A 56,531-nucleotide genomic window follows, 5' to 3' on the forward strand; every position below is an offset into this window, starting at 1 on the left:
GTGGAGATCTACCAGAACTGCAACATCTTCAACGACGGCGCCTTCGACGCCCTCAAGGACCGCCGGCAGGCCCAGGACGCGGTGATCCGCCTCGAACACGGACAGCCCGTCCGCTTCGGCGCCGACCACACCAAGGGCGTCGTCCGCGACCGGGCCACCGGCGACCTGAAGACCGTCACCGTCACCCCGGACAACGAGGCCGACCTCCTCGTCCACGACGCCCACGCCGCCTCCCCCACCACCGCCTTCGCCCTCTCCCGCCTCGCCGACCCCGACACCCTGCACCACACCCCCATCGGCGTGCTGCGCTGCGTCGACCGGCCGGTCTACGACACCCTCATGGCCGACCAGCTCGACACCGCCGTCGAACAGAACGGCAAGGGCGACCTCGCCGCCCTGCTCGCCGGCGGCGACACCTGGACCGTCGCCGGCTGACGGGAGGGACCGACCCGGTCGCACGGACCCCACGCCGGATCGCCGGCGCCCTTCGCGGCGCCGGCGATCCGGCGTGCCCCCGGCCGCGCCGGCCGGTCAACGGGCGTCGTTTCCCCGCCACTTGGTGTGACCAACCGGCTGATTGCCGTCTTGTCATGGCCTGTTACCGGCGCTTACTTTTGCCCCTCCTGACGCAATGTCGAGGGGGATTCCCATGGCCGTACGCGGCCGGCACCGCCGGTACCAGCCGAACAGGATCAACCGGGCCTCACTGACCGTCACCGCGGGCGGCGCGGGCATCGCGCTCCCGCTCATCGGCACCGGCGCGGCGCACGCGGCCGACATGGACACCTGGGACAAGGTCGCCGCCTGCGAGTCCAGCGGCGACTGGGGCATCAACACCGGCAACGGCTTCTACGGCGGGCTGCAGTTCACCCAGTCCACGTGGGAGGCCTTCGGCGGCACCGCCCACGCCGCGCGCGCGGATCTGGCCACCAGGGACCAGCAGATCGCCGTCGCCGAGAAGGTGCTCGACGGACAGGGGCCCGGCGCCTGGCCGGTGTGCTCGGAGCGCGCCGGTCTCAGCCGTGGCGGCGACGGCCCCGGCGTCCGCCCCGCCGCGGGAGCGGCCACCGGGAAGAGCGCGGAGAAGACCACCGGGAAGGCCGCGGCAGCCGCCGGGAAGGCATCCCCGGAGGCAGCCGGGGCCGCGGACGTGCGGCCCCAGACGACGCCCCAGTCCCGGGCCGGCACCGCCCGGATGTACACGGTGGTCACCGGCGACACGCTGTCCGGCATCGCCGACAGCCAGCAGGTGCGGGGCGGCTGGCGCGGGCTGTACGAGTCCAACCGGGCCGCGATCGGAGCGGACCCCGACCTGATCGTGCCCGGCCAGCGGCTGGCGCTGCGCGGCGAGGGCACCGCCACGGCGCCCCGCGCCGAGGACGGGACGTCCCGGTCGGCCAAGCCGAAGCAGCCGAAGCAGTCCGGGAAACAGGCCAAGCCGAAGCAGCCCAGGAAGACGGCCTCGGACACCGCCGAGGGCAAGGCCGCGACCGGTCACGCCCTCGTGGCCCCCGTCGACGCCTCCACCGGCACGCCGTACCACCAGGCGGGCTCGTCCTGGTCGAAGGGCTACCACACCGGCGTCGACTTCCCCGTCCCCACCGGCACGACCGTCAAGTCGGTCGCCGCGGGCCGGGTCGTCAGCGCGGGGTGGGGCGGTTCCTACGGGTACCAGGTCGTGGTCCGGCACGCCGACGGCCGCTACTCCCAGTACGCGCACCTGTCGGCGATCTCCGTGAAGGACGGCCAGTCCGTGGGTGCCGGCCAGCGCATCGGGCGGTCGGGCTCCACCGGGAACGTCACGGGCCCGCATCTGCACTTCGAGGTGCGGACGGGGCCCGGTTTCGGTTCGGACGTCGACCCGCTGGCGTACCTGCGGGCCGGCGGCGTCAGGATCTGATCCGCACCCGGCGCCGGTCGAGGACGGGCAGCGGGACGTACGGGCCGCCGTAGAAGGGCCCGTAGGAGATGAGCCGGTCCTCGGCCGCGGGCTCCGCCGGTTCCAGGGCCGCGCACGTCTCCGCGGCGGGCGCGGTGACCGGGACCGGCGACGGTACCGGGGCCGGGGCGGGGAGGAGCACCGTGGCGGGCCGCGCGGCGGGCGGCTGCCCGCCCCCGCCGGCCGGCGGGCCTCCGACAGGGACCGCGACCGCGTCGATCGCGCCGGCCGCCGGCCGTGCCGCGGACGGGGCGGAGACCAGCGGCTCGCCGAAGCCTCCCCGCGCCCCAGCAAGCCCGTCACTCCCGGGGACCGCCTCGGCCCCGCCCCCGGGCACCGCCCCGTCCGCCGCGCCCTCCGCCGCCTCCCGCGAGAGCCGCTCCGTCGTCAGCAGGATCAGTCCGCCCGCGGCCACCACACCGCAGCCCAGGGCGAGCACGGTGCCGGTCGTGCCGTGGCGGAAGGTCTCGCCGAACATCGTGATGCCGACCACGGCCGCCACCACCGGGTTCGCGACCGTCAGCACGGCCAGCGGGGCCGCGAGGCCGGCGCCCCGGTAGGAGGCCTGCGACAGCAGCATGCCCGCCGTGGCGAGTACGCCGATCACGGCCAGGGACGGCAGGTCGGCGGCGGACACACCGCCGGTCCAGTCGACAGCCACCGTCTTGGTGAACACCGAGGACATGCCGAACGCGATGCCGGACGCGGTCGCCAGCAGCACGCTGCGCACCACGGGGTGCCGGTGCGCGGCCCGGCCGGCGATCATCAGCGCCACGATCGCACCGGCGGTCACCACGGCCACCGCCACGCGCTGCGCCGTGTCCAGCGACTGGGCACCGGACGCGCCGACCAGGGACAGCAGGCCGGCCAGGCCGACCGTCGCCATGATCGCGCCGCGCCATGCCGCCGCACCGGCCCGGCGGCCCACGAACAGCGCCGCCATGGGCAGCGCGAACACGATGGTGAGTGCCCCCAGCGGCTGCACCAGGCTCAGCGGACCGAGGGCGAGTGCCACGACGTGCAGCAGTGCGCCGAGGCCGTTGAGGCCGACCGCCGCCCACCAGCAGGGCCGGCGCAGCGGGGCGTACCGGACGTCGGTGGAGGACGCCGCGACCCGCTCCTGCACGATCGCTCCGCCCGCGTACGCCACGGCGGAGACGAGCGACAGCAGCACGGACAACGCGAGGGCGCTCATCGGCTGCTCCTCTGCGGGAGGCGGGGGCTCTCGGCCCGGCGCGGCGAACGGTCGTCTTCCATGGACAACACGATGCCGTCCCAGGGCCTTCCCGTCGTCGTCCCTGAGCACCCATTGGGTCCTACTGCCGATGGAGTATCAGGACGGCGCCGTCCTCCCCAGGGTGGGCGACCTTCGTCGAGGCCCCCCGGCCGCGCCCCGTGGGGGCCCTGATACTACTGCTCCGCGTGGACCTCGACCCCGGGCTCGCCGCCCTCCGCCCGCTCGGCGGCTTCTTCGTGCTGCGCGTCTTCGGACCGCCCCCGCGCCGGCCGCTCCCCACCCTCGCGCACGCCTGCCGGGAGAACACCGGGGACGGTCCCGCGGACGGCCTTTCGCGCGACCCCCTCGCCTTCCGCGTCCGGAAGACCGCCGCCGCCCTCGGCGCCCCCGAGACCCGGGTCGCCGCGTCCGTGGTGCACCAGGGGCTCGCCGCCCGCCTGTGGTCGGTGACGCTCGGCTGCGCCGCCCTGTACGGCCGGGTCCCCGGCCTGGACCCGGACCTGCTGCACTGGGACCCCGACGCCTCCGCCCCCGACGACCTGTGGCTCGCCGGGGTGCGTCCGCGGCCGGCGGACGCCGCCACCCTCGCGGAGCTCGTGCTCGACACGCACCTGGAACCGCTGACGGCGGCCCTGCGCGCCCGGTACCGCCTCGCGCCCGGGCTGCTGTGGGGCAACGCCGCCTCCGCCCTGGCCGCCTCCGCGCGCGAGCTGGACCGCTGGGCCCGCCGCCACGGCCGTACCGACGCCGCCGCCCGCGCCCGCTCGCTCACCACCGGCCTGCTCGCGCACCCCCTCCTCGCCGGGACCGGCGCCCTGACCGGCACCGCCTTCCGGCGACGCAGCTGCTGCCTGTACTACCGCGTGCCCGGCGGGGGCGTCTGCGGCGACTGCTGCTTCTCCCGGCCCCCGCGCTCCCCACGGCCGCCCCGGCCCTCACCGCCCCCGCGATCTTCGAGGCCCACGCGCTCTTCCCCGGACGCCCCGCCTGGGTGACCATGAGGGGACCAGCCGCCGAGCACGGGAGGTTCCGGGTGCGTGTGGGACTGCTGACCCGGGAGTATCCGCCCGACGTGTACGGCGGCGCGGGCGTCCACGTCGAGTTCCTCGCCCGGGAACTCGCCCGCCTCGTCGACCTGGACGTGCACTGCTGGGGCGAGGGCCGTACCGACGGCGTCCTGCGCCACCGCCCCTGGTCCGCGCTCGACGGCGCCAACGACGCGCTGCGCACCTTCTCCGTGGACCTCGCCATGGCCGCCGCCCTGGAGGGCCGCGAGCTGGTCCACTCCCACACCTGGTACGCGAACCTCGGCGGCCGGCTCGCCCAGCAGCTGTATGGCATCCCGCACGTCGTGACCGCGCACTCCCTGGAGCCGCTGCGCCCCTGGAAGGCCGAGCAGCTCGGCGGGGGCTACGCCCTGTCCGGCTGGGCCGAGCGCGACGCCGTCGAGTCCGCCGACGCCGTCGTCGCGGTCTCCGGCGCCATGCGCGAGGACATCCTCGCCTGCTACCCGGCGCTGGACGCCTCCCGGGTCCACGTCGTCCACAACGGCATCGACACCACCCTGTACCGGCCCGATCCGGGCACCGACGCCCTGGACCGGATCGGCCTGGACCGCTCCCGGCCGTACGTCCTGTTCGTCGGCCGCATCACGCGCCAGAAGGGCGTGCCCCACCTGCTGCGGGCGGTGCGGGGCATCGACCCGGCCGCGCAGGTCGTGCTGTGCGCGGGCGCCCCGGACACCCCGGAGATCGACCAGGAGTTCCGCGACCTCTTCGCCGGGCTGAGCCGGGCCCGCGAGGGCGTGCACTGGATCCCGCGGATGCTGCCGCGTCCGGAGGTGATCCAGTTGCTGACCCACGCCGCCGTCTTCGTCTGCCCCTCGGTGTACGAGCCCCTCGGCATCGTCAACCTGGAGGCGATGGCCTGCGGCACGCCGGTCGTGGCCACCCGCGTCGGCGGTATCCCGGAGGTCGTGGCGGACGGCGAAACGGGGGTACTCGTGTCCCGGGGCGACAGCGGGAGCGACCACGGGGACGACGACTTCGAGGCGGGCCTCGCCCGGGCCCTGGACTCCGTCCTCGGTGATCCGCAGGCCGCCCGGCGCATGGGAGAGGCGGGACGCAAGCGCGCGGTGGACGAGTTCGGCTGGGACGCGGTCGCCCGCCGCACGGTCCGTCTCTACGAGGAGACGCTCGAACAGGCATAGGCGGCCCCGCCCACGGGCAGGCATGGGCCACCAACGAGGGTGAGGGGAGCGGCCATGCGTCGTGGTGGTCCTTCGGTGCTCGGGATCGTGCTGGCGGGCGGGGAGGGCAAACGCCTGATGCCCCTGACCGCGGACCGCGCCAAACCCGCGGTCACCTTCGGCGGCACGTACCGCCTGGTCGACTTCGTGCTGTCCAACCTGGTCAACAGCGACATCCTGCGGATCTGCGTCCTGACGCAGTACAAGTCGCACTCGCTGGACCGGCACATCACCACCACCTGGCGGATGTCGAGCCTGCTCGGCAACTACGTCACCCCGGTCCCCGCCCAGCAGCGACTCGGCCCGCGCTGGTACCTGGGCAGCGCCGACGCGATCCTGCAGTCGCTGAACCTGGTCTACGACGAGCAGCCCGAGTACGTCGCGGTGTTCGGCGCCGACCACGTGTACCGGATGAACCCGCGCCAGATGCTCACCCAGCACATCGAGTCCGGCGCGGGCGTGACCGTGGCCGGCATCCGGGTGCCGCGCACCGAGTCGTCGTCCTTCGGGGTGATCACCCCGGGCTCCGACGGCCGGACCGTCACCGGGTTCCTGGAGAAGCCCGCCGACCCGCCGGGGCTCGCCGACGACCCGGAGCGCGTCTTCGCCTCGATGGGCAACTACATCTTCACCACCAAGGCCCTCGTCGAGGCCCTGCAGCGGGACGCCGAGGACCCGCGCTCCGTGCACGACATGGGCGGCTCGATCCTGCCCCAGCTCACCGACCGGGGCGAGGCCGCGCTCTACGACTTCAGCGCCAACCACGTGCCGGGGGAGACCTCCCGCGACCAGGGCTACTGGCGGGACGTGGGCACCCTCGACGCGTACTACGACGCCCACATGGACCTGATCGCCGAGCGCCCCGCGTTCAACCTCTACAACCGCGACTGGCCGATCTACACCCACTCCAACCAGCTCTCCCCGGCCCGTTTCAACGCCGGCGGCATGGCCGGCGAGTCGATCATCAGCGCGGGCTGCCTGATCCGCGGCCAGGTCACCCGGTCCGTGCTGTCCCCCGGCGTGGTGGTCGACCCCGGGGCGGTCGTGCAGGGCTCGGTGCTGCACGACAACGTGCACATCGGCCGGGGCGCGGTGGTGCGCGGAGCGGTGCTGGACAAGAACGTCGAGGTGCCGCCGGGTGCGACGATCGGCGTCAACCCGGAACGGGACGCCGAGCTGTACACCGTGTCCAAGGGCGGCGTGATCGCGCTGGGCAAGGGGCAGCGGGTGCCGTGACGGCAGGGCCGTCCGCGGCTCCGGGGGCTCGGGCGGCCCCCGGCATCGTTGTCATGTACTGGACTCCAAGGGGGATCCGTGCTGTCATGCCACTGCCGTGACATCGCTGTCCGACATCGATGTCACGGGCCATCGGCCACCACCCCTTCCCGAGGAGAGGGTCAGTGCGCACCAAACGACTCAGAGACAGACTGGCGTCACTGCTCGCCGCCGCCCTGGGCGTCGCGGGACTCGCCGCCGTACCGGACGCGAGCGCGGCCGGCGCCGCAGCCGAGATCCACGGCCTGAAGGGCGAGTACTACACCCAGTCCGCCCCCGGCGCCTTCGACTTCCACGAGCTCAAGGCCACCGGCTTCGACCCGCAGCTCGACTTCGGCACCCTGGAACCGCGTCTGGCCTTCGCCACCGGGCGGTCCGACGACGTCAGCGTCCGCTGGACCGGCAAGCTGGTGCCGGAGAAGACCGGGGCCCACACCTTCTCGATCACCGGTGACAACGGCTTCCGCCTCTGGATCGGCGGCAGGCTCGCCATCGACCACTGGGTCGACGACTGGGACCGCGAACAGACCGCCGAGCCCATCGAGCTCACGGCCGGACGGTCCTACGACCTGAAGCTGGAGTACTTCGAGCACTACGGCGGCTCCAACCTGCACCTGCGCTGGACCGAGCCCGGCGGCGCCAAGGAACCGGTGCCGCAGTCGGCGTTCCGCCTGCCGGACGGCTTCGACTACGACGGCGCGACGGCGACCACCGTGCTCGCCACCGGCCGCACCCTCAAGCTGGACTTCGCCCAGCCCCTCGCCGCGGCCCCGGCCGGCCTCACCGACCACCTCGAAGCGGTGATCGGCGGTGCCGAGTGGCCCCTGGGCGGGGCCGAGGTCGACCCGGCCGACCCGACCGCGCTCCTCGTCGCCCTCGACGAGCCCGTCGTCGGCGACAAGGCCGGCACCGCCCCCGGCACCGCCGACGTCCGCTACGACGGCGAAGGCGGCCTCACCGGCGCCGACGGCAACGTTGTCAAGGCATTCTGGAGCAGCGGTGCGAACCACTCCACGTACGAGCTGCGCACCGAGTGGGCCGACGACGTGGACCCGGACCACGCCCTCCCGGAGTACCCGCGCCCGCAGCTGGCACGGGACGCCTGGCGCAGCCTCAACGGCCGCTGGCAGTTCGCCGCGGCCGAGGCCGGCGAGCAGCCGCCGGTGGGCAGGAACCTGAAGGAGCGGATCGTCGTCCCCTACCCGGTGGAGTCGCAGCTCTCCGGCGTCCAGCGGCACGAGGACCGCATGTGGTACCGCCGCACCTTCACCGTCCCGGCCGACTGGCACATCGGTTCCCGAAAGCGCCTGAAGCTCAACTTCGGCGCCGTCGACTGGCGGTCCGAGGTGTACGTCAACGGCACGAAGGTCGCCGAGCACGAGGGCGGCTACGACAAGTTCGGCGCCGACGTCACCGACGCGCTGAAGCCCGGCCGCGCCCAGGAGCTGATCGTCGGCGTGTACGACCCGACCGACGCGGCGAACGGCGAGAACCCGCCGCTCGGCAAGCAGCGCCTGGATCCGAGCGGCATCTGGTACACGCCCAGCTCCGGCATCTGGCAGACGGTCTGGATGGAGCCGGTCGCCCGGGACCACGTCGACTCCCTGAAGCTCACCCCGCACGTCGACGGGGCCGCGAGCACGCTCACGGTCGAGCCCCGGGGCGTGCGCGACGGCGTGCGGATCAGCGCGACGGCGTACGCCGGGAAGCGCAGGGTCGCCACGGTGAGCGGACGTACCGGCGAGCCGCTGACGCTGAGGATCCGCGACCCGCGTCTGTGGTCGCCCGACGACCCGTTCCTGTACGACCTGAGGGTCACCGTCGGCACCGACCGCGTGCGGAGCTACTTCGGGATGCGCTCCGTCGCCGTCGAGAAGGTGGACGGCGTGCCCCGCACCGTCCTCAACGGCGAGCCCGTCTTCATGATGGCCACCCTCGACCAGGGCTTCTGGCCCGACGGCCTGCACACCGCGCCCACCGACGAGGCCCTCGCCCACGACCTGAGGCTGCACAAGGAGCTCGGCTTCAACGCGGTGCGCAAGCACATCAAGGTCGAGCCCGACCGCTGGTTCTACTGGGCCGACCGGCTGGGCCTCATGGTGTGGCAGGACATGCCCGCGATGACCGCCGGGGTGAACCCGTCCGCCGCCGCCCGCGCCGCGTACGAGCGGGAGATGAAGGAGATGATCGACGAGCACGTCAGCAGCCCGTCGGTCGTCATGTGGGTCACCTTCAACGAGGGCTGGGGCCAGTACGACATCGGCCGCGTCGCGGCCCAGGCCAAGTCCTGGGACCCGACCCGGCTCGTCAACAACCAGTCGGGCCTGAACCTGGGGGCCGACGGGGGCGCCGGCGACATCATGGACGAGCACGGCTACCCGAGTCCCGCCCTGCCGCCCCGCCCGGACGGCGAGCGCGCCCTGGTCAGCGGCGAGTACGGCGGCCTCGGCCTCGCGGTGCCCGGACACGCCTGGTCGGTGCAGCAGTCGTACGTCGACGTGGACCCGGCGACGTACACCGACGACTACCTGGCCGAGCTCGGCAAGGTCCGGGCCCTGGTGTGCAAGGGGAGCAACGGCGCCGTCTACACCCAGATCACGGACGTCGAGGGAGAGCTGAACGGACTGACGACCTACGACCGCAAGGTCCTCAAGCCGGACGCCGAGCGGATGAGGGCCGCCCACGAGGCCCTGATCCGCGACGCGTCCCGGCCCGTCCCCGCGGGGTGCCCGGCCGCCTGAGCCTCCCGCGCGTCCCCGGTCGGCCCGCAGCCGTCCGGGTGGGGAAGCGCGGCGGGGACGGCGCCGCCGGTGCCGCCCCGACCGCAAGCGCCCCATGAGCCACAGGAGTCCCGGCCCCTTCCCGAGGGGCCGGACTTTAATCTGCTGTTAACTGTGAGTAGCGTGATCGTACTTGACCGTAATCGGCGGAGGGGGATTGACTGCTTGTCCACCCGTCGTCATTGCGAGGCAAGCCCTTGACTTCCGATCTGCTCGCCCCTCTCGACCTGGCGTTCTGGAACATCGAGTCCGCCGAGCACCCCATGCACCTCGCGGCGCTCGGCGTCTTCCCGGCTCACTCGCCCACCGCGGGCGCCCACGCGGCGGACCTGCTCGCGGCCCGCGCGCCGGGGGTCCCCGGGCTGCGGATGCGGATCCGGGACACGTGGCAGTCACCGCTCGCCCTGCGCCGCCCCCTCTCCTTCGGCGGTGCCGTCCGCGAGCCCGACCCGGGCTTCGACCCGCTCGACCACGTCCGGCTGCACGCCCCGACGACGGACTTCCACGCCCGGGCGGGCCGCCTGATGGAAAGCCCGCTGGAGCGCGGCCGGCCGCCCTGGGAGGCCCATGTGCTGCCGGGCGCGGACGGCGAGTCCTTCGCGGTGCTGTTCAAGTTCCACCACGCCCTGGCCGACGGACTGCGGGCCCTGGCCCTCGCGGCGGGCGTCCTCGACCCGATGGACATGCCCCCGCCCCGCCCGAGGCCCGAGCCGCCCCGGCGCGGTCTGCTGCCGGACGTGCGCACCCTGCCGGGCCTGGTGCGCGACGCCCTGTCCGACGCGGGGCGCGCCCTGGACATCGGCGCCTCGGCGGCCCTGTCCACCCTCGACGTGCGCTCCTCGCCCGCCCTCGCCGCCGAGCCCTCCGGCACCCGCCGCATCGCGGGAGCGGTCGTCGACCTCGACGACGTCCACATCGTCCGCAAAACCGTCGGCGGCACCGTCAACGACGTCCTGATCGCGGTCGTCGCCGGCGCCCTGCGCCGCTGGCTGGACGAGCGCGGCGACGGCAGCGAGGGCGTCGCCCCGCGCGCCCTCATCCCCGTCTCCCAGCGCCGCCCGCGCACCGCTCACCCACAGGGCAACCGGCTCTCCGGCTACCTGGCACGGCTCCCCGTCGGCGACCCCGACCCACTGTCCCGCCTCGCCGCGGTGCGCACCGCCATGGACCGCAACAAGGACGCCGGGCCGGGCCGGGGCGCCGGCGCGGTCGCCCTGCTCGCCGACCACATCCCGGCGCTGGGCCACCGGCTCGGCGGCCCCCTGGTCGGCCAGGCCGCCCGGCTCTGGTTCGACATCCTGGTCACCAGCGTCCCCCTGCCCAGCCTCGGCCTGCGGCTCGGCGGCCACCCGCTCACCGAGGTCTACCCCCTGCCCCCCCTGGCCCGCGGCCACTCCCTGGCGGTCGCCGTATCGACCTACCGGGGACGGGTCCACTACGGGCTGGTCGCCGACGCGAAGGCCGTGCCGGACCTCGACCGGCTCGCCCTGGCCGTGTCCGAGGAGGTGGAGACGCTCATCACCGCCTGCGGTCCCTGACCCGCCGGGTTTGGTCCCCGGCCCGGCGCTCCGTAAAATTCCCCGTTCGAAAGCGGGCGCGACCGGAGCGCCGCGACGGTGACCAGGAACGGCAGCGGCGATGACGGTGACACAGGACGGCTCGGCGACCACGGACGAGGTGGTGTACGGGTCCGGTGACGAGGCGCAGTACGGCCCTGGCATCGACCCGGAGCGGCTCGCCGTCTGCCTCGGTGTGCTCGAGGAACTCGACAGGCTCGACGTCGACCACCCCGACGCGATCGCGGTCCGCCGGGCCACCTCGCACATCTACCGCATGGTCAAGCAGCGCCGCCGCCAGGAGCGCCGGGCCGCCAAGACCGCCCACGACAAGGCGGTCACCGAGGCCACCGCGACCGGGTCCGCCGAGCGCATCGACGACGAGACCGAGGGGCTCCTGCCCTCCTCCCGCACCGAGGAGGGCACGATCGCGGGGATACTCCAGCGCCCGCGCTCCTGCTACATCTGCAAGCAGCGCTACGTCGAGGTCGACTACTTCTACCACCAGCTCTGCCAGACCTGCGCCGCCGAGAACCGCGCCCGGCGCGACGCCCGCGCCGACCTCACGGGCAAGCGCGCCCTGCTCACCGGCGGCCGGGCCAAGATCGGCATGTACATCGCGCTCAGGCTGCTGCGCGACGGCGCGCACACCACGATCACGACCCGCTTCCCCAAGGACGCCATCCGCCGCTTCAAGGCCATGGACGACTCCGCCGACTGGATCCACCGCCTGGAGGTCGTCGGCATCGACCTGCGCGACCCGGCCCAGTCCGTGGCCCTGGCCGAGCAGGTCGCCGGGCAGGGCCCGCTCGACATCCTCATCAACAACGCCACCCAGACCGTGCGCCGCCTGCCCTCCGCCTACGCCGCGCTGGTCGAGGGCGAGAGCGCCCCGCTGCCGGCCGGCGAGCTGCCCGCCCACCACGTCATCGGCGCCTTCGGCTCCGGCGCGGTGGACGGGCTGGCCGCACTGCCCGTCGGCGTCTCCGGGCTCGACGCGCAGAAGGTGGCCGACCTCGCGCTGGTCGCCGGCAACGCCAGCGTGGTCCGGCACCGCGAGGGCACCGCCATCGACGCCGGCGGTCTGCTCCCCGACGTCGTCGACACCAACACCTGGGTCCAGACCATCGAGCAGATCTCCCCGGTGGAGCTGCTCGAGACCCAGCTGTGCAACTACACGTCGCCGTTCATCCTCATCAGCAAGCTGCGGCCGGCGATGGCCGAGGCCGCGCGCAGGGCGTCCTCCGGACGCGCCTACGTCGTCAACGTCTCGGCGATGGAGGGCGTGTTCGCCCGCGGCTACAAGGGCGCGGGCCACCCGAACACCAACGCGGCCAAGGCCGCCATGAACATGGTGACGCGAACCAGCGCCCAGGAGATGTTCGACACCGACCGCATCCTGATGACCTCGGTCGACACCGGCTGGATCACCGACGAACGCCCCCACTACGACAAGCTGCGCCTGGCCGAGGCCGGCTTCCACGCCCCGCTCGACCTGGTCGACGGCGCCGCCCGCGTCTACGACCCGGTCGTGCGCGGCGAGGCGGGCGAGGACCTGTACGGCGTCTTCCTCAAGGACTACGCGCCCGGCAAGTGGTGACGGCGGCACCGGATCAACGGCCTTAAGCCGCAGGCCCGTTCGCCGGGCGCCGCCCCGCCGTGGGACGTGCGCCGGCGCGCCCGGTGCGCCGGCCGCGCGTACCTCGCGGTCCGGCCCCGCGCAGGCCCGCCCGTGGGTCTGCGCGGGGCCGGGGAGCGCCGTGCGGTCGCCCTGGTCCCGGCACGCATGGCGCCCCCGCGGCGGATCCGGTCAGTCGACCGCTCCCAGCCGCGAGTTGCGCGCCGCCAGCAGTTCCAGCACCGTGCGCCAGTCCTCCAGGACCCCGGCGTCGAAGGCGGCGGTACGGGCCTCCTCGTCGGCCTGGCGCAGGCCCAGCAGGTCGTCGTCGTGGGGCCGGGCGTCCGGGAGGGCGTGCCCGTGCAGCAGGCGGGCGACGCGGGGGCCGAGCAGGGGCCGTACCGCCTCGGCCGTGCGGCCGGCCGGACCGCCGGGCCACAGCAGCCTCCCCGCCACGGACACCAGGCCGGCCACCTGGAGTTCCTTGTCCGCCGGGCGTCGCCGGCGCAGCAGCGCGGCGGTCCGCAGGGCGTGCCCGTACGGGTCGGCGGGGCCGCCGTCGTGACCGGCGGACGGCCGCCCGCCCCGGCAGGCGGACAACAGGTCCATCAGCTCCTCGACGCTGCGCAGTTCCATGCCCCGGTCCTCCCACGAGACAGCCGTTGCGGACCGCCAGCGCACCATGGCGAGCTTGCGGCGCGGCCAACGGCGACTGAACGGCACGGCCACGCGCCGCCCCCGTCGAAAGGGTGATCGGCGATATGGGCCGAACGGGTGAGCCGCATACCGGGTGAAAGGCGGTGGAACGGGCGTAAAGCCCCAACTGTGCGCGAGGCGGCGGGCAATGGTTGTCCCATGTTTTGAGCCCCATAGAGCGCACCCCCGCTCATTTGGTTAATCTGGTGCGGACGGACGAGCAGGACCGGGTGCCTACCCACACCCACGGTCCGTCATGGGACGAGCCGGTCCACAACGGCCTGCTCCCGCACGAGTTGCCGGCGCCACCGCGTCCGAACTGCATGCGATCAGACCCGAGTGGGCGCCAGGTGCCGGACGGCAGACCGGCCGACAGGCCCCGAGGGTGACCCGACACATAAGGAGTGCGCGGTGACACCGGAGACGATGACGAACCCCGACCGACGACCCGAGGAACGCGCCGAGCGCGCGGGCCGCCGGCCCGGAGAGATCGGCAGCCTCGACGTGTGGGCGCGTTCCGCCCCCATCCGTCTCGCGGGCTACGAGGAAGACCTCGCCGAGCCGCACATCCTGCCCAGCGTGGACTGACCCGCCGCGGGACCCGCCGGACGCGTGGGCGTGCGAGACTCACGCCCATGCTGATCAGGGAAGCCACGGCCGCCGACTGGCCGCGCATCTGGCCCTTCTGGCACCGCATCGTCGCGGCCGGAGAGACCTACGCCTGGGACCCGGACACCCCCGAGGACGTGGCCCGGGCCCTGTGGATGAACCCCGCCAAACGCGTCCACGTCGTCGAGGACGACAACGGCGCCGTCGTCGCCTCCGCCTACGTCACCCCCAACTACGGCGGCCCGGCCGCCCGCATCGCCAACGCGGGCTTCATGGTCGACCCGGACCGGGCCGGCCGGGGCACCGGCCGGGCCCTCGCCGAGTACGTCCTGGAAGCCGCCAGGGCCGACGGATACCGGGGCATGGTCTTCAACGCCGTCGTCGAGACCAATCCGGCCGTCAAGCTCTGGACGTCCCTCGGTTTCACGATCCTCGGCACGGTGCCGGAGGCCTTCGACCACCCGCGGCACGGGCCGGTCGGCCTGCACATCATGTACCGCGCCCTGTAGGGCCCGTCAGTCCAGGGGCGCCGTCCGCCGCCACGGACGCAGCGCCTCGATCCGCTCCGCCAGCTCCAGCAGCGCCGCCTCCGACCCCGGGCGCCCCACCAGCTGCACGGCGCAGGGGGCGCCCGACGGCAGCGTGCCGAAGGGCACCGACATCGCGGGCCAGCCGGTCAGGTTCCACGGCGGGGTGAACGGCGAGTACGCCGAGTTCGCCGCCACGTTGCGCAGCCAGCCCCGCTCGTGCCACGGCCCGGCCCCGGGGGAGCGGCGGGCCAGCGCCGGCGTGAGCAGCACGTCGTACTCGGCGAAGAACGGCTCCAGCCGCTCCCGCAGCCGCCGCCGCCCCCCTCCGGAGGACACCGTGCGCACGAAGCGCTGCCCGATCCCCGCGTGGACCCGCGTGCGCCGCGCCAGCCTGCGCGGGTCGAGACCCCGTGCGTCCACCGACGTCCCCGCCGTCCAGTGGGCCACGGCGGTCAGGCCCAGCGACGCCGGATAGGGCGGGTCGGCCCGCCGCACCTGGTGTCCCGCCCGCATCAGCACCCCCGCCGCCCCACGGACGGCGTCCGCGTACGGGCGGGAGACGGGGATGCCGGCGAGCGGGCTGCGCAGGGAGGCGGCGACCCGGACGCTGCCCGTGTCCGGGCGGCGGAACCGTCCGCCGCCCGCCGGCTCCTGCGCGGGGCCGTCGGCGGGGTCCTCCGCGAGGACCGCGAGCATCAGGCGGGCGTCCTCGACCGTCGTGGCCAGGGGGCCGTTCTCCGACATGCCGAACCAGTCGCCCTCGCCGATGCCGGCCGGCACCACGCCGCGGCCCGGCTTGAGGGTGACCAGACCGCAGTTGGCCGCCGGGATGCGCAGCGAGCCCATGCCGTCGTTGCCGAGCGCCACCGGAACCATCCCGGCGGCCACCGCCGCCGCGCTGCCGCCCGACGAACCGCCCGCCGACCGGGCCGGGTCCCACGGGTTGCGGGCGGTGCCGTGCACGCCCTCGGTGGTGCCGAACACGCACAGCTCGGGCACGTTCGTGAGGCCCACGACCACCGCGCCCGCCGCCCGCAGCCGGGCCACGGTGACGTGGTCGGCCGCGGCGGGCGTGTCCGGCGTCGCGGCGGACCCGATCCGGGTGGACTCGCCGCGCACCGCGAGGTTGTCCTTCACGGCCACCGGTACGCCGGCCAGCGGCAGTTCGGCCAGACCGCCCCGGGCGCCCACCTCCTCGGCCTCCGCGAGGGCCGCCTCGGCGCGTACGGTCCGGAAGGCGCCGACGCGGCCGTCGAGCCGCTCGATCCGGGCGAGATGCGCTGCCACCACCTCGCGCGGCGTGGCCCGCTCCTCACGTACGGCGGCGGCGATCTCGGCGGCGGTCCGGCCGGCCCAGTCGGTCACGGGAGCTCCTCGGTGCGATGCGGGAACGGGATTACTGGCGAGTACGCAGAGAGCACTCTGCCCGTCCGGACGCCTCGGCGTCGAGAGCCCGGGCCCCGTCGGCCGCCCCGTTCGGGCCGGCCGGTCCGGTGCCGCCGCGCTCGCCGACCGGCCCGGCTTCCCCGGCACGACCCCCGTCGACGAGGCCGGCCGGTTCTCCGCCGGACCCCGCCCCGGCCCGGACCGCGCCACCGGCGACCGGATCGACGCCCGGCCGGAGCGGATGCCGCCGCCCGCGAGGAGGACGCCCCGGGCCGCCCGGCGGGGCGCCGTCACGGCCGTGCGCTCCTGGGCTCTCGCTCGGCCCGCTCACCGACGGCCGGCGCCCGAAGGACACGGCCCGGGACCCGGCCCGCGCGGTCCTCGCGGCACGGGAGGGAGCGCGCCCGGCCCCCGCCTCGCGCCCCACCGCCCCGGCCCGCGCACCCGGGAGCGCCGTCCTCGGCGCCTTCTTCCGGCCGGCCGCCGACGGCGCCCGTCCCACCACCGTCCTCGACACGCGCGCCCCCGGAACCCGGCACCTCGCGGCGCGCGGCAGCACCGGGGCCGCCTCTCCCGACGAGGTACTCGCCGGCCCGCCCCCACGGTTCGGAGGGCGCGGGGCGGGGGAGCTGTACTCCAGGCCGGCCCCCGTCCCGAACCCTCCGCCGCGCCGGAAAGCAGCCGCGGCACAGCCGGAACCACCCGCCCCCGACCCCGGAGCGTCCGCATGCATGACGACCGCAACCTGGTCGAGGCCCGCCTCGAGCGCGTCCTCGACGAGCGCGTCCGCCCCGCCGTGTACCCCGAGTCCGTGCCCCTGGAGGTGGCGGTCTGGCACGCCCCGGGCGAGCCCGTCCCGGTGGCGGAGGGGCTCGCGGCCGAACCGCGGCCCATCGAGGCCGGCTCCCGCTGGGGCGTGCCCTGGGGCACCAGCTGGTTCCGCGTCACCGGAACCGTGCCCGAGGAGTGGGCCGGGAGGACCGTCGAGGCGGTCCTCGACCTCGGCTTCGACGAGAACACGCCCGGCTTCCAGTGCGAGGGCCTGGTCTACCGCCCCGACGGCACCCCGGTGAAGGGCCTCAACCCGCGCAACCAGTGGGTGCGGATCGGCGCACCCGTCGAGGGCGGCGAGGAGGTCCGCCTGCACGTCGAGGCCGCCTCCAACCCCGTCGTCCTCGACCCTCACCACCCCTTCGCGCCCACGCGGCTCGGCGACAAGGACACCGCGGGCAGCGAGCCGCAGTACACCCTCGCCCGCATGGACCTCGCCGTCCTCGACGAGACGGTGTGGAACCTGGTCCTCGACCTGGAGGTGCTCGGCGAGCTGATGGCCGAGCTGCCCGTGGAGTCGCCGCGCCGCTGGGAGATCCTGCGCGCCGTCGACAAGGCCCTGGACGCCATCGACCTCCAGGACGTGAACGGCACGGCGGAGGAGGCCCGTTCACACCTCACCGGGGTGCTGTCCGCGCCGGCCGCCCCCTCCGCGCACCGCATCAGCGCCGTCGGCCACGCGCACATCGACTCGGCGTGGCTGTGGCCGCTGCGCGAGACCGTGCGCAAGGTCGCCCGCACCACCTCCAGCATGACCGCCCTGCTGGAGGACGAGCCGGACTTCGTCTTCGCCATGTCGCAGGCCCAGCAGTGGGCGTGGGTGCGCGACCACCGGCCCGAGGTGTGGGCGCGGGTCAAGAAGGCCGTGGCCGGCGGACGGTTCGTGCCGGCCGGCGGCATGTGGGTCGAGTCGGACACCAACATGCCCGGCTCCGAGGCGATGGCCCGGCAGTTCGTGCACGGCAAGCGCTTCTTCCTCGACGAGTTCGGCGTCGAGAACGACGAGGCGTGGCTCCCGGACACCTTCGGCTTCGCCGCCGGACTGCCGCAGATCATCGAGGCGGCCGGGGCCAAGTACCTGCTGACGCAGAAGATCTCCTGGTCGCAGACGAACACGTTCCCGCACCACACCTTCCGCTGGGAGGGCATCGACGGCACCCGGATCTTCACGCACTTCCCGCCCGCCGACACCTACAACTGCTCCATGAAGGGCAGCGAGATCGCGCACGCCGCCCGCAACTTCAAGGACAAGGGAGTCGCACGGCACTCCCTCGCCCCCACCGGCTGGGGCGACGGAGGCGGCGGCACCACCCGCGAGATGGTCGCCAAGGCCGCCCGGCTGCGCGACCTCGAGGGTTCGGCCACGGTCGAGTGGGAGACCCCGCGCGCCTTCTTCGAGAAGGCGGAGGCCGAGAACCCGCGGCCGCCGGTCTGGGTGGGCGAGCTCTACCTCGAACTCCACCGCGCCACCCTCACCAGCCAGGCCAGGACCAAGCAGGGCAACCGCCGCAGCGAACACCTGCTGCGGGAGGCCGAGCTGTGGGCGGCCACGGCCGCCGTACACACCGGCTTCCCCTACCCGTACGAGGACCTGGACCGCATCTGGAAGACGGTGCTGCTGCACCAGTTCCACGACATCCTGCCCGGCTCCTCCATCGCCTGGGTGCACCGCGAGGCACGCGCCACCTACGACCGCCTCGCCGCCGAACTGAACGAGATCGTCGACGCCGCCCAGCACGCCCTGGCCGGCGAGGGCGACACCCCGCTCGTCTTCAACTCCGCCCCGCACACCCGCTCCGGCGTCCCGGCCGGCGCCGCCGCCGTGCCCGCGACCGGGGGCCGCACCGGCCTGACCCCCCGCCCGGGCGGCGGCCACGTCCTCGACAACGGCCTGTTGCGCGTCGAGATCGACGCATGCGGCCTGGTCGTGTCGGCGTACGACATCGACGCCGACCGCGAGACCGTCGCACCGGGCGGGGCCGGCAACCTGCTCCAGCTCCACCCCGACCTCCCCAACATGTGGGACGCCTGGGACGTCGACGCGTTCTACCGCAACACGGTCACCGACCTCACCGACGCCGACGAGGTCGCCCCCGGCGACGACGGCGCCTCGGTGCGGATCGTCCGCTCCTTCGGCTCCTCCCGCGTCACCCAGCTGCTCACCCTCGCGCCGGGGGAGCGGCGGCTGGAGGTGGACACCGAGGTCGACTGGCACGAGACGGAGAAGTTCCTCAAACTCGCCTTCCCCCTCGACGTGCACGCCGAACGGTACGCCTCGGAGACCCAGTTCGGTCACTTCCACCGGCCCACCCACACCAACACCAGCTGGGAGGCGGCCAAGTTCGAGGCCTGCAACCACCGCTTCGTCCACCTGGAGGAGCCCGGCTGGGGCGTGGCCGTCGTCAACGACTCGACGTACGGCCACGACGTGACCCGTACCGTCCGCACCGACGGCGACCGCGGGACGACCACCACCGTCCGCGTGTCCCTGCTGCGCGCCCCGCGCTTCCCCGACCCCGAGACCGACCAGGGCGTGCACCGCTTCCGGCACGCGCTGGTACCCGGCGCGGGCATCGGCGACGCGGTGCGCGAGGGCTGGCGGATCAACCTGCCGGAGCGGCGCGCCACCGGCGCCGGGGAGGTCGCGCCGCTGGTCTCGGTCGACACGGACGCCGTCGTGATCACCGCCGTCAAGCTGGCCGACGACGGCAGCGGCGACGTGGTCGTCCGCTTCCACGAGGCCCACGGCGGCCGGGCCCGCGCCACGCTCACCACCGGGTTCGCGGCCACGGACGTCCAGGTGACCGACCTGCTGGAACGCCCGCTCGCGGACACGGAGGCACCCCGGCCGGCCGATGGGCGGATCCACGTACGGCTGCGGCCGTTCCAGCTGATGACCCTGCGGCTGAAGCGCGCCTGACGGCGCCGGCGGGTCCGGTCCACCGCGCGTGCCGGGCCCACCGGACGCCGGGGGGGCCGTGTCCCCTTGCGTGATCTGCGGACCCCGGTCTCCCGGAACTATGTCCTCCGGGAGGTTCCCGCCAGCCGGGTCGGCGGCAGGTACTCCTGTACGTACGTACGCTCCCAGCACGCTCCCGTCTCCCGCAGCTCGCGCCAGGTCGTGTACCGGTAGCGGAAGAGGCGGGCCCGGACGAAACGCGGCGGCGCGCCCGGCGGGAACGGCGAACGGCGCAGCAGCCGCAGCGTGGCCCGGTCGTTCTCCAGCAGCCGTTCCACGAAGACGCCGAACCACGGCCCCGCGTACGACGGCGACAACGCGGCGAACCACATCAGCCAGTCCAGCCGCAGGTGGTACGGCGCGAACTGGCGCGGCCAGCGCCGCGGATCACCGGGCTTGCCCTTGAACTCGTACTCCCGCCAGTCCGAGTCCTCGCGCGCCACCTCGTCGGCGGTGCCCTCGACCACCACCTCGTAGCGGACCCGGCTGACGCTGCCGAAGGCGCCGTAGGTGTTGACCAGGTGCAGCGGGTCGAAGGACCGGTTCATCACCTGCCGGCGGGAGAGCATGTTGAGGACCGGCCGGTGGCTGAGGAAGACCAGCAGCGCCGCCACCGCGAGGACGACGACCACGTACCACGGCGGAGCGTCCGCCACGGACGGCGGATGCGCCGGGAACCGGACCGCCGACAGGGCCAGCACGACGGTGATCCAGTTCAGCCAGGCGAAGTTGCCCGACAGCACCAGCCACAGCTGGGTGACGATCATGAGCGCCGCGGCGGCCGTCGCGACGGGCTGCGGCGTGAACAGCAGGAAGGGGACCACCAGCTGCGTGACGTGGTTCGCCGCCACCTCCACGCGGTGCAGCGGCCGGGGCAGACGGTGGAAGAACCAGCTCAGCGGTCCCGGCATCGGCTGGGTCTCGTGATGATGGTCCAGGCACGTCAGCTTCCGCCAGCACTCGTCGCCGCGCATCTTGATCAGCCCCGCCCCGAACTCGACGCGGAACAGCAGCCAGCGCAGCAGGAACAGCACCACGACCGGCGGCGCCACCTCGTCGTTTCCGAGGAAGACGGCGAGGAACCCGGTCTCCAGCAGCAGCGACTCCCAGCCGAACGAGTACCAGGTCTGCCCGACGTTGACGACCGACAGGTACAGCGCCCACGGCACCAGCCACAGCAGCATGGCCCCCCACAGCGGCAGCAGCGAGTCCAGCCCCGCCACCAGCGCCGCCGACACCGCGCAGCCCGACCAGACGCAGCCCGCGAAGAAGCGGTCCGAGTAGCGCAGCTGGAACAGGCTCGGCGCCCGTCTGAACGGCACCCGCTCGACGAACCGGGGCACCGGCAGCATGCCGCGCTCGCCGATCAGCGCGCGGAACTGCAGGGCCGCCGTCACGAACGCGGCCAGGTACACGACGGCCAGGGCCCGCTGGAAGACCAGACGGGTCAGCCAGTAGTCGGGTGCGGTGAACCACTCCACGGCTCGCGCTCCTCTCGTGCCACGCCCCCGGGTACCCCGGCCGCCCGGCGTCCCTCCCGGTCTCCGGACAGCGGGTCCGGAGTCGAATAATCGGGCAAATCCTGGCAAGGTGGGGCGCATGGTTGATCGGGGAGCGAGCGCCCTGTCACCCCCGGACGACTGGCCCGCCCACCCGGACCCGATCCTGGCGCTCAACCGCATGGGGAGCTTCGACTGGGACCTGGACTCCGGGCTGCTCCACATGGACGCCCAGGCGCACGAGGTGTTCGACCTGCGCCCGGACGAGTACGACGGCCGCCCCGAGGCCCTGTCCGCCCGCGTCCCGGCGGCGGAGGGTCACCGCCTCGACACCCTGGTCTCCCAGGCCATGAAGGACGGCAGCGAGAACTACGGGACCTACCTGCGCGTGCGCCGCCGCGACGGCACCCTGCGGTGGGTCCGCACCCAGGGCTACATCCGCCGCGACGAGACCGGCCGGCCCCGCCGCATCATCGGCATCGTCCGCGACGCCACCCAGGAGCTCGGCGACATCGAGGCCCGCCGCGAGCAGGCCGCCCTGGACGAGGCCCGCCGGCAGCAGACCAACGTCGTGCAGCTCACCACGGCGGCCCTCGCGCACGCGCGCACCGTGGACGACGTCCTCGACGCCCTCAAGGACACCCAGGGCCTCGCCCACCTGGGCGCCACCAGCGTCGTCATGGGCCTGGTGGAGGGCGGCCGCATCCTGCTCGTCGCCGGGGGCCCGGACGGCAGCTTCGTCCACGGCACCCGTGTCACCGGCGTCGACGAGGCCTACCCGATGAGCGAGGCCGTCCGTACGCTCAGCCCGCGCTTCATCGAGTCGCCGCAGGAGTTCGCGGAGCGCTATCCGATCCTGTGGCCGCACCTGGCCGGTCTGCACGTCACCGCGGCCGCCTATCTGCCGCTGATCGCCCAGGCCCAGCCCATCGGTGCCCTGGGGCTGCTCTACAGCGACCGGCAGGGGTTCTCGCCCGAGGACCGCAACGTGCTCGTCGCCCTCGGCAGCAGCATCGCGCAGAGCCTCCAGCGGGCCATGCTCTACGAGCAGGAGATGGACATCGCGGAGAGCCTGCAGCAGGCCCTGCTGCCGCGCACCATCCCCCGCGTCCCCGGCTGCGACGTCGCCGTCCGCTACCGCGCCGCCACCATCGGCGGCGCCCTCGGCCGTGACATCGGCGGCGACTGGTACGACCTGATCCTCCTGCCCGGCGGACGCGTCGGCGCCGTCATCGGCGACGTCCAGGGCCACGACACGCACGCCGCCGCCGTCATGGGCCAGCTGCGCACCGTGCTGCGCGCCTACGCCGCCGAGGGGCACCCCCCGGCCACCGTGATGGCGCGGGCCTCGGTCTTCCTGCGCGAGCTCGACACCGACCGCTTCGCGACCTGCCTGTACGCGGAGGCCGACCTGACCACCGGAGTCGTCCAGGTGGTCCGCGCCGGGCACCTCGACCCGCTGCTGCGGCACGGTGACGGCAGCTGCCGCCGCGTCCCCGTGGAGGGCGGGCTGCCACTGGGCCTGTCCGCCGAGTTCGGGCGCCTCGCCTACCCCGTCGGCACCATCGAGCTGGACCCGGGAAACACCCTGCTGCTGTGCACCGACGGCCTGGTCGAGGAGCCCGGCGCCGACCTCGACGACGGGATGCGCGTCCTCGCGGAATTGGTCGCCTCCGGCCCGCAGGACGTACAGAACCTCGCCGACCGGCTGATCGAGGCGGCCGACGAGCGTCGCGGCGACGACGACGTGGCCCTGCTCGCGCTGCGCCGCCGCACCCCGGACACGCCCCGGATCGGCGGCCGGGTCCGCCAGCACGTCGCCCCGGGCGACCCCGAGGCCCTCTCCGAGGCCCGGCACATGATCCGTGCCGCGGTCCGCTCCTGGGGCGACGAGGAACACGCCGACGCGATCGAACTGGTCGCCGACGAGCTGATGACCAACGCCCTCATGCACACCGAGGGCTCCGCGATCGTCACCCTGCGGTTCCTGTCCGGCACCGACCGGCGGCTGCGCGTCGAGGTCGAGGACGCCTCCAGCGCCCTGCCGCGCCGCCGGGACCCGGGGGACTCCGGGGTCTCCGGACGGGGGCTGAGCCTGGTCGACACGCTCGCGGACGTGTGGGGCGTGGAGGCGCGGGGCAGCGGCAAGTGCGTGTGGTCGGAGTTCGTCATGCCGCACGACTGACACCGCGCCGCCGATGCCGCGCCGCCGGTGGTCCACCCGGCCCGCGGGGGAGGCTGCGCCGGAAGGCCGGCCTCCCCGATGGCGTGCCGCGTCCCGGCGAGGGCGCCTGGCCCTGCGGGCCGGGCCCCGTGGACGCCCTGGGGGGAGCCCGGCCGGACCCGCCGGCTCGTGGCCGACCGCGAGAGCGTCGAGGAGGCGGTGCGCCGGCTGCCGCCGCGCGAGCGGGCCGTCCTGCGTCCGCGCTTCCTCGCGGACCGGTCGCAGAGCCGCACCGCCCGGCGGACGGGTGTCTCCCGGACGCGCGTCTCCCGGCTGCCCGCCCGGACCCGCGCCCGCATCCGGCACGAGACCCTCGCCGCGAGGCGACCGCTCAGCCGGCCCGTCCGACGGGGAGCGTCACCAGGCGCTCCCCGTCCATGGTCCGCACCTCGTAGCGGGCGGTCTGGCCCGGACGCAGCGCCGCGCCGCCGCGCAGGGTGTTCGGCCGGGCGTCGTGGCCGGGGGCGCTCCAGGTGGTGACCGTCTCCTCGGTGCCGTCGCGGCCGACGGCGACGAGCCGGCAGGCGCGCGGGCCCGCCCCGTCCTTGACCTCGACTTCCACGTCACTGCCCCAGGCCTCCTCCGCGGCCGTGACCCGCGCCCACACCCCCGTCCGTTCGTCGGCCGCGGTGAGCCGCACACCCGGTGCGGCCTGCCGGGCCTGGACCGCGAGGCCGGACCCGGCCACCGCGCACACCGCGGCGGCGGCCACGGCGTACAGGAACCGCCGGCGGCCGGCCCGGTGCCGTGCCGCCACCTCCGACAGCAGGCGGTCCAGCAGCTTCGGGCCGGGACGGGCCAGGGGGTGGACGAGGCGTGGCGTCGCCCGTCGGTACAGCATCAACTGGCGGGCGGTGGGCCCGAGGTCCGTCACCTGCGCCGCGCACCGGGGGCATTCCACGAGGTGGTCCTCGAAGCGGAACGCGTCCGCCTCGTCCAGCACGCCGAGCGCGTAGGCGCCGACGTCGCGATGCCTCTCCAGGGACCTCATGCCGAATCCTCGTGCCGTCGGGTGGGGGCGGGGGTGCTCCTTGCTCCCACCGGTACGCACCGGACAGCCGAATCACTCAAGCCGCGCGCACGATCGCCACCCCGGGTCCCGGAGGGGTCCGGGACCCGGGGAACGGTCCGTACGGGGAGGATTCCCGGCCGGGGCGGCGCCTAGAAGAGGTGGATGGCGAGGTGGCCGAGCGGCAGCCCCAGTTGCCAGGCCGGGGTCCACACCTTCGGACCCTCGTCCTCCCCGGCGCCCGGGGCGCCGCCGGGCACCGCGTTCAGGTCCGGGGCGAGCAGTTCGGTCTCCTGGAGCCAGCGCCAGGCCGCGCGGGCCAGCTCCAGGTCCGGCGAGTGCCGGCCGGTGGCGTCGGCCGCGACCTCGGCCAGCCGCTCGTGCACCCACTCGTGCCACGGCTGGTCGTAGGCCGTGAGGGACAGCCACGTCTCCAGGTGGGTGACGACCCGGATGCCGCTCAGCTCGTTCTCGGTGTCGGACAGGAAGACGGTCAGCGCCAGCGCGTCCCGGCCGGCGCGGAACTCGAAGGACGTCGGCGGCATCAGGTCGCCGGTCCGCAGCAGCTCGTCGGCGATGTACTCGGCGTACAACCACGCCATCGGAACGGTCAGTTCGCCTCCGCCGGTGCCGTCCGTGCCCTCTTGACCTCTGTGCAGCATCCCTTCCTGCCTTCCTCCGGTGCGTGCGCGTCGCCCGACCCGGGTCATGGGCCCCCGACCGGAACACGGATGAGGACAGCCGATTACCCAACCGGGGCCCACGGCAAGGCGCTTTACGGAGGCTTGACCAAGGGGTCGGTTTCACCGCAGGTCGGCGGCGTATCCCGGTAGCACCCTGCGCAGGGCGCGCAGCGCGTAGTACGCGCGGGACTTCACGGTACCGGGCGGGATGCCGAGGGCTGTCGCGGCTTCCGCCACACTCGCCCCCTGGAAGTACACCAGCACCAGGACTTCACGGTGCTCCGGAGTGAGTGTCTTCACAGCCTCCCGCACATCGAGGGCGGCGGCGGCCCGCTCGGCGTGGTCGGCGCAGACCGGCGCGTTCTCCAGCACCGCGTCGCCGACCTCGGCCGGCCTCGCCTGCCGGGCCCGGCGCGCGTCGATCGCCAGCCGCCGGGCCACGGTGAGCAGCCAGGGCCGTACCGAGTCGAAGGCGTCGGCGCGCAGTGCCTCGGGGTGCTGCCAGGCGCGCACCAGGGTCTCCTGGACGAGGTCCTCGGCGCGCTGGCGGTCGCCGTCGCTGAGCCGCAGCAGCAGCGCGAAGAGCGGCCGGCCGTGCTCGCGCTGCAGTGCGGCGAGTTCGTGCTCGGCGGTCGTCGCGTCGGGGAGGGTGATTCCGGCCGTCATGGCCGTATGGCACCGCAGGGTCCCGCACGGGGACAGGGCGCGCGCACAGGTGTGCGACGGACGGTCGATCGCGTCGGTGAACGGTCCGACGAACGGTCGGCGTGCTCCTTTCGTGCGCACCGGCGGGCCGATGGGCGTGTCGGAACCCCCCGCGGCGACGTCCGTCTCTTTACCTATTCATATGTAAATGTGATTTTTATCGTGCAGGTGACCCCAGCGGAGTGAACGGATGATCACACGCAGTCGGCAGGTGGCCCTGGCCCTGACCGCCCTCCTCACCGCGGGCGCGGCCTGCCAGGCCCGTGACCACGAACCGCCGGCGCGGCCGGCTCCCGCCCCGTCCGCCGCCCCCAACGGCGCCTTCACGCTCGTCGCCTCCGGCGACGTCCTGCCCCACGACTCGATCATCGAGCGGGCGCGCTTCGACGCGGGCGGCACCGGCTACGACTTCCGCCCCATGCTCGCCGGCGCGAAACCCGTCGTCGCGCGTGCCGACCTCGCCCTGTGCCACATGGAGACGGTGTACGGCGCGAACGGCGACTACAGCGGCTACCCCCTCTTCAGGTCCCCGCCCGAGGTGGCGGCGGCCCTGGCCGCCACCGGCTACGACGGCTGCTCCACCGCCTCCAACCACACCTTCGACGCCGGCGCGGACGGCATCCGCCACACCCTGGACGCCCTCGACCGCGCCGGCGTGCGGCACGCCGGGTCCGCCCGCACCGAGCAGGAGGCGCGCACCACGACGATCCTGCGCGCGGGCGCGGCCCGGGTCGCCCACCTCGCCTACACCTTCGACACCAACGGCCGTCCGGCGCCGCAGGGGCAGCCGTGGGCGGTCCAGCTGATCGACGAGGACCGGATCGTCACGGACGCGCGGGCCGCCCGGAAGGCCGGCGCCGACGTCGTCGTCGTGTCCGTGCACTGGGGCACCGAGTGGCAGGACGAGCCCGACGACGACCAGACGGCCCTGGCCGAGAGCCTGACCGCCGCCCGCAGCGGCGACCGTCCCGCCATCGACCTGATCATCGGCACGCACGCCCATGTCCCGCAGGCGTACGAGAAGGTCAACGGCACCTGGGTGGTCTACGGGATGGGCGACCAGATCTCCAGCGAGATGATCAACAATGACGGTGAGCGCGACCCGCGCAGCAACCAGTCGAGCATCGGCCGCTTCACCTTCGCCCCGCCCGCCCGTCCCGGCGAACGCTGGCGGGTGACGAAGGCCGAGTTCGTCCCGCACCTCTTCGACGTCGACGCGGGCCGGGTGGTGAACCTCAACCGGGCCCTGAAGGAGGGCGCCGAGGTGCGCGCCGTGCGCGACCGGATCCGGGACGTGGTGCTCAGCCGGGGCGCCGCCGAGGACGGGCTGGTGATGGGGGAGTAGCGCCGGCCGGCCGCCCCCGTGGGTCAGCCGACGTCGACGTGGTCGAGGGCGTGCAGCATCTCGCCCAGTACGCGCAGGCAGGCCGTCACGTCGTCCGCCGTGAGCGCGCCGCCGACCGCGCGGAGCACGGCGTGCTCGCGTTCGAGGACCCCGGTGATCGTGCTCCGGCCCGCGTCGGTGAGCCGGATCAGCGACGACCGCCGGTGGGCCGGGTTCGGGATGCTCTCCACCAGGCCGCGACCCGCCGCGTCGTTCACCATGCGCTGCACGAACTGACGGCTGATCGCCTGCGCCCTGCCCATCTGCGGCACGGTCATCGGCCCGCCCCGGTGCAGCAGGGTCAGCACGGCACGCACGCCGACGGACACGCCGTCGTCGGCCAGGCCCTGCTCGACGCCGCGCTGGGCGCGCCGGTAGAGGGGGCCGACCAGGTCGTAGACCTCGGTCAGGCGGTGGGCGAGTTCGTCCGGGGGCAGGGGGGTGGCGGTGTCGTCCATGCCGACAGTGTCGCCCATTCCGTCGCCATGACAACCAGGTTGCCAAATCTCCGTCAAGATGACACCTTGGTTGTCATGACTGCTGCTTCGGATCTGCGCTTCTTCGCCTCCGCCGACGGCGACCTCGCCTACCGCGACACCGGCACGGGCGCCCCGGTCGTGCTGCTGCACTCCGGATTCGCCGACCACCGGGTCTTCGACGCCCAGATACCGGCCCTGGCCGCCGCCCACCGCGTCATCGCGCCCGACGTCCGCGGCCACGGCGCCTCGGCCAACGCGACCCGGCCGTTCCGCTGGGCCGACGACCTGGCAGCCCTGCTGCGCCACCTCGACGCCGGCCCCGCGGTGCTCGTCGGTGTCTCGATGGGCGGGGCCATCGCCACCGACACCGTGCTGGAGTACCCGGAGCTGGTCCGGGCCGTCGTCGTGTGCGGCGCGGCCACCAGCGAGTTCGAGTACACCGACCCCTGGGCCCGCGACGTGCAGGCCGAGCAGGGCAGAGCCCTGGCCGCCGGTGACGTCGAGGGGTGGGTCACGGCCTTCCTGCGCTTCGTGCCCGGCGAGCACCGGACCGTCGAGGACGTGGACCCGGAGGTCCTGCGCAGGCTGCGCGAGATGGCCTTCGGCACCCTCTCCAAGCACGCGCCGGACGAGGAGAACCACCACGTGCCCATGACCGGCACCTGGGCCCGCGTCCCGAAGATCGACGTCCCGGTCCTCACCGTCAACGGCGCCCTCGACGGCCCGGACCTGATCGCGGAGGCCGAGAGGCTCGCGCGTACGGTCCCGGACGGCCGCTCCGTGACCGTCGAGGGCGTCGCCCACTACCCGAACATGGAGCGGCCAGAGGAGTTCAACAGGATCGTGCTCGACTTCCTGCGCGGCCTCTAACGGCCCGCCAGCTCCGACTTCCGGTACGAGTACCCGAAGTAGACCACCAGACCGATCAGGAACCACACGGCGAACCGCACCCAGGTCTGCCACTGCAGGAACGTGATCAGCCAGATCGAGAAGACGATCCCCAGCGCCGGCACGAACGGCATGAACGGCGTACGGAAGGTACGCGGCAGGTCCGGCTGCCGGTAGCGCAGGACGATCACCGCCGCGCACACCACCACGAACGCCAGCAGGATGCCGATGTTGGTCAGCTCGGCCGCCTCGCCGATCGGCAGGAACCCGGCGATGGCGGCCGACGCGAACCCGACGATCCAGGTGACCCGGGTCGGCACGTGCCGCGTCGGATGCGTCTTGGCGAACCACTTGGGCAGCAGCCCGTCCCGGCTCATGCTGAACCACACGCGCGTGACACCCAGCATGAACGTGAACATCACGGTGAGGATGCCGATGATGGCGCCCACCGCGATGACGTCGGCCAGCGAGCTGAGCCCCACCGACTTGAACGCCGTCGAGAAGCCGCTCTCCGGGTCGATCTCCTTGTAGTTCTGCATGCCGGTCAGCACCAGACAGGCGGCCACGTACAGCACCATCGAGATGATCAGTGAGTAGATGATCGCCTTCGGCATGTGGCGCTGGGCGTCCTTCGACTCCTCGGCCGCCGTCGACATGGCGTCGTAGCCGAAGACCGCGAAGAACACCGTCGCCGCGCCCGTGAACGCCCCGCTGACCCCGAACGGGAAGAACGGATGGTAGTTCGCGGTGTTGATGTGGAAGACGCCGACGCCGATCACCACCAGCACCACCAGCACCTTCAGCACGACCACGACCATCTCGAAGCGGGCCGCGTTCTTGATGCCGAGCGTCAGCAGGTAGGCGATCAGCAGACACAGCAACGCCGCGAACAGGTCGACCTTGTGCCCCTCCCCGGTGCCCGGCGCGCCCAGCATCCAGTTCGGGAGGTCGACGCCCATCTCGCCGAGCAGGAAGCTGAAGTAGCCGGAGATGCCGATGGCGACCACCGCCACGATCGCCGTGTACTCCAGCAGCAGGTCCCAGCCGATGAACCAGCCGACCAGCTCGCCGAGGACCGCGTAGCCGTACGTGTAGGCCGAGCCCGCCTTCGGGATCAGCCCGGCGAACTCGGCGTAGGACAGCGCCGCCGCCGCGCTCGCGACGCCCGCGATGAGGAAGGAGATCAGGACCGCGGGGCCCGCGGTGCCGTTGGCCACGGTGCCGGCCAGCGTGAAGATGCCGGCGCCGATGATGCCGCCCACGCCGATGGCCGTCAGCTGCCACAACCCCAGGGACCGCACCAGGCCGGCGCCCTGTCCGGCCTCGGTGTCCTCGATGTGCTCGATGGGTTTGCGTCGGAGAACGCCCTCACCCATGCGGAATCCGGCCATGCGCCCCACCTCTTTGTGATCGGCAAACGGCTGACGGTGGATCATGATGACGCACTCGTGTTCCCGAAGGAAGGCGCGACGCACGCACCGGACCGACGGGTGCTACGGCACCACGGTCACCGGCCAGCGCCCCGCCTTCACCAGCCGCACCGCCACCGAACCCACGATACGGTGCCCGGCCTGCTCGGACGCGCCGACGACCACGGCGTCCGCCCGCAGCTCGTCGGCCGCCTTCACCAGACCGTTGTAGGGATCGCCGCGGAAGGTGTGGAACTCCCAGCGCACGTCGAATATCCCCTTGGACCGCTCCGCCGCCGAGCGGATCTGGGCCACCAGGTCCTCGGCGATCTCGTCGGTCGTGTCCGCCACCGGCGCCCCGAGCGCCGCCCCCGCCGCCAGCACGGGCTGCACGTATACCACGGCGAGCAGCGCGCGCTGCCGCCGGGCCAGACCGCCGGCGTAGGCCGCCGCGCGGAGCGAGGAGTCGGAGCCGTCCACCCCGACCACGATGACCTTCGGCCCGTCCGTGCCCCGTTCGAACTGATGGGAGTGCTGTTGCGTCACGCGGCGAGGCTATCGGACCCCGTGGCCGCCGCTGCCCGCGACCGCTTGCCTCACGCCGCCCCGGGGCGGGCCCCGGCCGGGCACGTCCACTGGGCCGGTCGGGTGGTTCTATGCCGCCGCAACGGTGTCGCTCAAGGGCGTCGACTCCTCTCCGGGCGAGTCATGAGTCATGAAGAAGGATCAGTTGCTCACGCGGCGCCGCGCGCTGCTCGCCGGCGTCGCGGCGGTCGGAGCGGCCGGCACCACCGGGGTGCTCGCGGCGGGCCGGGACCACGGGACGGCCCGGCCGGTCGCCCCCGCCCCGGGCGCCCAGGTGCGGCGCCCGCTGGAGCCCTCCGCCTACCGCCTCCAGCCCCTGGCCGGGTACGGCACACCCGGGGCCGGACCCCGCCGGCCCCCGGTGCGCAGCGAGCCGATCCTGCGCGTGTCCGGCCGGGGCCGCACCATGATGCTCACCTTCGACGACGGACCCGACCCCCGCCACACCCCCCGGATCCTGGACACGCTGGCGGAGTACGGCGTGCGCGCGACGTTCTTCGTGTGCGGGGAGATGGCCGACTACCACAAGGACCTGCTGTCCCGGATGGCCGACGAGGGGCACGTGGTCGGCAACCACACCTGGTCCCATCCCCTGCTGACCAAGCTCACCCGGCGCCGCGTCCGCTCCGAGATGGAGAGCACCTGCGAGATCATCGAGAAGGCTTACGGCGAGCCACCCCGCTGGTTCCGCGCGCCGTACGGGGCGTGGAACCGCGCCGTCTTCCAGCTCGGCGCCGAACTCGACATGGAACCCCTCGCCTGGACCGTCGACTCCCTCGACTGGACCACCCCGGGGACCGCCACCATCATCGACCGGGTCGAGGACGGCGCCGCCCCCGGCGTCGTCGTGCTGTCGCACGACGCCGGGGGAGACCGCTCGCAGACCGTGCGCGCCCTGCGTACCTACCTGCCGCGGCTGCTCGACTCCGGCTACCACCTCACCGTCCCCCGGCGGCAGCCGGCGTGACCCGCGCCGCGCCCGCCCGGCCGGGCCCGCTCAGCGGACCTCGGCCAGGCGGGCGAAAGCGACGACGTTCCCGTCGTAGCCGTTCTGCTTGGTGAAACCGCCGCCGCAGGTGATGACCCGCAGTTCGGGACCGCCCTTGGAGGCGTAGACCCGGTCGCCGGGGAAGTCGTCCTTCGCGAACACCTCGATGCCGTAGATCTCGAACACCGCGGTCTTTCCGTCCTGGCGGGACACCTCGATCCCGTTCCCCTTCTCCAGGGCACCGAGCCCGTAGAAGACGGCGGGCCCCTGGGTGTTGTCGACGTGGCCGACCACCACCGCCGTGCCCTTCTCCCCGGGGGAGACCGCGCCGGTGAACCAGCCGGCCAGATTCGGGTCCTCCGGCGGCGGCGCGCCGACCCAGCCGTCCGCGTCCAGGCCCACCGGCATGACCGGCGCGTCGACCTGGATGGCGGGGATCCTGACCCGGTCGGGGACCGCGTACGCCAGCGGGGCGAGTCCCGCCACGACGCCGTCCCCGCCGACGGCGCGCGTGTCCGAGGCGGCCGCCGGAGCGGGCTGCGGCGGGCCCGCGTCGAACTCGCCCGAACCGTTGCGGATGAGCGCGATCCCGGTCAGCAGAACCAGCGCTATCACGCCCCAGGGAGCGCGCTTCCTCCGTCGCTCCTCCTCTTCGGCCAGTTCCTCGGACCCGTACATTCGCCTTCCCCTCTCGACACGGCCGTCGCCGCGTCGTCCGCGCGTACGAGAACGCTAAGCGCGGCGCATCCGCGCGGCGACGGGACGCATGCGAACGGGTGGCGCGCGCACCCGGCGATGAGCCATCCGGGGAGCCCCCGGCCGGATTTTTCTGACGGGCCGTCACCTGCGGGGATGTCCGCTCGCCCGGCCGCGGCCCGGTACGCCCTCTCACCGGGACGGACCATTGCCGAAGTGCGGTCGCACACCGGGCAACCGAGGGTCTTCCCGGGAGGCGCTTTCTCGCCGATCGCCCGGGGACGTGCCCCGGGGCGCCTTCCGCGGAGGATGACATGCGCAACTTTCGTGCCCTGGCGGCCGCGGGCGCGGCGGTCGCCGTTCTCGGGCCGGCCGCCCCCACGGCCACCGCCGGCGGCGACCACAACACGCCGAGCAACATCGTCGCCCTGCCCAGCGTCATCGCGCGCGGCGGCCGGCTGACGGTCACGGTCGACGGCTGCCCGCAGGGCGGGGCGATGACCTCGGACGCGTTCGGCAGGGCCCACCTGACCCCGGTCCGGGGGGCCAACGAGACCTCCAGGGGCACCGCCACCATCCGGGACGAAGCCCGGCCCGGGTCCTACGACATCACGGTCGACTGCTCGGGCCGGACGCTGACGTGCCCGGCCGCGTTCGCCGTCGTCGGCGGTGTCCGCGGCGGTCTCGGCGGCAGCAGCTCGAGCGGGGCGACGCCGACGGACGTCGCGATCGGCAGCGGGCTCGTGGCCGCGGCCGTCGCCGGAGGCGGCCTGTCCTGGATGCGCCGCCGGCCCGAGCGCCGGACCTGACCCCGCCCCCACCGGGACCGCGCGGGCCCCGCCGCCGGGGAGAGAGCCCGTCCGTCACCGCCCCCGCGACGCACCGGGCGCGCGGGGCGCGGAGGTCAGGAGCCCTCCGCGCCGGAGCGACGGCGAAGGACGTGGTACGCCGCACCGACGGAGCCCGCGACGAGCGCGATGCCGAGCCCGGTCTCCTCGAGGTCGAAGCCGGCGGCGCCGCCGCCCTCGCCGGCGCGCACCCCCTGGGCGGTACGGAGCCGGGACGGTGCGCGTGGCCGCCGGCGACGGTCAGGCTCGTGGACCCCGTCCTCCCGTCACAGGCGGACGACACCCGGTACACCGCGCCGGGCCCGGCGTCCCGGTCGGCCCTCGCCCGTGCCGACACGTGCTCGCGCGGGACGACGACCGTGTCGAACACCGGCGACGAGACCGTCGCACGGCCCCGGCAGGCGCCGTCGTGACGGTCCACCCGCAGGGTGGCCTCACCACCCGCCGCGACGGTGGAGGGCTGGACGCCGAAGCCGAACGGCGTGGTGCCGCCGTCGGCTGCCGCGCCGGCCGGCACGCAGGAGGAGAGGGCGGCGACGCCAGGCAACGCGGTCGAGGCGACGGGTATCGCGCGCAGGGTGGATCCTCCGGGTCCCGAGGGGCAGCCGCGGGCCTGTTCCGCTCGCGTCAGGAATGCACCTCGATGCCCGAAACGCCGGGAAGGTCGGCGCGCGGGCGCGATCGCAGTCGCGCGAACGGGGCAAGCGTGTGGGCCGGACGGGGGGCGCCGTCGTGGCGGCCGGGGGACGGTGCCGGTGTGTCGGCGTGTCGGCGTGTCGGCGGGCCGCCCCCGTGCGGCGGTGACCGCAGGGGACGGCCCGTGCGGGTCCCGTCAGCCCTCGACACCCGGGAAGAGGCTCAGGAACGGTTCCGTGGACGCCGCGACCCCACGGCTGTAGGGCGCGTCGAAGTCCCAGATCAGGAAGAGCAGGAAGGCGATCAGCGCGGAGAACAGCCCGGCGAGCACCAGCTCCCGTGCGGTGCGCCGGATCTGCAGGGCGAAGACCATGCCGATCGTGACGACGGCACCGATGATGAGACCGAACCACACCACGCCCGGCATCGTGGCTCCGGTCGACTCCGCCCGGGAGGTGCGGGCCTGGTCCGCGGCGGCCACCTGGTCGAGGAGCGGCTGATAGGCCTGGGCCTCGAAGTCCGAGCGCGGCTCGTAGTCGGTGACGTCCGCGCGGACCCGGTCGAGGAGTTCGGTGCCGCGCTCGGTGACCTGGCCGTCGTCGGCCATGGACTTCCACTCGGTCGTGACGACGTGTCCGACATAAGCGTTGACATCCTCCCGGATGCGGTCACGGACGTCGGGTGGATAGACCCGGACACGCTCGGAGATCTCGTGCAGCGCGACGGCCTCCGCCTGCACGTGGTCCTCGGCCGCGCTGCGCGCCTCCCAGACGCCGGCGATGGCCAGGCCCAGGACGATGGCGTACACCACACCGATCCACATCGTCATGTACTCGATGACGTCCGGGGTCTCGGTGATGTCCTCGTCGTCGGACGCCGTGCGGTGCCGCAGGAAGGTGATGACGATGACGACGGCGCAAGCGGCCAGCATCGCGAGGATGAGAACAAGCCATTCCGGCAAGAGAAGCCTCCAGGGATCAGCGCGCGCGCAGCGCGGCGACGGCGACCACCGCGGGCACCGTGATGAGCAGGACGAAGACGAGCGGCGAGGTGGCCCCGCGCGAGGACCGCTGCTGCACCCGGGCGGTGCGGTACCGCGGGTAGTGCACCGGGGTCAGCGACGGGCGGGGCGTCGGCGTGGCCGACGGGGCGGGCGCGGGAGCGGCCGGCCGGACCGGTGGCGGCGTGGGTGTGGGCGACGGTGTGGGCGTGGGACGGGCCGGCGCTGGGCGCGGTGGCGGCGGAGGAGGCGGCTCGGGTTTCGGAGCGGGTGGTGGCGGAGGTTCCGGCGCGGGAGGAGGCGGGGGCGTGGGCTTCGGCGGCGGAGGCTTCGGCGGTGGAGGCTTCGGAGTCGGAGTCGGAGTCGGGGTGGCCGGGGGGGTGGGCTCCGGGCACGGTGGGAAGGTGGGCCAGGAGACGCTCCCGGCGACCGCCACCGCTTCGATGCCGCCCGGCCCGGTGGAGGCCCACGCGCAGGCGTCGGCCTGCGCCGTGCCGACCGGTGCGCCGACGAGCGCGAACGTCAGCGTCACCAGGGTCAACACCCTTCCGGCGAGGGCGGATTGGGTCGGTTCGGGTCCATGCACGACGAGATCATCCGGCTTGGTGCGCGGTGCCGCGCGGGAGAAGCCTGCGATTGCCCCGAAGGAGGGAAACGGGGCGGTCGGTGGTTTGACCGGCGGCCGGCCGTCCGCGCGCGGAACCGCGCGTGCGTACGAGGGGAAGCGGGGCGGGCTGTCCCCCTCCCGCGACGGGCGGGCCCCGGGCGGACAGGAATTCGCGTCCCGGTTGAACACAACCCGCGCCGCCGCGCGTACCCAGTGTCGCGCGGCGACTCAGCAGGGCGCCGCAACACCGTTGCGATGATCGGGGATTGACCATGAAGACCTCCTGGCGGAGCGCCTCACTCGTGGCGGGCGCTGCGGCGGTGCTGGCGCTGTCGACGGCGTGCGGTCAGGACGGCGGCGCCTCGGGCAGCCAGAACGTGGGTGCGACGGCCGCCCCCGGCGACGTCGGCACCATCGGTGCCGGGGCCGGCCTCGGCGACGGCCTCGGAGCCAAGGACGGACAGGCCGCCGCGACCCCGCCCGTCCCCGCCGGCAAGCTGTCCGTCTCCGCGAACGCCGAACTCGGCGAGCTGGTGACCGACGGCGGTGGCCGCACCCTCTACCGGTTCGACCAGGACACCGCCCAGCCGCCCAAGACCACGTGCGAGGCCGACTGCGCCGCCACCTGGCCGCCGGTGGCCGCGGACGACGCCATCGCCGGCGAGGGCGTCGACGAGTCGCTGCTCGGCGAGGTCACCCGCGCCGACGGCACCAAGCAGCTCACCATCGGCGGCTGGCCGGCGTACCGCTACGCCGAGGACGCCGTGGGGGAGGTCGAGGGCCAGGGCGTCGGCGGCAAGTGGTACGCGCTCGCCCCCGACGGCAAGAAGGCGAAGGCCGCCGACCCGGCGGGACTGTCCACCCGCAAGGATCCCGAGCTCGGCGAGATCGTCGTCGACGGGAACGGCATGACCGTCTACCGCTTCATGAAGGACGAGGCGTGGCCGAAGCCGGTGTCCGCGTGCACCGGCGCCTGCCTGGAGAAGTGGCCGGTCGTGGCACCCGTGGAGGCGAACGACACCGAGGGCGTGGTGAAGAAGGGCCTGATGAGCTTCACCCGGCCCGACGGCGCCGCGCAGCAGACGGTCGACTGCTGGCCGATCTACACCTTCGCGGGTGACAAGAAGGCCGGCGACACCAACGGCCAGGGCGTCGGCGGCACCTGGTACGCCGTCGCACCCGACGGGAAGCCGGTCGGCGCACCCGGGAAGTGACGGCACCCCAGCGGGCCGTCCCCTCCGCGTCCGGGCGGAGGGGACGGCCCCGTTCGCGCGCTTCGATGCGCCTTGGCGCCCGGCACGTGCCGCGGGCAGTGACCGGGAACGGACGGTCGTTCTCCGCTCGGGCTCGCCCGTTCGGCGGGCGATCAGTAGCCTCAGCTCGAACACCGGATCGCCCGAGCCTTGGAGAGATTGATGGAGCGTCCCGCCTGGGCCCCACGGAGCATCGACATCTCGGTGCCGAGCGTGTCCCGCATCTACGACTTCTACCTGGGCGGTTCGCACAACTTCGAGGTCGACCGCGAAGCGGCCCGCAGGGCCATGGAGTTCGTGCCGGGACTGCCCAAGATCATGCAGGCGAACCGGGCGTTCATGCGCCGCGCCGTGCGCTTCGCGGCCGAAGAGGGCATCGACCAGTTCCTGGACATCGGCTCCGGCATCCCCACCTTCGGCAACGTCCACGAGGTGGCCCGGGCGGCCCGGCCCGGCGCCCGCGTGGTGTACGTCGACCACGACCCGGTCGCGGTCGCGCACAGCCAGGCGGTCCTGGAGGGCGCCGAGGACGTGGACGTCGTGGCCGCCGACCTGCTCGAGCCGCGGGACATCCTCACCAGCCCCCAGGTGGAACGGCTGATCGACCTGAATCGGCCGGTGGCGCTCCTGCTCATTGCCATACTGCACTTCGTGGAAGACGCGGACGACCCCTGCGCGGCGGTGGCCGAACTGAGTGACGCGCTCGCGCCCGGAAGCCTGCTCGCCCTCACGCACGCCTCGTACGAGGGGATCCCGCTGACCGCCGAGCGGGCCGGGGGCGCGGTGGACGTGTACGAGGACATCCGCAATCCGCTGGTCATGCGTTCGCGCGACGAGATCGCACGGTTCTTCGAGGGGTACGACATGGTGGAACCCGGACTGGTTCCCATGCCGCGCTGGCGGCCCGGGACGGCGCCGGAGGACGAGGACCCGTATGCCTTCTCCGGCTTCGCGGGCGTGGGGCGTACGGCGTGACCGCGGAGCCGGGCGGGCCGGAGGACAGACTCCGCAGGTTCGCGACGATCTGGAGCCGTGCGGTGTTCCCGGTGACCTCGACGTCGTCGACCCGGCCCGAGTTCGAGGAAGAACTGATGCCGCTGGCCCGCCGGCTGAGCGCGCTGCTGCGGGCCCGGAGCCTCGACGGCGACGCGGCGAAGGCGGTCGGCGCCGCCCTCGTCGACGTGCACTGCACCGACCCCGACGCCCTCGCCCGCACGCTGGACTGCGTGGACGCCTACCTGGTGCTGTACTGCGGCGAGGACGGCGACCCCGAGGACCTGCGGGCGCGTTCGGCGCGGCTCCAGCACGCCATGGCGGCCGGGTTCGCCGGGGCGCTGCGCCGCCGGACGCTGGCCGAGCAGGAGGCCATCGCGCAGGCCGCCCTGAGGGCGCAGGGCGTGGTGGCCGAGGCCCTGCACGCCAGCGAGGCCCGCTTCCGCGCGGTCTTCGAGGGCGCCGCCATAGGCATCGGCATCGCCGACCTCGACGGCACCGTCCTCCAGGTCAACGGCGCCCTGACCCGCATGTTCGGGCTGACCGACCCCTCGCTGCGCGGCCGCAACGTCAAGGAGTGGACCCACCCCGACGACGCCCCCCAGACCTGGCGGCTCTACCAGGAGCTGGTGCGCGGCGAACGCGAGGCCTACCACTGCGAGAAGGCCTTCTACCGTCCCGACGGCACGGTCCTGTGGACCAACCTGACCGTCTCCCTGCTGCGCGACGCCGACGGCAGCCCGCAGTACCAGCTCGCGCTGATGGAGGACACCACCGAGCGCCGCCTGCTCAATCTGCGGCTGCGCTACGAGGCCACCCACGACGCGCTCACCGGCCTGCCCAACCGCAGCTTCTTCTTCGAGCGCCTGGAGAAGGCCCTCGGCGCGGGCCCGGGCCAGCGGTTCGGTCTGTGCTACCTCGACCTCGACGGCTTCAAGACCGTCAACGACAGCCTCGGCCACGCGGCCGGCGACCGGCTGCTCGTGGAGGTCGCCGACCGGCTCCAGGCCTGCGCCACCGCGCCCGGCGAGATGGTCGCCCGGCTCGGCGGCGACGAGTTCGTGGCGCTGACCACCGGCCCGGACACCCGGCACGAGGTGGACGAGCTCGCCGGGCGCATCATGAACGCGCTGCTCGCCCCCATCAGCATCGACGGCCGCGAGCTGACCGTGCGCGGCAGCATCGGCATCGTCGAGGGCCCGGCGGGGGAACGCAGCCCGGCGGAGGTGCTGCGCAGTGCCGACATCACCATGTACCGGGCCAAGTCGGCGGGCGGCAACCGCTTCGAGCTCGCCGACCCCGAGGCCGACGCCCGCGTCATCACCCGGCACGGGCTGACGACCGCGCTCCCGGCGGCCCTGGAGCGGGGCGAGTTCTTCATCGAGTACCAGCCGCTGGTGCACCTCGGCGACGGCAGCGTGCGCGGCGCCGAAGCCCTCGTGCGCTGGCTGCACCCGCAGCACGGCGTGCTCGGCCCGGACCGCTTCATCCCGCTCGCCGAGCACACGGGACAGATCGTGCCGCTGGGCCGCTGGGTGCTCGAACAATCCGTACGGCAGGCCCGGATGTGGCGGGAGCGGTACGGAGGGACGACCGCCGCGGGGCCGCTGCGGATCAACGTCAACCTCTCGCCCCGCCAGCTCACCCACCCCGGGCTGGTCCAGGACACCGTCGAGATCCTGGAACGGACCGGCGTCGCACCCGACGCGCTCTGCCTGGAGGTGACGGAGTCCGCGCTGATCGGCGCCGACGACGACCTGCTGAAGCCGCTGCGCCGGCTGGCCGAGATGGGCGTCGACATCGCCCTGGACGACTTCGGCACCGGCTACTCCAACCTCGCCAACCTGCGCCGGCTGCCGGTGAGCGTCCTCAAGCTGGACCGCTCCTTCACCCAGAGCATGCAGCGGTTCCCGGCGGACCCGGTCGACCTCAAGATCGTCGAGGGCATCGTCGCCCTGGCCCACAGCCTGGACCTCACGGTCACCGTGGAGGGCGTGGAGACCGGCGCCCAGGCCGAGCAACTGCGCGTCCTGGGCTGCGACACCGCCCAGGGCTGGTACTACGCCCGCCCGGGCCCGCCGGAACGCCTGCACGAGCTGGCGCTGGTGGACGCCACGGGCTGAGCCCGGGACCTCGGGCCCCGGGCGGCCGGGAGCCGCCTACACCGCGTCGCGGGCGGCCCCGGCCACCTCGGCCGCCACGCGCACGAGCGCCGCGGTGGCGGTCGAGCGGGACTCCTGGGGCCAGGCGAGGGCGAGGACGGCCGGCGGCGCGTCGGACACCGGGCGGTAGGCGACGCCCGGGCGCGGATAGCGCACGGCGACCGAGGCGGGCAGCAGGGTGACGACCTCCCCGAGCGAGACGGCCGTGAGCACCTGGGCCAGGTCGCCCCGGCCGCGCCGGGCCTCGTCGATGCGCCGTTCCATGGTGCCGGTGCTCCAGCCGAGGTCGGCCAGCTCCAGCCGGTCGCGCGCCGCGAGCGGGTGGTCCGAGGCGAGGACGGCGACGCGCGGCTCGACGGCCAGCGTCTCGCTGTCGAGTCCGGCGTCGTCGAACGGCGCGTGCACCAGGGCGACGTCCGCCTCGCCGCGACGCAGCAGCTTCGGCTGTTCCTGCCAGCCGCACAGCCGTACGGCGACCGGTACGGACCCGGGCTCCGACGCGTAGCGCGCCAGGACCGGCTCCAGCAGCCCCGCGTCCCCGTCGGCCTTCACCGCCAGTACCAGCTTCGGCCCCGCCGCCGCGCGCCGGGCTCTGCGCCCGGCGGCCTCCAGGGCGTCCAGTGCGACGCGGGCCCCGGCGAGCAGGACGTCCCCCGCCGGTGTCAGGGTCACGTGGTGCGTGGTCCGCTCGAACAGGGTGACGCCCAGCTCGGCCTCCAGCCGGCGGATCGCCCGGGACAGGGGCGGCGGGGAGATGCCCAGCCGCTCGGCCGCGCGCGCGAAGTTGAGTTCCTCGGCGACCGCGACGAAGTAGCGCAGGGGACGGGACTCCATGTCCTCCGCCTCCCTTCGGTATTGCCCTCAGGGTAACGGCCGGGATCCGGCCGGTCCTTCAGTTCCGCCGGGCCGCGGGAGCAGGATGACCATGCGCCGGACGCCGTACGGGACGCTCCCGCGGACCGGCGCGGTCCTTCATCCTCCTTTCCCCGAAGCGGAGTCGTGTCTCGTGATCGTCATCACCACCCCGACCGGCGGCATCGGCCGGCAGGTCCTCGACAACGTCCTCGACGCCCTGGACGACGGAACCGCGCTCCGTGTGATCGCCCGCGACCCCGGCCGCCTCACTCCCCGGGCCCGCGGGAGGGCCGAGGTGTTCCAGGGCTCGCACGCCGATCCCGGACTCCTCGACGCGGCCTGCGCCGGTGCCGACCGGGTGTTCTGGCTGGTGCCGCCCGCGCCGGGCGCCGACAGCGTCGAGGGCCACTTCCGCGACTTCACACGGCCGCTGTGCGAGGTGATCGGGCGGCACGGCGTCCGACGGGTCGTCGCCGTCTCCTCCCTGGGACGCGGTGTCGCGAAGGACGCCGGGCCGATCTCCGCCTCGCTCGCCATGGACGACCGGATCGCGGCCACCGGCGTGCACTACCGGGCGCTGTGCCCGCCCTTCCTGATGGAGAACCTGCTCGGCCAGGCGGCGGCCCTGCGCGCCACGGGCGAGTTCCGCGTGGCGTACGCCGTGGACCGGGTCCTGCGGACCTGCGCCACCGGCGACATCGCCAGGACGGCGGCCCGGCTGCTGCTCGACGGCACCTGGACCGGCCGGGCCGACGTCCCGCTGGTGGGCCCCGACGACCTCACGCCCGAGGGCATGGCGCGGGTGATGTCCGACGTACTGGGCCGCCCGGTACGGGCACGGCGGACCTCCCCGGCGGAGTACCGGGCGGCGGCCCTGCGCCTCGGGGCGAGCGAGGACGGCGCCCGGGGGCTGGCCGACATGGCCTCGGCGATGGACGCCCAGGGCTTCTACGGCGCGGCCGCGCCCAGCACGCCGGACACGGCGCCCACGGGCTTCCGCCGCTGGTGCGAGGAGACGCTCAGGCCGGCCGTGCTCGCCTGAGCCCGACGCCCGGAGGCGGCCGGGGCCGAGGCCGTCCCCCGCGGTCTTTGCACCGGTGCGAGCCGTCGCTCCTCCGCCCGCCCGGACGCCGTCTCCTCACCGGCGCCCCGGCAAGGCCGTCCTCGGCCGCCGGCCGCCGGTAGGCTGCGGCGGTGCGTACGGTCGAGCTTCTGTTGGACGAGGCGGCGGAGCTGGTGGTCCGGGAGGCCTGGCGGCGGCTCGCGGACGCGGGGCTGCCCAGTCAGGCGCGCCACCGCTCACCGACCAACAGCCCGCACCTCACCCTGGCCGCCTGCCCGGAGCTGACCGCTCCGATCCGCTGGGGGCTCGCCGAGGCGGCCGCCGCCCTGCCGCTGCCCGTGCGGTTCACCGGACTGGTCCGCTTCGAGCGGCCCACCTCGGTGCTGGCCTGGGCGCTGGACCGCGACCCCGCGCTGACCGGCCTGCACCGCCGGGTCTGGGAGGCGGTGGCCTCGGACAGCCCGCCCCAGGCCCTCAGCCCGTTCCACGAACCCGGGCGGTGGAGCCCGCACATCACCCTCGGCCGCACCCGGCGGGCAGGCGCCTTCGCCGGCCGGAACGTCCCCGGGCTGCTGCCGGCGCCGCCGGTGTCGGCCCGGCTGGTCACCCTGCGCAGCTACGACACCGAGACCGGTGCCCTGGAGGTGCTGGCGTCCCGCCCCTGAGGCGCCCCTGACGCCGGCCGGCGGCACCGTCCGCGACGCCCCCGCCGCCACGGCGCCGCGTGACCGGGGCGTGCCCGGTGTCCGCCCTCGGGCGCGCCGTGGAGGACGGCCCGGCCTGAGCCGTCCCCCGACGGCTGTCGGGATCACCCGGCGCGAAGGCCCGGCCGCCTCCGTGGGACCGCGCCTCCCTCCCGGCCGGCGCCCCGCCGCCCTTCACCGCTCCAGCAGCATCCGCTGGAGCTCCCGCGCGGCCCTCGGCGGAGCCACGTCGCTGCGGTGGGCCAGGGCGATGGTGCGGTGCAGGCCCGGGCGGGCCAGCGGCGTCACCCGCAGTCCGCGTCCCGACCGCGCCGCCACCATCCGGGGGACGACCGCCATGCCCAGCCCCGCCCGCACGAACCCCAGCACCGCGTCCATCTCCCCGCCCTCCACCGCGAAGTCCGGCTCGAACCCCGCGGAGCGGCACGCCGCCACCGTCAGTTCCCGCAGGTCGTAGCCGTGCCGGAACATCACCAGCCGCTCGCCCTCCAGATCGGCGATCCGCACGGTCCGTCGTCCGCCGCCCGGGCGGGGCGCCTCCGGCGACGACACCACCACGAGGTCCTCCCGCAGCAGCTCCACCGTGGTCAGCGCCGGCGACGCTGTGGGCAGCGGCAGGACCACCAGCGCCAGGTCGAGCGCGCCGCGGGCCAGCTCCCGTACCAGGTCGTGGGAGCCGCTCTCCTCGATCAGCAGCCGGACACCGGGGTAGCGGTCGTGGAACGCGCGCAGCACGTCGGGGAGCAGTCCCGTGCACAGGCTCGGCGTGGCGCCCAGCCTGACCCGCCCGCTGCGCAGCTGCACCAGCTCCAGCACCTCGTGCCGCGCGGTGTCCGCGTCGGCCAGGATGCGCCGCGCCAGCGGCAGCAGCGCCTCGCCGGCGTCCGTCAGCGTGATGTTGCCCCGCGCCCGCAGGAACAGGTCCGCGCCCAGTTCCCGCTCCAGCGCCTTGATCTGCTGCGACAGCGACGGCTGCGCCACGTGCACGCTCTCGGCGGCCCGGGTGAAGTGGCGGGTCTCGGCGACCGCCACGAAGTACTGGAGCTGCTGGAACTGCATGCCGCAAGCTTACGCCTCGATAGGCACACCCTATGGAAACGAGCCGGACCATGTCTTGGACCGATGACCCCTCCTCCCCGTAGCGTCTTGTGACATGGCTCTGGCAACGCGGACGGACCGACGGCCGTCCATGGCGCGCACCGTGTGGGACTCGTCCGTCGGCAAGAAGACGGTGATGGCGATCAGTGGTCTCGTCATGCTGCTCTACCTGGTCGCCCACATGATCGGTAACCTGAAGATCTTCTTCGGGACGAGCGAGTTCAACCACTACGCCCACTGGCTGCGCACGGTCGGCGAGCCGTTCATGCACTACGAGTGGACCCTGTGGCTGATCCGCGTCGTGCTGGTCGTCGCCGTGGTCGCCCACGCCACGTCCGCGTACCAGCTCAGCCGCCGCGACATCAAGGCGCGGCCCAGCAAGTACGTGCACAAGAAGCCGGGCTCGAGCTACGCGACGCGCACCATGCGCTGGGGCGGGATCATCCTCGGCCTGTTCATCGTCTGGCACATCCTGGACCTGACCACCGGCACCGTGCACTCCGGCGGCTTCGAGAGCGGCAAGCCCTACCAGAACGTCGTGGACACCTTCTCCACCTGGTACGGCAACGTCGTCTACATCGTCGCGATGCTCGCCCTCGGCCTGCACATCCGGCACGGCTTCTGGTCCGCCGCCCAGACCCTCGGCGCCGGCAGCCGCACCCGCGACCGCGCCCTGAAGACCGTCGCGAACGTCCTCGCGCTGCTGCTCACGGCCGGCTTCGTCGCCGTCCCCGTGGGCGTCATGACCGGAGTGGTGAGCTGACATGACAACCTACGCCGACTACACGACCGGAGAGCCGGTCGCCGACACCAAGGCCCCCGCCGGACCGATCGCCGAGCGCTGGGACAAGCGCCGTTTCGAGGCGAAGCTGGTCAACCCCGCCAACCGGCGCAAGCAGACCGTCATCGTCGTCGGCACCGGCCTCGCGGGCGGCTCCGCCGGCGCGACCCTCGCCGAACAGGGTTACCGCGTCGTCCAGTTCTGCTACCAGGACTCCCCGCGCCGCGCCCACTCCATCGCCGCGCAGGGCGGCATCAACGCCGCGAAGAACTACCGCAACGACGGCGATTCGATCCACCGCCTGTTCTACGACACCGTCAAGGGCGGCGACTTCCGCTCCCGCGAGTCCAACGTGCACCGGCTCGCGCAGATCTCCGTGGAGATCATCGACCAGTGCGTGGCCCAGGGCGTGCCCTTCGCCCGCGAGTACGGCGGCCTGCTCGACACCCGCTCCTTCGGCGGCGTCCAGGTCTCCCGCACCTTCTACGCCCGCGGCCAGACGGGCCAACAGCTGCTGCTCGGCGCCTACCAGGCGCTCAGCAGGCAGATCGCGGCCGGCAACATCGAGATGCACCCGCGCACCGAGATGCTCGACCTGATCGTCGTGGACGGCCGGGCGCGCGGCATCGTCGCCCGGGACCTGATCACCGGGAAGATCGACACGTACTTCGCGGACGCGGTCGTCCTCGCCTCCGGCGGCTACGGCAACGTCTTCTACCTGTCGACCAACGCGATGAACTCCAACGCGACCGCCGTGTGGCGGGCGCACCGGCGCGGCGCGTACTTCGCCAACCCCTGCTTCACGCAGATCCACCCGACCTGCATCCCGCGCACCGGCGACCACCAGTCCAAGCTGACGCTGATGAGCGAGTCGCTGCGCAACGACGGCCGGATCTGGGTGCCGAAGGCGAAGGGCGACGACCGTCCGCCGAACGAGATCCCCGAGGACGAGCGCGACTACTACCTGGAGCGCATCTACCCGTCCTTCGGCAACCTCGTGCCCCGCGACATCGCCTCCCGCGCCGCCAAGAACGTCTGCGACGAGGGCAGGGGAGTGGGTCCCGGCGGCCAGGGCGTCTACCTGGACTTCGCCGACGCCATCGAGCGCATGGGCCGGGGGGCGGTCGAGGCCAAGTACGGCAACCTCTTCGACATGTACCAGCGGATCACCGACGAGGACCCGTACCGGGTACCGATGCGGATCTACCCGGCCGTGCACTACACGATGGGCGGACTGTGGGTCGACTACGACCTCCAGACCACCGTCCCCGGCCTGTTCGCGATCGGCGAGGCCAACTTCTCCGACCACGGCGCCAACCGCCTCGGCGCCTCCGCGCTGATGCAGGGCCTGGCCGACGGCTACTTCGTCCTGCCGGCCACCATCAACGACTACCTCGCCCGCAACCCCCACAAGGACGAGGTCGGCAACGGCCACCCCGTGGTGCAGGAGGTGCTGGCCGAGACCGAGGACCGGCTCAACCTGCTCCTCTCGGTCGACGGCGACCGCACCCCGGACTCCTTCCACCGCGAACTCGGCGAGCTGATGTGGGAGTTCTGCGGCATGGCCCGCACCGACTCCGGCCTGCGCAAGGCCCTGGAGCGCATCCCGCGGATCCGCGAGGAGTTCTGGCGGCGCATCAAGGTGCCCGGCACCGGAGAGGAGCTCAACCAGTCGCTGGAGAAGGCCAACCGCATCGTCGACTACCTGGAGCTCGCCGAGCTGATGTGCCTCGACGCGCTGCACCGCTCCGAGTCCTGCGGCGGCCACTTCCGCGAGGAGTCCCAGACCCCGGACGGCGAGGCCGCCCGCAAGGACGAGGAGTTCTCCTACGCCGCCGCCTGGGAGTTCACGGGTACGGGCGAGGCCCCGACCCTGCACAAGGAAGACCTGGTCTTCGAGTACGTCCACCCCACCCAGCGGAGCTACGCATGAAGCTCACCCTGCGCGTCTGGCGCCAGAAGAACGCCGACGCCGAAGGCGCCATGTCCACGTACGAGGTGGACGGGATCTCGCCGGACATGTCGTTCCTGGAGATGCTCGACACCCTCAACGAAGAGCTCATCCTCAAGGGCGAGGAGCCGGTCGCCTTCGACCACGACTGCCGCGAGGGCATCTGCGGCGCCTGCTCGCTGGTCATCAACGGCGACGCCCACGGCCCCGAGCGCACCACCACCTGCCAGCTGCACATGCGGTCCTTCGAGGACGGCGACACCATCGACGTCGAGCCGTGGCGGGCCGCCGCCTTCCCGGTCGTGAAGGACCTGGTCGTGGACCGCTCGGCCTTCGACCGCATCATCCAGGCCGGCGGCTACATCACCGCGCCGACCGGCGCCGCGCCGGAGGCGCACGCCACGCCGGTGCCGAAGCCGGACGCCGACTTCGCCTTCGAGCACGCCGAGTGCATCGGCTGCGGCGCGTGCGTCGCCGCGTGCCCGAACGGGGCGGCGATGCTCTTCACCTCCGCGAAGATCAACCACCTGAACGTCCTGCCGCAGGGCGCGCCCGAGCGGGAGACACGGGTGCTGGACATGGTGGCGCAGATGGACGAGGAGGGCTTCGGCGGCTGCACGCTCGCGGGCGAGTGCGCGACGGCCTGCCCGAAGGGCATCCCGCTGTTCTCCATCACCAGCATGAACAAGGAGTGGCTGCGCGCCACCCGCAAGGCGGCGAAGCGCTAGCGCCCCCGGACGTTCGCCGACAGGTGCGGACGGACGGGGCCGGGAGAGGTGCTCCTCCCGGCCCCGTCTCGCTTCCGGGCCCCCGGCGTCCAGCGATCCCCCCATCCGCTCTCCCGGTACCGGTCACGCACCGGACGGCCGCCGTCGGAGGAACCGTGACGGACCCGGCCCCGTCACCGGGAGAGCGCCCACGACCGGCGCGCCGGCCGCGGCACGACGTCTTCGCCGGGGTGGCGGGCGCCCCGCACCCCCGCGGCCTTGCGGAGCCGGTCCCGGACCGGGCGGCGTCCCGCGCGCCGTGCCGCGGCCGACAGCGGCCACCCTCCTCCTCGCCGGGATCGCGGTCGCGCTGTCGCCGCTCCCCGGCCGCCGCTTCCCGGCCGGCGGCGGACACGGGAGCGCGGGCGGGCCGGGGCGGTCACCAGGGGTAAGCACCTTCGAAAAGTATGTGCCCTTTATGGCTTTTGTGCCGTTTTCGGGCTGCTGATGCGGACAGTCGGAGTACAGGCACTCCGGAAGGAGGGTGATGCCAGATGATCACCCGTGAAGAGATCGCCATGCTCCTGGACCACCCGGTCTACGACGGAGAGGGCAACAAGATCGGCGACGCCAAGCACGTCTTCTTCGACGACATGACGGGGCGCCCCGAGTGGGTGAGCGTCAAGACCGGCATGTTCGGCTCCAACGAGTCGTTCGTGCCCATCCGCGACGCCTCGCTGGTGGAGGACCACCTCGAGGTCCCGTACCGCAAGGACCAGGTCAAGGACGCGCCCAATGTCGACGTCGACGCGGGCGGTCACCTGTCGGAGTCCGAGGAGCACCGGCTCTACGACTACTACGGCATCAACTGGGACAGCGTGCTGTCCGAGGCGGAGCGCACCGACGACGGACGCTGGGCCGCGGGCCCCGGCACGGCGGGCACGGCCGGCATGGCGGGCGAGACGGGCACGGCCGGCACGGCGGGCGAGACGGGCACCGCGGGCATCGCGGGCGAGACGGGCACCGCGGGCATGGCCGGCACCACCGGGCGCCGGGACATGGCGGGCCGTGAGGGCATGCGCGACGACGACGCCATGACCCGCTCGGAGGAGCGGATGCACGTCGGCGTCGAGCAGCGCGAGGCCGGCCGGGCCAGGCTGCGCAAGTACGTGGTCACCGAGGAGGTCCAGCAGACCGTTCCGGTGCGCCACGAGGAAGCGCGCGTGGAGCGCGAGCCGATCACGGACGCCAACCGTGACGAGGCGCTCTCCGGCCCCGAGATCAGCGAGGCCGAGCACGAGGTCACGCTGCACGAGGAACGCCCCGTCGTGGAGACCGAGACGGTGCCGGTCGAGCGCGTCCGGCTGACCACCGAGGAGCACGTCGAGGACGAGACCGTGCGCGGTCAGGTCCGCAAGGAGCGGATCGAGGCCGAGACGGAGGGCATGACCGAGGACGACATCCGGCGGGGCCGCCGCGAGTGACCGTCGGCCGCCGTCCGCGGGGACGCACGCCGGTGAACCCGTTTCACCGGCGTGTCCCGCTGCCCACGACGTCCGCCAGGTAGGGCGCGGTGGCGCTGCCCTCCGCCCGCGCCACCGCGGCCGGCGGGCCCGCGGCGACGATCCGGCCGCCCGCGTCCCCGCCGCCCGGCCCCATGTCGATCACCCAGTCGGCGCCCGCCACCACGGTCATGTCGTGCTCCACCACGATCACCGTGTGTCCGGCGTCGACCAGGCCGTGCAGCTGCCGCATCAGCACCTCCACGTCGGCGGGGTGCAGACCGGTCGTCGGCTCGTCCAGGAGGTACAGGGTGTGGCCGCGGCGCCCCCGCTGCAGCTCGCTCGCCAGCTTGATGCGCTGCGCCTCCCCGCCGGACAGTTCCGTCGCGGGCTGGCCGAGCCGCAGGTAGCCGAGGCCGACGTCGAGCAGCGCGGCCAGGCTGCGCGCCACGGCCGGCGTGTCCGCGAAGAACTCCGCCGTCGCCTCCACCGTCAGGTCCAGCACCTCGGCGATGTTCCGCCCCCGGTACCCCACTTCGAGCGTCTCGGGGTTGTAGCGCGCTCCACCGCAGTCCGGGCACGGCGCGTAGGTGCTCGGCAGGAACAGCAGCTCGACGCTGACGAACCCCTCGCCCTGACAGGTCTCGCAGCGCCCGCCCGCCACGTTGAAGGAGAACCGGCCGACGCCGTACCCCCGGTCGCGCGCCGCGTCGGTGGCCGCGAAGACCTTCCGCACGACGTCGAACAGGCCCGTGTACGTCGCCAGGTTGGACCGCGGGGTGCGGCCGATCGGCTTCTGGTCCACGGAGACCAGCCGCTCCACACCCGGCGTCTCCTGGGTGATCGCGCCGATGAGCGTCGACTTCCCGGACCCGGACACGCCGGTCACCGCCGTGAGGACGCCCAGGGGGAACCCGGCGCTCACCTCGTGCAGGTTGTGCCGGGTGACCGGGCCGACCGCCAGGGTGCCGCGGGGCTCGCGCACCTCGCGGAACGGCGCGGGGGAGCGGTCGAAGAGGTGGCGGGCCGTCGCCGACTCCCCGACCTCGGCCAGCCCGGCCACCGGGCCGCTGTAGAGCACCCGCCCGCCGTGCTCGCCCGCCCGCGGGCCGACGTCCACGATCCAGTCGGCGCCGCGCATCACCTCGAGGTGGTGCTCCACCACGAACACCGAGTTGCCCGCCGACTTCAGCCGCTCCAGCACCGTCAGCAGGGCCTCGGTGTCCGCCGGGTGCAGGCCCGCGGACGGCTCGTCCAGGACGTACACGACGCCGAACAGCCCGGAGCGCAGCTGCGTCGCCAGCCGCAGCCGCTGCAGCTCGCCCGCCGAGAGCGTGGGGGCGGGGCGGTCGAGGCTGAGATAGCCGAGGCCCAGCTCGACGACGGGCGTGATGCGGGAGGTCAGGTCGGCGGTGAGCACCCGGGCCGTCTCGTCGCCGGTCGGCAGCAGTGCGGCGAGTTCCGTGAGCGGCGACGCGGCCAGCTCGGCGATGCTCCGGCCGCCGACGGTCACCGCGAGGGCCTCCGGCCGCAGCCGGCCGCCGCCGCAGACCGGGCAGGGCGCGCTGGTGAGGAACCGCTCGGCCTTCGCCCGCAGCGTCGCGCTCTTCGAGTCCGAGAACGTCTTCATCACGTACCGGTGAGCGCTCGTGTACGTGCCCTGGTAGGGCCGCTGGATGCGGCCGGCGTCCCGGACGGGATGCACGGTGACCACCGGCTGCTCGTCCGTGAACAGGATCCACTCCCGCTGTGCGGCGGGCAGTTCGCGCCAGGGCCGGTCCACGTCGTACCCGAGGGCGTCGAGGACGTCCCGCAGGTTCTTGCCCTGCCAGGCGCCGGGCCACGCGGCGATCGCGCCGTCCCGGATCGACAACGACGGATCGGGGACGAGCAGTTCCTCGGTCGTGCGGTGCACCCGGCCGAGTCCGTGGCACTCGGGGCACGCCCCGGCCGCCGTGTTGGGCGAGAAGGCGTCGGAGTCGAGCCGTGCGGCGCCCGGCGGGTAGTCACCGGCGCGCGAGAACAGCATCCGCAGGGAGTTGGACAGGTTGGTGACCGTGCCGACCGACGAACGGGACGTCGGCGCAGCCCGGCGCTGCTGGAGCGACACGGCGGGCGGCAGCCCGGTGATCTCGCCGACCTTCGGCGCGCCGACCTGCTGGATCAGCCGGCGGGCGTAGGGCGCCACCGACTCGAAGTAGCGCCGCTGCGCCTCCGCGTAGACGGTGCCGAAGGCCAGCGACGACTTGCCGGAGCCGGACACGCCGGTGAACACGGCGACCACGTCCCGCGGGACGTCGACGTCCACGCCCTTGAGGTTGTGCTCACGGGCGCCGCGGATGCGCACGTACGGGTCGTGGGGGCTGTGCATCGCGGGGAACTCCGTACGGTCTTCGGTCACGAGCGGTGGGACAAACCCCGCGATTCTACGCCGGGGCGCCTCCCGCCCCCACGCCGGTGACGCGGGCGAGCCGCCGGTAGGAGTCCAGCAGGGCCTCGCGGTCGTAGGTGCTGGTGGTCACCAGCACCTCCTGGGCACCCGTCTCCTCCAGGAGCGACTCCAGTTCGCCGGCCACCTGCTCCTCGGTGCCCGCGATGTGGCCGGCCAGACCGGACTCGTACAGCTCGCGCTCCTTGGCGGTCATCGTCCGGGCCTCGACGTCCTCGGCCGGCGGCAGCGGCGGGAAGGCGCCGCGGGTGCGCGCGTGGGCCATGGACCAGGCCTCCGGGAGCAGCAGGCGGCGGGCGGCCCCGGGGGTGCCGGCCACGGCGACGGTGCCCGAGACGACGACGTACGGCTCCCGGCTCCACGCGGAGGGGCGGAAGGCTGCGCGGTAGCGGTCGATGCCGCGCAGCATCCGGTCGCGGTCGCGCAGGTCGCCGATGACCATCGGCAGGCCCGCGCGGGCGGCGACGACCGCGCCCTCGCCCATGGCCAGCACGAACGGCGGCACGGTCAGCCCCTCCGACGGGCGGGCGTGCACGCCCGTGGGGGAGGTGCCCCGGAACCAGCCGAGCAGTTCCGCCAGTTGCGCGTCGAAGTCCTCGGCGTCGTCCTTGTCGCGGCCCAGCGCCTTGCGCACGCCGTCGGTGAAGCCCACCGACCGGCCCAGGCCCATGTCGATCCGGCCCGGGAAGAGCGACTCCAGCACGCCGAACTGCTCGGCGACGACCAGGGGCCGGTGATTGGGCAGCATCACACCGCCGGTGCCGACCCGGATGCGGTGCGTGGCGCCGGCGACGGCGGCGGCCAGCACGGTCGGCGCGGAGCCGGCCACCCCGGGCACGCCGTGGTGCTCCGCCACCCAGAACCGGTGGTAGCCGAGGCGCTCCACCTCCCGCGCCAGGGTCACGGTGTCGCGCAGCGCCTCCGCGCCGGTGCGGCCCTCGCGGATGCGGGAGCGGTCGAGGACGGAGAAGCGGGTCGTCGCGATCACTGGGCTCACACGGGGTTCAACGCGTGCGCGGCGCCAGGATTCCCGGGCCGGCGCGGTCGGCCGGCCGCGGTCGGCCCTCGGGGCGCAGCAGTCCGCGCTCGTGGGCCCGCACCAGGTGCTGCGGTACGAGGCGTCGGACGCCGTCGACGGCGACGGGCACGAGCGCCGGCACGGCGGCCTTCCACCGGGCGCGGCGGTGGCGGGTGTTGCTGCGGGACGTCTTCCGCTTCGGAACGGCCATGGGACTTCCCTTCGGTCGGTGACCGTCGGGAGGCCATGGGAAAATGGACCCCATGAGCAATCGAGGGGTGCCGGTGCCGGCCGACGCGCTCCAGGGTGGGGGCGTGACCGCCCGCAGCAGGCCCCCGCTGGCCGTGTTCGACCTGGACAACACCCTCGCCGGCACCGCGCACCGGCAGCGCTTCCTGGAGCGCCGGCCGCGCGACTGGGATGCCTTCTTCGCCGCCGCGCCCCAGGACCCGCCGCTGCCGGAGGGCGTCGCGCTGGTGCGCGCGAGCGCCGGGGAGTGCGAGATCGCCTACCTGACCGGACGGCCCGAGCGCTGCCGCCGCGACACGCTCGACTGGCTGGCCGCGCAGGGACTCCCCGCGGGGCGGGTGTACATGCGGCGCGACACCGACCGCCGGCCCGCCCGCCGCACCAAACTGGAGATCCTCGGCCGGCTCGCCCGCACCCGCGAGATCCGCGTCCTGGTGGACGACGACGAGCTGGTGTGCGACGACGCCGAACGGGCCGGGTTCACCGTCATCCGCGCGGACTGGGCCGCCCGCTCGGCCGAGTTGCGGGACGCCCAGGAACGGGAGGGGCGCACCTGAGCGCCCCGGCGCTCCCCGTTCCGCCGCGGTCCGCGGTCCGGTCCCGCCGGGGCGGCGTCACTCCGAGCCCTCCAGGCGGAAGCCGAGCTTCAGGCCCACCTGCCAGTGCGCGACCTCCCCTTCCTCGATCTGGCCGCGCACCTGCGTGACCTCGAACCAGTCCAGGTGGCGCAGGGTCTGCGAGGCGCGGGTGATGCCGTTGCGGATGGCCTGGTCGACGCCGTCGGGCGAGGTGCCGACGATCTCGGTGACCCGGTAGGTGTGGTTCGACATGCGGGTGCTCCCTTCCGCGGGGCGGACGGCGGTGTCGCGTGTGCCGCGCGTCACTCCACCGTGCCCCACGCGGCGGCGGAGCGCGAGGCGTCGGCGTCCCCGGTGGTCGCCCCCGCCGCCGGTCCGGCGGGACTTCCCCCTTGACCTTTGCATTGGTCCATACCAAAATCCCCTACACCCGTACGAGTTTCACGCTCGTCCCCCCACGTCGGGTCTCCCTTGGCGTGTGCGGGACCACCGGTCCGCCACCGACACCTGCTCGACCAGAAGGACCCCTCGTGAGACGTCGCCTCCTCGCCCTTGTCTGTGTCTCCGCCTCCCTGCTCAGCGGTTGCGGCCTGCTGTCCGCGGACGGCGACGGCGGCGGGCGGCGCGCCGTCACCGTGTGGCTGATGAAGGGCAGCGCCTCGGAGGACTTCCTCAAGCGCTTCACCGAGGACTTCGAGCGGGAGCACCCCGATCTGGACCTCGACGTCCGCATTCAGGAGTGGACCGGCATCGGGGAGAAGGTGCAGACGGCGCTGAAGTCCGACGGCGGCGACGGGCAGCCGGACGTCATCGAGGTCGGCAACACCCAGGTCCCGCAGTACGCCGAGGGCGGCCGGCTGGAGGACCTGACGCTCGAGTCGATGCGCGACTGGGGGATCCGCGACTGGCTGCCCGGCCTCGCGGAACCGGGGGAGTACCTGTCCCAGCAGTTCGGCATCCCCTGGTACGCCGCCAACCGCGTCGTCATCTACCGCAAGGACCTGTTCGAGCAGGCCGGCGTCACCGAGCCGCCGCGTACCCGCGAGGAGTGGCTCACCGTCACGGAGAAGCTCGACAAGGGGGCCGACCAGGGCATCTACCTGGCCGGGCAGGACTGGTACACGCTGTCCGGCTTCATCTGGGACGAGGGCGGCGACCTCGCCAAGGAGAGCGGCGGCGTCTGGACCGGCGCGTTGGACAGCCCGGCCGCCCTGCGCGGCATGGACTTCTACCGTGAACTGCAGGCCCTGGGCGAGGGCCCCGTCGACGCCGACGAGGAACACCCGCCGCAGGCCGGCGTGTTCGCCGAGGGCGGGGTCGCGCAGATCATCGCGGTGCCGGGACTCGCCCAGACCATCCTGCGCGAGAACCCCGAGCTCAAGGACAAGCTGGGCTTCTTCCCCGTGCCCGGCAAGAGCGCCGGCAGGCCCGGGGCCGTGTTCACCGGCGGCTCCGACCTCGTCGTACCGGGGAACACCGACGACCGGGACGGCGCCGTCGCCGTGGTGGAGGCCCTCACCGGGGCCAAGTGGAACACCGACCTGGCCCGCACCATGAACTACGTCCCCAACAACAGGACGCTGGCCGCGGACGTCGCGGGCGGGGAAGGGGTCGAGGCGATGGCCGCCGGCGCCGCACAGGGCCGGGCGACCCCGAGTACGCCCCTGTGGGGCGCCGTCGAGGCGGACAACCCGATCAAGGCGTACATGACCAAGGTCCTCACGGGCGCCGAGGCGCGGTCGGAGGCCGAACGGGCCTCCGACCGCATCACCGAGCTCCTGGACCCCGACACCCGCTGACGCGGCGCCGGGCCCCGGATCGGCACGCCCGGCTCAGCGCACCCGGCTCAGCGACAGCGCGAACCGGTCCTCGCCGTCGGTCCACCAGTGGGTGAGGTCCAGGCCGGCCGCGGACAGTTCCGCCCGTACGCCCTCCCGGCGGAACTTCGCCGACACCTCGGTGCGCAGTTCCTCCCCGGCGGCGAAGTCCACGGCCAGGTCGAGCGCCTGGATCTTCACCGTCTGGGCCGTGCGCGAGCGCAGCCGCATCTCGATCCACTCCCGCCGCGCGTCCCACACCGCGACGTGGTCGAAGGCCGCGGGCACGAAGTCGGCGCCCAGCTCGCGGTTGATCACGGACAGGACGTTCTTGTCGAACGCGGCCGTCACCCCGGCCGCGTCGTCGTACGCCCGCACCAGCACCCGCTCGTCCTTGACCAGGTCCGTGCCCAGCAGCAGTGCGTCGCCGGGCGAGAGCAGCGCCCGCACGGACGCGAGGAACGCGGCCCGTTCGGCGGGCAGCAGGTTGCCGATCGTGCCGCCGAGGAACGCCACCAGCCGGGGACCCGGGGTGTCCGGGAGCACGAGGCCGGCGGTGAAGTCGGCGATCAGCGCGTGCACCCGCAGCCCCGGCCGCTCGGCGGCGATCGCCCGCCCGGCCTGCGTCAGGGCGCTCTCGCTGACGTCGACCGGCACGTACGCGTCCAGCCCGGTCAGCGCGTCGAGCAGGTGCCGCGTCTTCTCCGAGGAGCCCGAGCCCAGCTCGACCAGGGTGCGGGCACCGGTCGCGGCGGCGATCTCCCCGGCCCGGCCGACGAGGATCTCCCGTTCCGCCCGGGTGGGGTAGTACTCGGGCAGCCCGGTGATCTCCTCGAACAGCTCGCTGCCCCGGGCGTCGTAGAACCACTTGGGCGGCAGCGACTTGGGCGTACCCGTCAGGCCCGCCAGGACGTCGGCGCGCAGGGCGGCGCCCGTGGCGTCCTCGGGCAGCGTGCGGGTGAGGTGGAACGGGCTCACGTACGGGGCTCCTTCACAGATACGGAAACGGCCGTGGCCGCGGGCACCGGGGCGTCGTCGCGCGGGCCCTCGATCGGGGTCAGCAGCACGTCCGTGCCGCTCGCCGCGAGCAGGGTGCGGTCGGGGACCTCCTGCCAGTGCGGGTCGTCGTCGTACGGCTCGGAGGCGACGACCGTGCCGCCGCCGGGCCGTGCCAGGTACCAGAGGGTGTCGCCCCAGGCGGTGGCCGCGATGTTCTCGCCGTCCGTGAGTAGCAGGTTGAGCCGGGAGGCGGAGGAGGACGCGGCGACCTCCAGCACCGTGTCGGCCAGCGCCCGCGCGCCGGCGCGCGGCCCCGGCTCGTCCGTGCCCGCGGCGCGCAGCCGGTGCAGGACCAGGGCCCACACGAGCGCCGAGTCGTTGCGGGCCTCCAGCGACAGCAACTCCCTCGCCGGCAGGGCCTGGGCCACCCTCTCCAGCGAGCCCGGCCAGCCCGCCACGGCGCCGTTGTGGCTGAACAGCCAGGGCCCCGCGGCGAACGGCGCCGCCGCGGCCTCCGCGTCGGCGCCCGCCAGCGTCGCGTCCCGCACGGCGGCCAGCAGCGCGCCGGTGCGCACCACCCGGGCCAGGTCGGCGAAGGACTGGTCGGCCCAGATCGGCCCGGCCCGGCGGTAGCGCGCCGGCACCGGGTCGCCCTGGGCGTACCAGCCGACGCCGAACCCGTCGGCGTTGACCGTGCCGTACCGCTGGCGCCGGGGCGCCCAGGACTGGCGGTACAGGGCGTGCGCCGGTTCGACCAGGAGCCGGCCGAGCGGCACCGGGGGTCCCACGTACGCCAGGTGACGGCACATCAGGAACCCTCCGCGGAGCGGGCGGTGCGGAACCCGGAGAAGATCTGCCGCCGGATCGGGTAGTCCCAGTTGCGGAACGTGCCCCGGCAGGCCACCGCGTCCACGGCGAACGAACCGCCGCGCAGCACCTTGTAGTCCGGCCCGAAGAACACCTCCGAGTACTCCCGGTACGGGAACGCGCGGAAACCGGGGTACGGGGCGAAGTCGCTCGACGTCCACTCCCAGACGTCGCCGATCAA

General features: G+C 73.9%; 48 protein-coding genes and 3 pseudogenes (1 of these 51 running past the window's edge). 28 read left to right on the top strand and 23 right to left on the bottom strand.

The window, feature by feature from the left end; genetic code table 11:
- Together ACZ4V6_RS24235 and ACZ4V6_RS24240 are read left to right on the top strand one after the other, a co-directional pair.
- Positions 1–435, top strand: a pseudogene (locus tag ACZ4V6_RS24235) (2-oxoacid:ferredoxin oxidoreductase subunit beta); the annotation flags it as partial.
- Between the two features lie 214 nt (positions 436–649).
- A complete protein-coding gene (locus ACZ4V6_RS24240) occupies positions 650–1,900 on the top strand; it encodes a transglycosylase family protein (protein WP_467830955.1) in 1,251 nt (416 codons plus the stop codon).
- On the opposite strand, the gene ACZ4V6_RS24245 is transcribed toward ACZ4V6_RS24240, so the two are convergent.
- Positions 1,890–3,134, bottom strand: a complete 1,245-nt coding sequence (locus ACZ4V6_RS24245) for a DMT family transporter (RefSeq protein ID WP_467830958.1) — start codon at positions 3,132–3,134, stop codon at positions 1,890–1,892. The genes ACZ4V6_RS24240 and ACZ4V6_RS24245 overlap by 11 nt on opposite strands.
- Before the next feature lie 227 nt (positions 3,135–3,361).
- Here ACZ4V6_RS24245 and ACZ4V6_RS24250 point away from each other — a divergent pair, with 227 nt between their 5' ends.
- From ACZ4V6_RS24250 to ACZ4V6_RS24275, 6 genes are all read left to right on the top strand, one after another.
- Positions 3,362–4,171: a (2Fe-2S)-binding protein gene (locus ACZ4V6_RS24250; protein ID WP_467830961.1), complete on the top strand. Its 810-nt coding sequence runs from the start codon at positions 3,362–3,364 to the stop codon at positions 4,169–4,171.
- A gap of 38 nt (positions 4,172–4,209) precedes the next feature.
- Positions 4,210–5,385, top strand: a complete 1,176-nt coding sequence (gene glgA, locus ACZ4V6_RS24255; RefSeq protein WP_467830963.1) for a glycogen synthase — start codon at positions 4,210–4,212, stop codon at positions 5,383–5,385.
- A 54-nt stretch (positions 5,386–5,439) separates the two neighbouring features.
- Positions 5,440–6,660, top strand: coding sequence for a glucose-1-phosphate adenylyltransferase (gene glgC / locus ACZ4V6_RS24260; RefSeq protein WP_467830966.1), 1,221 nt, complete (start codon positions 5,440–5,442; stop codon positions 6,658–6,660).
- A 164-nt stretch (positions 6,661–6,824) separates the two neighbouring features.
- Positions 6,825–9,440: a PA14 domain-containing protein gene (locus ACZ4V6_RS24265; RefSeq protein ID WP_467830967.1), complete on the top strand. Its 2,616-nt coding sequence runs from the start codon at positions 6,825–6,827 to the stop codon at positions 9,438–9,440.
- A gap of 236 nt (positions 9,441–9,676) precedes the next feature.
- The gene (locus ACZ4V6_RS24270; protein ID WP_467830970.1) at positions 9,677–11,017 is read left to right on the top strand and encodes a wax ester/triacylglycerol synthase family O-acyltransferase; all 1,341 of its coding nucleotides are present in this window, start codon (positions 9,677–9,679) and stop codon (positions 11,015–11,017) included.
- 100 nt (positions 11,018–11,117) lie between these two features.
- Positions 11,118–12,635: an SDR family NAD(P)-dependent oxidoreductase gene (locus ACZ4V6_RS24275; RefSeq protein ID WP_467830973.1), complete on the top strand. Its 1,518-nt coding sequence runs from the start codon at positions 11,118–11,120 to the stop codon at positions 12,633–12,635.
- Positions 12,636–12,845: 210 nt separating this feature from the next.
- Here the strand turns inward: ACZ4V6_RS24275 and ACZ4V6_RS24280 are convergent, their stop codons facing one another.
- On the bottom strand, positions 12,846–13,289 hold the full coding sequence (locus ACZ4V6_RS24280; protein WP_467830975.1) for a hypothetical protein: 444 nt from the start codon (positions 13,287–13,289) through the stop codon (positions 12,846–12,848).
- Between the two features lie 471 nt (positions 13,290–13,760).
- Here ACZ4V6_RS24280 and ACZ4V6_RS24285 point away from each other — a divergent pair, with 471 nt between their 5' ends.
- Positions 13,761–13,937, top strand: coding sequence for a hypothetical protein (locus tag ACZ4V6_RS24285; protein WP_467830978.1), 177 nt, complete (start codon positions 13,761–13,763; stop codon positions 13,935–13,937).
- 47 nt (positions 13,938–13,984) lie between these two features.
- Positions 13,985–14,467, top strand: coding sequence for a GNAT family N-acetyltransferase (locus ACZ4V6_RS24290; RefSeq protein WP_467830981.1), 483 nt, complete (start codon positions 13,985–13,987; stop codon positions 14,465–14,467).
- Between the two features lie 6 nt (positions 14,468–14,473).
- On the opposite strand, the gene ACZ4V6_RS24295 is transcribed toward ACZ4V6_RS24290, so the two are convergent.
- Positions 14,474–15,853, bottom strand: coding sequence for an amidase (locus tag ACZ4V6_RS24295; protein WP_467830984.1), 1,380 nt, complete (start codon positions 15,851–15,853; stop codon positions 14,474–14,476).
- 748 nt (positions 15,854–16,601) lie between these two features.
- On the opposite strand from ACZ4V6_RS24295, the gene ACZ4V6_RS24300 reads away from it, so the two are divergent.
- The gene (locus tag ACZ4V6_RS24300) at positions 16,602–19,625 is read left to right on the top strand and encodes an alpha-mannosidase (protein WP_467830987.1); all 3,024 of its coding nucleotides are present in this window, start codon (positions 16,602–16,604) and stop codon (positions 19,623–19,625) included.
- 98 nt (positions 19,626–19,723) lie between these two features.
- Here ACZ4V6_RS24300 and ACZ4V6_RS24305 read toward each other — a convergent pair whose 3' ends face one another.
- Positions 19,724–21,145, bottom strand: a complete 1,422-nt coding sequence (locus ACZ4V6_RS24305) for a lipase maturation factor family protein (protein ID WP_467830989.1) — start codon at positions 21,143–21,145, stop codon at positions 19,724–19,726.
- Positions 21,146–21,263: 118 nt separating this feature from the next.
- Here ACZ4V6_RS24305 and ACZ4V6_RS24310 point away from each other — a divergent pair, with 118 nt between their 5' ends.
- Positions 21,264–23,348, top strand: coding sequence for a SpoIIE family protein phosphatase (locus ACZ4V6_RS24310; protein WP_467830991.1), 2,085 nt, complete (start codon positions 21,264–21,266; stop codon positions 23,346–23,348).
- 78 nt (positions 23,349–23,426) lie between these two features.
- A pseudogene (locus ACZ4V6_RS24315) lies at positions 23,427–23,681 on the top strand (sigma factor-like helix-turn-helix DNA-binding protein); the annotation flags it as partial.
- A gap of 37 nt (positions 23,682–23,718) precedes the next feature.
- Here ACZ4V6_RS24315 and ACZ4V6_RS24320 read toward each other — a convergent pair.
- The 3 genes from ACZ4V6_RS24320 to ACZ4V6_RS24330 all read right to left on the bottom strand — a co-directional run bounded on the left by ACZ4V6_RS24320 (position 23,719) and on the right by ACZ4V6_RS24330 (position 25,745).
- Complete coding sequence (locus tag ACZ4V6_RS24320) at positions 23,719–24,378, bottom strand: zf-HC2 domain-containing protein (RefSeq protein ID WP_467830994.1); 660 nt, start codon at positions 24,376–24,378, stop codon at positions 23,719–23,721.
- Between the two features lie 170 nt (positions 24,379–24,548).
- The gene (locus ACZ4V6_RS24325; protein WP_467830997.1) at positions 24,549–25,058 is read right to left on the bottom strand and encodes a hypothetical protein; all 510 of its coding nucleotides are present in this window, start codon (positions 25,056–25,058) and stop codon (positions 24,549–24,551) included.
- A gap of 141 nt (positions 25,059–25,199) precedes the next feature.
- Complete coding sequence (locus ACZ4V6_RS24330; protein ID WP_318216402.1) at positions 25,200–25,745, bottom strand: sigma-70 family RNA polymerase sigma factor; 546 nt, start codon at positions 25,743–25,745, stop codon at positions 25,200–25,202.
- Positions 25,746–25,974: 229 nt separating this feature from the next.
- Between ACZ4V6_RS24330 and ACZ4V6_RS24335 the strand changes: the two genes are divergently transcribed.
- Positions 25,975–27,129 carry a CapA family protein gene (locus ACZ4V6_RS24335; protein WP_467831000.1) on the top strand — a complete coding sequence of 385 codons (1,155 nt, stop codon included), beginning with the start codon at positions 25,975–25,977 and terminating at the stop codon, positions 27,127–27,129.
- Positions 27,130–27,152: 23 nt separating this feature from the next.
- Here ACZ4V6_RS24335 and ACZ4V6_RS24340 read toward each other — a convergent pair whose 3' ends face one another.
- The gene (locus tag ACZ4V6_RS24340) at positions 27,153–27,626 is read right to left on the bottom strand and encodes a MarR family winged helix-turn-helix transcriptional regulator (RefSeq protein WP_467831002.1); all 474 of its coding nucleotides are present in this window, start codon (positions 27,624–27,626) and stop codon (positions 27,153–27,155) included.
- 75 nt (positions 27,627–27,701) lie between these two features.
- On the opposite strand from ACZ4V6_RS24340, the gene ACZ4V6_RS24345 reads away from it, so the two are divergent.
- Complete coding sequence (locus ACZ4V6_RS24345; RefSeq protein ID WP_467831005.1) at positions 27,702–28,517, top strand: alpha/beta fold hydrolase; 816 nt, start codon at positions 27,702–27,704, stop codon at positions 28,515–28,517.
- On the opposite strand, the gene ACZ4V6_RS24350 is transcribed toward ACZ4V6_RS24345, so the two are convergent.
- A complete protein-coding gene (locus ACZ4V6_RS24350) occupies positions 28,514–29,926 on the bottom strand; it encodes an amino acid permease (protein ID WP_467831008.1) in 1,413 nt (470 codons plus the stop codon). The two genes, ACZ4V6_RS24345 and ACZ4V6_RS24350, sit on opposite strands and share 4 nt — an antisense overlap.
- Positions 29,927–30,028: 102 nt before the next feature.
- The gene (locus tag ACZ4V6_RS24355; protein ID WP_077796473.1) at positions 30,029–30,490 is read right to left on the bottom strand and encodes a universal stress protein; all 462 of its coding nucleotides are present in this window, start codon (positions 30,488–30,490) and stop codon (positions 30,029–30,031) included.
- Positions 30,491–30,659: 169 nt separating this feature from the next.
- On the opposite strand from ACZ4V6_RS24355, the gene ACZ4V6_RS24360 reads away from it, so the two are divergent.
- Positions 30,660–31,496, top strand: a complete 837-nt coding sequence (locus tag ACZ4V6_RS24360; protein ID WP_467831011.1) for a polysaccharide deacetylase family protein — start codon at positions 30,660–30,662, stop codon at positions 31,494–31,496.
- 30 nt (positions 31,497–31,526) lie between these two features.
- Here the strand turns inward: ACZ4V6_RS24360 and ACZ4V6_RS24365 are convergent, their stop codons facing one another.
- Positions 31,527–32,195: a class F sortase gene (locus ACZ4V6_RS24365; protein ID WP_467831014.1), complete on the bottom strand. Its 669-nt coding sequence runs from the start codon at positions 32,193–32,195 to the stop codon at positions 31,527–31,529.
- Positions 32,196–32,527: 332 nt separating this feature from the next.
- Between ACZ4V6_RS24365 and ACZ4V6_RS24370 the strand changes: the two genes are divergently transcribed.
- Positions 32,528–33,022 carry a hypothetical protein gene (locus ACZ4V6_RS24370; RefSeq protein ID WP_467831015.1) on the top strand — a complete coding sequence of 165 codons (495 nt, stop codon included), beginning with the start codon at positions 32,528–32,530 and terminating at the stop codon, positions 33,020–33,022.
- A 95-nt stretch (positions 33,023–33,117) separates the two neighbouring features.
- Here ACZ4V6_RS24370 and ACZ4V6_RS24375 read toward each other — a convergent pair whose 3' ends face one another.
- The 3 genes from ACZ4V6_RS24375 to ACZ4V6_RS24385 form a co-directional block, all read right to left on the bottom strand.
- The gene (locus tag ACZ4V6_RS24375) at positions 33,118–33,252 is read right to left on the bottom strand and encodes a hypothetical protein (RefSeq protein ID WP_467831017.1); all 135 of its coding nucleotides are present in this window, start codon (positions 33,250–33,252) and stop codon (positions 33,118–33,120) included.
- A 641-nt stretch (positions 33,253–33,893) separates the two neighbouring features.
- On the bottom strand, positions 33,894–34,628 hold the full coding sequence (locus tag ACZ4V6_RS24380; RefSeq protein ID WP_467831019.1) for a bestrophin-like domain: 735 nt from the start codon (positions 34,626–34,628) through the stop codon (positions 33,894–33,896).
- A gap of 46 nt (positions 34,629–34,674) precedes the next feature.
- Complete coding sequence (locus tag ACZ4V6_RS24385; protein WP_290439796.1) at positions 34,675–34,806, bottom strand: hypothetical protein; 132 nt, start codon at positions 34,804–34,806, stop codon at positions 34,675–34,677.
- A gap of 770 nt (positions 34,807–35,576) precedes the next feature.
- Between ACZ4V6_RS24385 and ACZ4V6_RS24390 the strand changes: the two genes are divergently transcribed.
- From ACZ4V6_RS24390 to ACZ4V6_RS24400, 3 genes are all read left to right on the top strand, one after another.
- The gene (locus ACZ4V6_RS24390) at positions 35,577–36,518 is read left to right on the top strand and encodes an SCO0930 family lipoprotein (RefSeq protein WP_467831573.1); all 942 of its coding nucleotides are present in this window, start codon (positions 35,577–35,579) and stop codon (positions 36,516–36,518) included.
- Between the two features lie 201 nt (positions 36,519–36,719).
- Entirely contained in the window at positions 36,720–37,532 is an 813-nt protein-coding gene (locus tag ACZ4V6_RS24395) for an SAM-dependent methyltransferase (RefSeq protein ID WP_467831022.1), read from the top strand.
- Positions 37,529–39,673 carry a putative bifunctional diguanylate cyclase/phosphodiesterase gene (locus tag ACZ4V6_RS24400; RefSeq protein WP_467831024.1) on the top strand — a complete coding sequence of 715 codons (2,145 nt, stop codon included), beginning with the start codon at positions 37,529–37,531 and terminating at the stop codon, positions 39,671–39,673. The genes ACZ4V6_RS24395 and ACZ4V6_RS24400 overlap by 4 nt, the downstream gene beginning before the upstream one ends.
- 36 nt (positions 39,674–39,709) lie before the next feature.
- On the opposite strand, the gene ACZ4V6_RS24405 is transcribed toward ACZ4V6_RS24400, so the two are convergent.
- Complete coding sequence (locus tag ACZ4V6_RS24405; RefSeq protein ID WP_467831026.1) at positions 39,710–40,546, bottom strand: LysR family transcriptional regulator; 837 nt, start codon at positions 40,544–40,546, stop codon at positions 39,710–39,712.
- 172 nt (positions 40,547–40,718) lie between these two features.
- Here ACZ4V6_RS24405 and ACZ4V6_RS24410 point away from each other — a divergent pair, with 172 nt between their 5' ends.
- Both ACZ4V6_RS24410 and ACZ4V6_RS24415 read left to right on the top strand, forming a co-directional pair.
- Positions 40,719–41,609, top strand: coding sequence for an NAD(P)H-binding protein (locus ACZ4V6_RS24410; protein WP_467831028.1), 891 nt, complete (start codon positions 40,719–40,721; stop codon positions 41,607–41,609).
- Between the two features lie 152 nt (positions 41,610–41,761).
- Entirely contained in the window at positions 41,762–42,295 is a 534-nt protein-coding gene (locus ACZ4V6_RS24415; RefSeq protein WP_467831031.1) for a 2'-5' RNA ligase family protein, read from the top strand.
- Positions 42,296–42,508: 213 nt separating this feature from the next.
- On the opposite strand, the gene ACZ4V6_RS24420 is transcribed toward ACZ4V6_RS24415, so the two are convergent.
- Complete coding sequence (locus tag ACZ4V6_RS24420) at positions 42,509–43,393, bottom strand: LysR family transcriptional regulator (RefSeq protein ID WP_467831033.1); 885 nt, start codon at positions 43,391–43,393, stop codon at positions 42,509–42,511.
- Between the two features lie 130 nt (positions 43,394–43,523).
- Here ACZ4V6_RS24420 and ACZ4V6_RS24425 point away from each other — a divergent pair, with 130 nt between their 5' ends.
- The 4 genes from ACZ4V6_RS24425 to ACZ4V6_RS24440 all read left to right on the top strand — a co-directional run bounded on the left by ACZ4V6_RS24425 (position 43,524) and on the right by ACZ4V6_RS24440 (position 48,355).
- Positions 43,524–44,195: a succinate dehydrogenase gene (locus ACZ4V6_RS24425; RefSeq protein ID WP_467831576.1), complete on the top strand. Its 672-nt coding sequence runs from the start codon at positions 43,524–43,526 to the stop codon at positions 44,193–44,195.
- Position 44,196: 1 nt separating this feature from the next.
- On the top strand, positions 44,197–46,146 hold the full coding sequence (locus ACZ4V6_RS24430) for a fumarate reductase/succinate dehydrogenase flavoprotein subunit (protein ID WP_467831036.1): 1,950 nt from the start codon (positions 44,197–44,199) through the stop codon (positions 46,144–46,146).
- Positions 46,143–46,892: a succinate dehydrogenase/fumarate reductase iron-sulfur subunit gene (locus ACZ4V6_RS24435; protein ID WP_467831038.1), complete on the top strand. Its 750-nt coding sequence runs from the start codon at positions 46,143–46,145 to the stop codon at positions 46,890–46,892. Before ACZ4V6_RS24430 ends, ACZ4V6_RS24435 begins: the two co-directional genes overlap by 4 nt.
- A 533-nt stretch (positions 46,893–47,425) precedes the next feature.
- On the top strand, positions 47,426–48,355 hold the full coding sequence (locus tag ACZ4V6_RS24440) for a DUF2382 domain-containing protein (protein WP_467831041.1): 930 nt from the start codon (positions 47,426–47,428) through the stop codon (positions 48,353–48,355).
- Between the two features lie 43 nt (positions 48,356–48,398).
- Here the strand turns inward: ACZ4V6_RS24440 and ACZ4V6_RS24445 are convergent, their stop codons facing one another.
- The 3 genes and pseudogenes from ACZ4V6_RS24445 to rpmF form a co-directional block, all read right to left on the bottom strand.
- Positions 48,399–50,744: an ATP-binding cassette domain-containing protein gene (locus ACZ4V6_RS24445; protein WP_467831044.1), complete on the bottom strand. Its 2,346-nt coding sequence runs from the start codon at positions 50,742–50,744 to the stop codon at positions 48,399–48,401.
- A 55-nt stretch (positions 50,745–50,799) separates the two neighbouring features.
- Positions 50,800–51,819 carry an LLM class flavin-dependent oxidoreductase gene (locus ACZ4V6_RS24450; protein ID WP_467831046.1) on the bottom strand — a complete coding sequence of 340 codons (1,020 nt, stop codon included), beginning with the start codon at positions 51,817–51,819 and terminating at the stop codon, positions 50,800–50,802.
- 67 nt (positions 51,820–51,886) lie between these two features.
- Positions 51,887–52,051, bottom strand: a pseudogene (gene rpmF / locus ACZ4V6_RS24455) (50S ribosomal protein L32); the annotation flags it as partial.
- 103 nt (positions 52,052–52,154) lie between these two features.
- On the opposite strand from rpmF, the gene ACZ4V6_RS24460 reads away from it, so the two are divergent.
- Positions 52,155–52,646 (top strand): phosphatase domain-containing protein, encoded by a 492-nt coding sequence (locus tag ACZ4V6_RS24460; protein WP_467831579.1) that lies wholly within the window; start codon positions 52,155–52,157, stop codon positions 52,644–52,646.
- A 57-nt stretch (positions 52,647–52,703) separates the two neighbouring features.
- Here the strand turns inward: ACZ4V6_RS24460 and ACZ4V6_RS24465 are convergent, their stop codons facing one another.
- Positions 52,704–52,919, bottom strand: coding sequence for a dodecin (locus ACZ4V6_RS24465; protein WP_467831049.1), 216 nt, complete (start codon positions 52,917–52,919; stop codon positions 52,704–52,706).
- A 278-nt stretch (positions 52,920–53,197) separates the two neighbouring features.
- On the opposite strand from ACZ4V6_RS24465, the gene ACZ4V6_RS24470 reads away from it, so the two are divergent.
- A complete protein-coding gene (locus ACZ4V6_RS24470) occupies positions 53,198–54,466 on the top strand; it encodes an extracellular solute-binding protein (RefSeq protein WP_467831052.1) in 1,269 nt (422 codons plus the stop codon).
- A gap of 33 nt (positions 54,467–54,499) precedes the next feature.
- Here the strand turns inward: ACZ4V6_RS24470 and egtD are convergent, their stop codons facing one another.
- The 3 genes in view from egtD to egtB are tightly spaced (each overlapping or abutting the next) and all read right to left on the bottom strand, a layout consistent with a single transcriptional unit that may run on beyond the window.
- Positions 54,500–55,462 (bottom strand): L-histidine N(alpha)-methyltransferase, encoded by a 963-nt coding sequence (gene egtD, locus ACZ4V6_RS24475; protein WP_467831055.1) that lies wholly within the window; start codon positions 55,460–55,462, stop codon positions 54,500–54,502.
- Positions 55,459–56,292, bottom strand: a complete 834-nt coding sequence (egtC, locus tag ACZ4V6_RS24480; protein WP_467831058.1) for an ergothioneine biosynthesis protein EgtC — start codon at positions 56,290–56,292, stop codon at positions 55,459–55,461. Before egtC ends, egtD begins: the two co-directional genes overlap by 4 nt.
- Positions 56,292–56,531, bottom strand: partial view of an ergothioneine biosynthesis protein EgtB gene (egtB, locus tag ACZ4V6_RS24485; protein ID WP_467831061.1) — the end only. The gene runs 1,137 nt beyond the window's last position; 240 of the gene's 1,377 nt are visible here — the last part of the coding sequence; its start codon lies beyond the right edge, outside the window; the stop codon is at positions 56,292–56,294. The genes egtC and egtB overlap by 1 nt, the downstream gene beginning before the upstream one ends.

Source organism: Streptomyces sp. NPDC029152, assembly GCF_055564355.1.

What these genes read in the sequence shown, in the direction of transcription:
- ACZ4V6_RS24445 (WP_467831044.1), bottom strand. Translation starts at nt 50,744, where the DNA reads ATGCACAGCCCCCACGACCCGTACGTGCGCATCCGCGGCGCCCGTGAG.
- ACZ4V6_RS24325 (WP_467830997.1), bottom strand. Translation starts at nt 25,058, where the DNA reads ATGCTGCACAGAGGTCAAGAGGGCACGGACGGCACCGGCGGAGGCGAA.
- ACZ4V6_RS24435 (WP_467831038.1), top strand. Translation starts at nt 46,143, where the DNA reads ATGAAGCTCACCCTGCGCGTCTGGCGCCAGAAGAACGCCGACGCCGAA.
- ACZ4V6_RS24345 (WP_467831005.1), top strand. Translation starts at nt 27,702, where the DNA reads ATGACTGCTGCTTCGGATCTGCGCTTCTTCGCCTCCGCCGACGGCGAC.
- ACZ4V6_RS24425 (WP_467831576.1), top strand. Translation starts at nt 43,524, where the DNA reads ATGGCGCGCACCGTGTGGGACTCGTCCGTCGGCAAGAAGACGGTGATG.
- ACZ4V6_RS24335 (WP_467831000.1), top strand. Translation starts at nt 25,975, where the DNA reads ATGATCACACGCAGTCGGCAGGTGGCCCTGGCCCTGACCGCCCTCCTC.
- ACZ4V6_RS24360 (WP_467831011.1), top strand. Translation starts at nt 30,660, where the DNA reads ATGAAGAAGGATCAGTTGCTCACGCGGCGCCGCGCGCTGCTCGCCGGC.
- glgC (WP_467830966.1), top strand. Translation starts at nt 5,440, where the DNA reads ATGCGTCGTGGTGGTCCTTCGGTGCTCGGGATCGTGCTGGCGGGCGGG.
- ACZ4V6_RS24300 (WP_467830987.1), top strand. Translation starts at nt 16,602, where the DNA reads ATGCATGACGACCGCAACCTGGTCGAGGCCCGCCTCGAGCGCGTCCTC.
- ACZ4V6_RS24370 (WP_467831015.1), top strand. Translation starts at nt 32,528, where the DNA reads ATGCGCAACTTTCGTGCCCTGGCGGCCGCGGGCGCGGCGGTCGCCGTT.
- ACZ4V6_RS24395 (WP_467831022.1), top strand. Translation starts at nt 36,720, where the DNA reads ATGGAGCGTCCCGCCTGGGCCCCACGGAGCATCGACATCTCGGTGCCG.
- ACZ4V6_RS24330 (WP_318216402.1), bottom strand. Translation starts at nt 25,745, where the DNA reads ATGACGGCCGGAATCACCCTCCCCGACGCGACGACCGCCGAGCACGAA.
- ACZ4V6_RS24320 (WP_467830994.1), bottom strand. Translation starts at nt 24,378, where the DNA reads ATGAGGTCCCTGGAGAGGCATCGCGACGTCGGCGCCTACGCGCTCGGC.
- ACZ4V6_RS24420 (WP_467831033.1), bottom strand. Translation starts at nt 43,393, where the DNA reads ATGCAGTTCCAGCAGCTCCAGTACTTCGTGGCGGTCGCCGAGACCCGC.
- ACZ4V6_RS24405 (WP_467831026.1), bottom strand. Translation starts at nt 40,546, where the DNA reads ATGGAGTCCCGTCCCCTGCGCTACTTCGTCGCGGTCGCCGAGGAACTC.
- ACZ4V6_RS24365 (WP_467831014.1), bottom strand. Translation starts at nt 32,195, where the DNA reads ATGTACGGGTCCGAGGAACTGGCCGAAGAGGAGGAGCGACGGAGGAAG.
- ACZ4V6_RS24350 (WP_467831008.1), bottom strand. Translation starts at nt 29,926, where the DNA reads ATGGCCGGATTCCGCATGGGTGAGGGCGTTCTCCGACGCAAACCCATC.
- ACZ4V6_RS24430 (WP_467831036.1), top strand. Translation starts at nt 44,197, where the DNA reads ATGACAACCTACGCCGACTACACGACCGGAGAGCCGGTCGCCGACACC.
- ACZ4V6_RS24380 (WP_467831019.1), bottom strand. Translation starts at nt 34,628, where the DNA reads ATGCTGGCCGCTTGCGCCGTCGTCATCGTCATCACCTTCCTGCGGCAC.
- ACZ4V6_RS24465 (WP_467831049.1), bottom strand. Translation starts at nt 52,919, where the DNA reads ATGTCGAACCACACCTACCGGGTCACCGAGATCGTCGGCACCTCGCCC.
- ACZ4V6_RS24310 (WP_467830991.1), top strand. Translation starts at nt 21,264, where the DNA reads ATGGTTGATCGGGGAGCGAGCGCCCTGTCACCCCCGGACGACTGGCCC.
- ACZ4V6_RS24280 (WP_467830975.1), bottom strand. Translation starts at nt 13,289, where the DNA reads ATGGAACTGCGCAGCGTCGAGGAGCTGATGGACCTGTTGTCCGCCTGC.
- ACZ4V6_RS24390 (WP_467831573.1), top strand. Translation starts at nt 35,577, where the DNA reads ATGAAGACCTCCTGGCGGAGCGCCTCACTCGTGGCGGGCGCTGCGGCG.
- ACZ4V6_RS24340 (WP_467831002.1), bottom strand. Translation starts at nt 27,626, where the DNA reads ATGGACGACACCGCCACCCCCCTGCCCCCGGACGAACTCGCCCACCGC.
- ACZ4V6_RS24240 (WP_467830955.1), top strand. Translation starts at nt 650, where the DNA reads ATGGCCGTACGCGGCCGGCACCGCCGGTACCAGCCGAACAGGATCAAC.
- ACZ4V6_RS24440 (WP_467831041.1), top strand. Translation starts at nt 47,426, where the DNA reads ATGATCACCCGTGAAGAGATCGCCATGCTCCTGGACCACCCGGTCTAC.
- egtC (WP_467831058.1), bottom strand. Translation starts at nt 56,292, where the DNA reads ATGTGCCGTCACCTGGCGTACGTGGGACCCCCGGTGCCGCTCGGCCGG.
- ACZ4V6_RS24290 (WP_467830981.1), top strand. Translation starts at nt 13,985, where the DNA reads ATGCTGATCAGGGAAGCCACGGCCGCCGACTGGCCGCGCATCTGGCCC.
- ACZ4V6_RS24275 (WP_467830973.1), top strand. Translation starts at nt 11,118, where the DNA reads ATGACGGTGACACAGGACGGCTCGGCGACCACGGACGAGGTGGTGTAC.
- ACZ4V6_RS24245 (WP_467830958.1), bottom strand. Translation starts at nt 3,134, where the DNA reads ATGAGCGCCCTCGCGTTGTCCGTGCTGCTGTCGCTCGTCTCCGCCGTG.